This window comes from Streptomyces sp. NPDC059740 (genome assembly GCF_042733155.1).
In the GTDB taxonomy this organism is placed as follows: Bacteria; Actinomycetota; Actinomycetes; order Streptomycetales; family Streptomycetaceae; genus Streptomyces.
In genome coordinates, this window is sequence record NZ_JBHWGP010000008.1 from 57,672 (window position 1) to 115,342 (window position 57,671).

Below are 57,671 nucleotides of genomic sequence, written 5' to 3' on the forward strand. Positions count from 1 at the left end.
TACACGCTGATGATCGGCGGTGCGCTCAACTCGGTGCTGGTGCCGCAGCTCGTACGGGCCCGGGAGGGCGACCCCGACGGCGGCCGGGCGTACGAGCAGCGGCTGGTGACGCTGGTGCTGTGCGTGCTGGGCGCGGGGACGGTGCTGGCGGTGTGGGCGGCACCGGCCCTCGTCAGCCTCTACCTGCCCGACACCCGGCAGGGACACCAGGCGCACGAACTCACCGTGGTCTTCGCCCGCTTCCTGTTGCCGCAGATCCTCTTCTACGGGCTCTACAACATCTACGGTCAGGTCCTCAACGCCCGGAACCGGTTCGGGGCGATGATGTGGACGCCGATCCTGAACAACGTGGTGCTGGTGGCCATGTTCGGGGCGTACCTGGGACTGATGACGGTGCCGGACTCCGTCGCCGACATCACCGACACGCAGGTGCGGCTGCTGGGCCTGGGGACGACGGCGGGCATCGCGGTGCAGGCGCTGGCGCTGGTGCCGTTCGCGCGGGCGGCGGGTTTCCGGTTCCGGCCGCGGTTCGACTGGCGTCACACCGGGCTGGGGGCGAGCATCCACGCCGCCAAGTGGACGCTGCTGTTCGTCCTGGCCAACCTGGTGGCGATGACGGCGGTCACGCACTGGGCCAACGCCGTCGACGTGGCGCTGCCGGACGCCGACGCCGGGTACTCCGCGTACTCCTACGCCCAGGTCATCTGGATGCTGCCGCAGTCGGTGGTGACCGTGTCGCTGGTGACGGCCCTGCTGCCGCGGATGAGCCGGGCGGTGGTCGAGGGCCGGGTGGCGGACCTGCGGGCGGACCTGTCGCGGGCGTTGCGGGTGTCGGGTGCGGTCATCGTGCCGGCCGCGTTCGCGTTCGTGGCGCTGGGCCCGACCGTGGCGACGCTGCTCTTCGCCCACGGCGCGGGTGATGCGGAGTCGGTGCGTCCGCTGGGGCAGATGCTTCAGGCGTTCGGGCTGGGCCTCGTCCCGTTCTCCGCCCAGTCGCTGCTCCTGCGGGGTTTCTACGCCTTCGGGGACACCCGCACGCCGTTCCTGCTGGCGGCCTGCATCGCCGTCGTCAACGTGGTGGCGGCCCTCGCCTGCCACCTGTGGCTGCCGGCGCGCTGGGCGGTGGTGGGGATGGCCGGGGCGTACGCCCTCTCCTACGGAGCGGGGCTGGTGCTGACGGTGTGGCGGCTGCGGCGCCGGGTCGGCGGCAGGCTGGACGACGGACGGGGGCGGGGCGCGCAGGTGCGGATGGGCGTGGCCGCCGCGGTGGCGGCGCCGGTGGGCTGGGCGGTCGCGCGGACCTGCACGGCGGTTGCCGGAACCGGCACCTGGGGCTCGCTGACCGCGCTGCTGGCGGGAGCCGTGGCCCTGACGGTGGTCTACGTGGCCCTTGCGCTGCTGCTCGGAGTCGCCGAGGTCCGCGGCCTGCCGGTGGTGCGCCGGTTCGCGGGGGCGCGGCGCTGAGGCCGCCCCGGGGGACGGACCGGCGTCCGGCCGCGGATCGGTATCCGGCCGGGGATCGGTATCCGGCCGCGGATCGGTATCCGGCCGGGGATCGGTATCCGGCCGGGGATCGGTATCCGGCCGGGGATCGGTGTCCGACTGCGGATCGGTGTCCGGCCGCAGATCGGTGTCCGGGGCGGCGTCCCCGCCCCGGATCGGTGTCCGGCCGGGGATCGGTGTCCGGGGCGACGTCGGGTCGGCGTCCGCGTCCCGACCGGTGGCGCGGCCGGCCGTCGCACGGGGCCGCCGGGCGTCACGACTCCTCTGCCTTCCTGGGCTCGCCGGGCCTCGGGGTCTCCTCGGCCGGCAGGGTCCGTCATGTGCCGGGCCGGGGCCCGTCAGAGGTCGGGAGCCGCGTAGCAGCGGACCGGGACGACGAGGCCGGCCGCCCAGTGCTGTTCGGTAAGGCCCAGCGGGGTCCAGCCCAGGCGCGCGTAGAAGGTGGCCGCCGGGTCTGCGGCGACGACGTCGAGGACGGCTCGCCGGCCGCGGGACCTGGCCTGCCGGGCGGCCTCTGCCAGCAGCAGGCCGCCGAGTCCGCCGCCCCGGCCGGCGGGGCTGACGAAGAGCCTGCCGACCACGGCCGTGCCCTCGGGCCCCTGGCCGCTGTGCGCGGACCACAGGGCGGGGGCCGAGTCGTCGGGAGCGGGCCGGTGCAGCGCGACGTGGCCGACGACCCTCCCCCCGACCACGGCGACCCGGGCGTCCAGCACGCCGGTGCCGGCGAGCCAGCCCGCCGGATCGGCCGGCCAGCGGGTGGGGTAGCCGTCGCGGGCGTGCACCTCGGCCAGCGCCGCCACGCAGGCTTCCAGGTCGGCGGCGGTCCGCGGCCGCAGGATCGGCGACGAGGCGCCGGCTGCGGCAGGCGGCCTCCCGGTGGCGGGGCCGGTCCCGGCCCCTGTTTCGGACTCGGTGTCGTTGCCGGTGTCGCCGGCGGTGTCGGTGTGGGCCTCGGTCACGGACGAAGCCAAGCACGGGCGGGCTGCCGGCGCACCCGGCTTCCCGTGCGCACCGGCCCCGCGGCCGGCAGTGCCGGCGTCCCCCTCCGGCGCCTCCCGTCCCGGCGTCAGCCTTCGGCGCGGTCCTCGTCGGGGAAGGCCACCCGGCGCAACAGCCGCAGCAGCTGGGCGCGTTCGCCTGCGTCCAGTGGTGCCAGCAGGGCGCGGTTGGCCTCGTCCCCGGCGTCGGCGCAGCGGGCCAGCACCTCGCCGCCCCGGTCGGTGAGGGTCACCGCGTTCTTGCGCCGGTCCGTGGGATGCGGGGAGCGGCGCACCAGACCGGCTGCGGCCAGGTCGTCCAGCAGGCCGGTGACGTCCTTGCGGTCGAAGCCGGTGCACCTGCCGAGGTCGGCCTGGGTGACGGGCTGGAGGTCGGCGACGGCTGCCAGAAGGGCGTGGTGGCCGGTGCGCAGCCCCTCGGCGGCGAGCGCCCGGCCGACGAGGTCGCGGCCACGGGCGGCGGTGCGGTTGAGCAGCCAGGTCGGCAGTGCCTGGATGCGGTCGAGTGCCCGGTCGGGTGGGCGGGTGTCGGCGGCCATGGCGGGAGTCTACGAGAAAACCGTTGGACGGCCCAACGAAAAAGGCTATCGTTGGCGCTCCCAACGAATTGGAGGTGGCATGCGCCGCATCAGCCACAGACCGTCCGGGACACCGGGCGACCCCGCCGCCGGGCTCTACGTCGAGGAGGTCGCGGTACCCCGGCCCGCCGCCGACGAGCTCCTGATCCGGGTCGAGGCCGTCGGTGTCAGCCTGCCGATGGTGCGCCGCACCTGGGGCCCCCGGCCGGTGCCGGCGCTGGGCGGGGAGACGGCGGGGGAGGTCGTCGCCCTCGGCGCGGACGTGACGGGGTACCGCGTCGGCGAGCGGGTGACGGGCGTCGTCTTCGGGTCCGCCTACGCGGAGTACGCCCTGCTGCACCGGGCGATGGCCTCCCGGGTCCCGGCGGGCGCCTCGGCCGTCGACGCGGTCGCGCTGGTGCGGGGTGGCGTCGTGGCCCTCGGCGCCCTGGAGAGCGCGGCGCCGCGCCGGGGCGAGTCCGCGCTGCTCACCGCGGCAGCGGCCGGCGTCGGGCACCTGGCGCTGCAACTCGCCCGCTCCCGCGGCCTCTCCCGGGTGGTGGCGGCCGTGAGCGACCCGGCCAAGGCCGGCTTCCTGCGCGGACTCGGCGCCGACGAGGTCGTGGTGTACGGCTCCGGCGAGGAGACCGACCCGGCTGCGACGGACTGGCGCGGGCCCCACGGCGTCGTCCTGGACGGCGTCGGCGGGGAGTTGCTCACACCGCTGGTGGGCGCGCTGGGGCCGGGCGGCCGGCTGGTGGCCTACAGCTCCGGCGGGGGCACGATCGCCGGGGCCGACCTGCTGGCCGGGGGGCGGGCCGCGATCGGTTTCCAGATCGCCCGCATCGCCCTGGAGGAGCCGGAGCGGTACGCGGGCTGGCGCGCGGAGCTGTGGCGGCGCTTCGCAGCCGGGGAGCTGCGGGCGGTGGTCCACGAGGAGGTGCCGCTCGCGGAGGCGGCCCGCGCCCACCGGCTCGTCACCGACCGCGTCAACCGGGGCCGGGTGGTCCTGGTGCCGTGAGGGGCGGCGCGCCGGGGTGGTGCGGGACGCCCGGGCCCAGTGGGCGGGCGGGGGCGGGCGCGGTCTCCCCGCCGGGCATCCGGGTGGGTTCGGGCCCCGGCGTTGGGCCATCCGTACCCGCCTCGCGCCCCGGTCCGGGCGGCGGCGGGAAGGATGGCCGCCAGACGCCGGCGGACGGCGCGCGGTCCCCCGCGACAGGGCGACGGGCCGCGAGGCACGGTCGGGGCGACCCGGCGGGAGGAGCGCGGACGATGGCGGCGAACCGTGGCGAGACCCCGGACGTGCTGGTCGTGGGCGCGGGGCTGGCGGGCCTGGCCTGCGCCCGGGACCTGCTGTCCCAGGGCCTGTCCGTGGAGGTGCTGGAGGCCTCCGACGGGGTGGGCGGGCGGATGCGCACCGACCGGTACGAGGGGTTCCTCATCGACCGCGGCTTCCAGGTCTTCAACACCGCCTACCCGCAGGTCAAACGCCGGCTGACGCTGCGGGACCTGCGGCTGCGGCCGTTCACGCCGGGTGTGCTGGCCCACACCGAACGCGGCGTCTTCCGCTTCGTGGACCCCTCGCGCCGCCCGCGGGAGAGCGGTGACCTGCGTCCCGGCCGGCTCGCCGGCACCCGGGACCTGTTCTGCCTGGCCGCGCTCTGCGGACGCGACATGCTCGCCCCGGCCCGGCTGCTCAAGCGGGGTGCGGACCACACCACCCGCACCGAGCTGGCGGCGGCGGGCATCTCCGACGACCTCGTGGAGTCCTTCTTCCGGCCCTTCCTGTCCGGGGTGTTCCTGGAGGACGAGCTGGAGACCTCGGGCCGCTTCTTCCACCTGGTGTGGCGCTCGATGCTGCGCGGCACTCTCTGCCTTCCGGCCGGGGGCGTCGGTGCCGTACCGGCGCAGCTCGCCGAGGGGCTGCCGGTCCGCCTGGACACCCCGGTGCGCAGGCTCACCGACGACGGCGTACTGCTGGCCGACGGCGGCGAGCGGGCCGCCCGGGCCGTCGTCGTCGCCACCCGGCCCGGGCCTGCCTCGGTCTGGCTGCCCGGTCTCGACGTCCCGCCCTACCGCACGGTGACCACCTACTACCACGTCACCGAGACCCCGCCGTTGCGGGAGCCGACGCTGCTCGTCGACTCCCGCCGCCGCTTCCTCAACACCTGCGTGCTCAGCGAGGTGGTGCCCGGCTACGCGCCCCGCGGCCTGTCACTGGTGGCCACCTCGGTGCTCGGCGAGGACGGCACCGCCCGGGAGGCGGCTCTCCGGTCGGCCCTCGGCGAGGTCTACGGCACCGACACGCTCGGCTGGGACCTGCTGACCACGTGGACGGTGCACGACGCGCTGCCCGTCATGACCCCGCCGCAGCCGCTGAGCCGCACCTCCCGCGTCTCACCCGGCCGTTACGTGTGCGGCGACCACCGCGCGACGGGCTCGGTGCAGGGCGCGCTGGCCTCCGGGACCCGGGCGGCCCGGGAGGTGCTGCGCGACCTGCGGCGGTGAGGTGACGCGGGGCGCGGTGGACGGCCGGTGTCAGTGGCCGGCCCTAGCGTTGCGGCATGGACGAACTCTCCCCGGCTCCAGCCTGGTTGCTGACCGCGATGACGGGCGGTGGCACGGTCGATGCGCTGCCGGCGGCACGGGAGGCGGCGTGTGCGGCACTCACCCCCGCCGAGCACGGCGCCCTGCTCCCGGTGGCCCTGCGCACCCTGACCGGTGCACCCCGCACGGACCGGGACCTCGTCGTCTGGTACACGGCGCCGGCGCGGCTGGTGGCCCGCCAGGTGACGGACATACCGACGCAGCCGTGGTTCGACGCCGCTTCCCTGGCCGAGCTGTTCACGGCGCTGGCGGAGCGCGGCGACCCCAAGGGCCTCTGGTGGGCGGCGGCCGCCCTCGCGCGGAGCGAGGAGCGGGCACCGCAGGCGGTGGCGCCACCCGGCCTGGTACGGGACGCGGGCGTGCTGGTGCGTGCGGCGCTCGCCACCGGTGCTGAGCACCTCGCCCCGGCGTTCGCCGTGGCGGCCGTCGCCGGTGGTGGTGCCGAGGCCGAACTGGTCGGCCGGTTGCGGGACCGCCGCCCCACCGCACAGGGGTGGGAGGAGGCCCTGGCCCTGCTGCTCGCCCTCGGCCCCGCGGAGCGTGCCGTGCTCGCCGAGCAGCGCCGGGCCGCGTTCCGCCACACCCCCTGGCCGCCGCTCCGGGCCCCCGGGCCGCAACCCGGCCGGTGGAGCCACCCGCGGCTGGCGAGGGCCCTGTTGACCGCCGCCGCGGAACGGCTGCGTGCCCTCCACGCCGGGGAGGTGCCCTACGTCTCCGACCGGGCGCTGACCGCGGAGGAAGTGGTGTGGGTGGGGTGGGCCGTGCGCTGCGCGCTGCGGGACGGGCAGCCGTGGGCCGGGGAGCTGCTGGCCTCGGTACTGCCGCGGCTGGTGGTCGCGCCTACGCGGGCCCGTACCGCGCCCTCGCAGAGCGGGGCCGTCGCGCTGGCCCAGGCGGTCGAGGCGCATCCCGGGCCGGAGGCCGTCGCCGCGCTGCGGGAGGCGGTGGACGTGGTGCGCCACGCCGGCCTCGCCAAGAAGCTCGCCGGCACCCTGCGGCGGGCGGAGCGCGCCCTGGGGCACAAGCCTGCCCGCCGGACCGCCGCGACGCCCACCTGACGGAGGGCCGCAGCCCGTCACGGCGGCGCGTCCCCGCGGGCCCGCTCCTGTTCCAGCAGTTCCTCCAGGTCGGAGAGGCGGTCCAGGCCGTGCACGGCGCGGGCGGTGCGCGGGTTGTGGGCCAGGGCGGAGCGGTGCCGGTCCATGAAGGCCCAGTAGCCCGCGGTGTAGGGACAGCCGCGGGGTCCGACGCGTGTCCCGGGGCGGTACGCGCAGCCGCCGCACAGGTCGCTCATGCGGTCGATGTAGGCCCCGCCGGAGGTGTAGGGCTTGGTGGTCATCCGGCCCCCGTCGGCGTACTGGGACATCCCGACGACGTTGGTGAGCATGACCCAGTCGTAGCCGTCGACGAAGCAGCGGTGGAACCAGTCGGTGAGGGCCGCCGGGTCCCAGCCGCGTTGCAGGGCGTAGGAGCCGAGGACCATCAGGCGGGGGATGTGGTGGGTCCACCCGGTGTCGCGGACCTGGGCCAGGACGGTGCGCAGGCAGTGCGCGGTGACGGCGTCGGCGTCCAGTTCCAGCCACCAGTCGGGCAGCGCGCGCCGGTGCCCCAGGGCGTTGCGGTGGCGGTAGTCCTCGCCGAAGTGCCAGTACAGCTGCCACATGTACTCGCGCCAGCCCGCAACCTGACGGATGTAGCCCTCGACGCTGCGCAGCGGGGCCTTCCCCTCGCGCCACGCCTTCTCGGCGCGTTCGACGCACTCGGCGGGGTCGAGCAGGCCGAGGTTGAGGGAGGAGGAGAGGACGCTGTGGCTCATGACGGGGTCGTCGGTGAGCATGGCGTCCTCGTAGGGGCCGAACGCGGGCAGCCGGTGGCTGACGAAGCGCCGCAGGGCGGCCAGCGCCTCGCGGCGGGTGGCGGGCAGGCGGCGGGGGCCGTCCCGGCCGACGAAGGAGACCTCCCCGGCGCGCTCCCAGCGGTCGAGGTCGTGGCGGACCTCGGCGTCGATCTCGTCCTCGCGGGGCCGGTAGGGGGCGGGGGCGTCGAGGGTGCGGGCGTCGCGGGGCGGGGGTTCGCGGTTGTCGTGGTCGTAGTTCCACTGTCCGCCGGCCGGCTGGTCGCCGTCCATGAGGAGGTCGTGGTCGCGGCGCACCCACCGGTAGAAGTCCTCCTGGCGCAGGTGCTCGCCGCCCCGGCCGCCCTTGCCGCGCCCCTTGCCGCCGCCGTGGTCGGCGACCCACCGGCCGAACGCCTCGTGAGGGACGAGGAAGCCCCGCGCGGGCAGCACGGTGACGTTGTCCAGGGACTCGGTGAGGGCGAGGGCGGCGCGGGAGGTGGGGTGGTGGACGGTGGTCGCGCTGCCTCCGACGGCCTTGTGCAGGCCCTCCCGGTAGGTCTCGGCGCGGACGTAGGTGACGCGGTCGCCGAGTTCGGCGGCGCGGTGGCGCATGGCGGAGAGCAGCAGGTGGGCCTTGGCGCGGTGGAAGCGGCGGCGCCGCAGGACGGCGCGGGACTCGATCATCACCAGGGGTGCGTCGCGGTCCGGGGCGCCCTCGCCGCGGGGGCGGGCGAAGTGCGGGCCGAGCTGGTCTCCGAAGAGCCAGTGGGGTCGGGTCACGGGCGGAGGCGTCCTTCCGGTACGGCGAGCGGGGTCACTTGCCGCGGGCCCGGCGGAAGCGGTCCAGGCCGTCGCCGAGGTCCACGACCGGTTCGGGGTAGTCGTACCGTCGGCGTTCGGAGGGCTCCAGCTTCCAGGGCTCGTGGACGGCGGGGCCGGCCAGGTCCGCGAGTTCGGGCACCCAGCGGCGCACGTAGTCGCCGTCGTGGTCGTACTTCTTGGCCTGGACCACGGGGTTGAGGACCCGGTTGGGCCGGGTGTCGGTGCCGGTCCCGGCCATCCACTGCCAGTTCATCTGGTTGTTGGCGATGTCACCGTCGACGAGCAGGTCCAGGAAGTGGCGGGCGCCCACCCGCCAGTCGACGTACAGCGTCTTGGCGAGGAAGCTGCCGGCGAGCAGCCGGCCGCGGTTGTGCATCCAGCCCTCGTGGGCGAGTTGGCGCATCGCCGCGTCCACCACGGGGTAGCCGGTGCGTCCCTCGCGCCAGGCCGCGACCTCGCGCCGGGCGCCCTTCTCGGTGCGCCAGTGGTCGTGGTGGGTGCGGTAGTCCTCCCAGGACGTCTCCGGGCGTGCGGCGAGCACCTGGTGGTGGAAGTCGCGCCAGGCCAGCTGGCGCACGAACGCCTCCGCGCCGGGTCCGCCCTTCTCCCGGGCGCGGTGGACGAGTTCGACCGGGGAGAGGGTGCCGAAGTGCAGGTGCGGGGAGAGGCGGGAGGTGGCGTCCCCGGCCAGGTCGTCGTGGCGCTCGGCGTAATCCTCCATCCCGGAGCGGCGCCACTGGCTGAAGCGGCTGCGGCCGGCGCTCTCCCCGCCCTCGGCCACGTCGGGGGAGACGCCATCGACGTCACGGCGGGCGGGCACCTTCTCCGAGCCCACGCCCTCGGGCACCGGGACGCGCCGGGGGGCTGCCAGGGGGCGGCGCAGCGACTCCTTCTCCCAGCGTCGGAAGTAGGGCGTGAAGACCGCCATGTGGTCGCCGCTGGCCGGCGTCACCTCGCCGGGCGGCACGGCGGTCACCACCGCGTCGTGGACGTCGAGCGTGCAGCCCACTCCCTCCAGTTCCCTGCGCAGCCGCTCCTCGCGCCGGTGGGCGTAGCCGCTGACGCCGCCCGCCAGGTGGACGGCCCTGGCGTCGGTCTCGGTGACGAGGCGGCAGACCTCGGTGACGACGTCGCCGGAGCGGACGACGAGCCGGCCGCCGCGTGTCCGCAGGCCCGCGTCGAGGTCGGTGAGGCAGTCGGCGAGGAAGGCGCGGCGGTTGGGGGAGGCGAAGCCGGTGCCGGTGATGGCCTCGTCGCGGACGAAGAGCGGTACGACGGTGTCGGCGGCGTCCAGCGCGGCGCGCAGCGGCGGGTTGTCGTGCAGGCGGAGGTTGGCGGTGAGGAGGACGACGGAGACGGTCATACGGCAGGTGTTCCCGGGGGGGTGGGGCGGACGGGGCGGGCGGGGTGGTCAGGGGCCGGCCGGCGGTGCGGGACCCGGCGCCGGACGCAGTGTCCCGCCGGTGCGTTCGCTCCGGGCGGCGGCGCGCGCGATGTTGCGGGCCATGCCGCCGAAGACGACGGCGTGGAAAGGCGACACGCTCCACCAGTAGGCCTGGCCGAGCAGCCCGTGCGGGTGGAAGACGGCGCGCTGGCGGTAGCGGGAGCGGCCCGGCCCGTCGTCGTCCACGCGCATCTCCAGCCAGCCCAGGCCCGGCATGCGCATCTCGGCTCGCAGGCGCAGCAGCCGGCCGCGTTCGATCTCCTCGACCCGCCAGAAGTCCAGGGAGTCGCCGGCCCGCAGGCGTTCGGGGTCGCGTCGGCCCCGGCGCAGGCCGACGCCGCCGACGAGCCGGTCCAGCCAGCCGCGCACCGCCCAGGCCAGCGGGAAGGAGTACCAGCCGTGGGAGCCGCCGATGCCCTCGACGACGCGCCACAGGGCCTCGCGGGAGGCGTCCACCGGCAGTTCCCGTTCGTCGGTGTAGAGGCTGCCGCCCGCCCAGTCGGGGTCGGTGGGCAGCGGGTCGCTGGGGGCGCCGGGGGGCGAGGCGGAGGACCAGCGGGTGGTGACCTGTGCCTCCTGCACGCGTCGCAGGGCCAGGGCGATCGCCTCGGTGAGGGGGACGGGCCGGCCGGGCGGGTCGGGCACGTACCGGGCGATGTCGTGTTCGCGGCAGACCACCTCGTGGCGGAGCGACTCCGTCAGCGGCCGGGCGATGGCGGCGGGCACCGGGGTGACCAGTCCGACCCAGTGGCTGGACAGGCCGGGGGTGAGGACGGGCACGGGCACGATGAGGCGGCGGGGCAGGGCGGCCACCTCGGCGTAGCAGCGCATCATGTCGCGGTAGGTGACGATGTCGGGTCCGCCCACGTCGAAGGTGCGGCTGACGTCCTCGGGCAGGGCGGCGGCGCCCACCAGGTAGCGCAGCACGTCCCGGACGCCGATGGGCTGGATGCGGGTGAAGACCCAGCTCGGCGTCACCATCACGGGCAGCCGTTCGGTGAGGTAGCGCAGCATCTCGAAGGAGGCCGAGCCGGAGCCGATGATGACGGCGGCCCGCAGTACCGCGGTGGGCACCCCGGAGTCCAGGAGGATGCGTCCGGTCTCGGCGCGGGAGCGCAGGTGCGGGGAGAGTTCGTGTTCGGGGACCTCGGGCGGGGTGAGGCCGCCGAGGTAGACCAGGCGGCGCAGGCCGGCCTCGCGGGCCTGCTCGGCGAAGGTCCGCGCGGCGAGGCGGTCGGTGGCCTCCCAGTCGCGTCCGGAGCCGATGGCGTGCACCAGGTAGTAGGCGACGTCGGCGCCGCGCAGGGCCTCGCGGACCGAGGGCCCGTCGGTGACGTCGCCCTTGACCACCTCCACCTGGTCGGCCCACGGGTGGTCGCGGAGCTTGCCGGGGGTGCGGGCCAGGCACCGCACCCGGTAGCCGGCCGCCAGCAGTTCGGGGACCAGCCTGCCACCGATGTAGCCGGTGGCGCCGGTCACCAGGCACAGCCGCTCCCGTCCACCGCCCTCGCCGCTCATCACCGTCTCCGTTCCGTGGGGAGGTCTGACGCCTACCCTTCACGTCCTGGGCCACTTCCGCGCGCCGGCGGCCTTCGGGGACGGGGTCGGCCGGGCGATAGGGTGAAACGGTGGCACGTGGCGAGGACAGTGCGACCGGGGACACACCGGGGCCGGACGTCTCGACGGCGTTGGCGGTGCAGTTGCGGCGTGCGGCCGGCGAGGTCGGCCGGGTGGTGCACGCCTTCGCGGCCACACAGGACCTTCATCCCACGGACGTCCAGGCGCTCGCGCTGGTCCTGGACTCCCCCGAGCCCCTGACGCCGGGACGGTTGCGGGAACGGCTGGGGCTGACGCCCGGCGCCGTCACCGCCTGCCTGGACCGGCTGGAGCGCGCCGGTCACCTGCGCCGCGTCCGGGACGCCGAGGACCGCCGGGTGGTCCGGCTGCACTACGAGGGTGGCGCGCGGGCGGTGGCCGCCGACTTCTTCCGTCCGGTGGCCGGGGCGTGCCGTGCCGCACAGGGCGGGTTCGACGAGGCGGAACTGGGCCTCGTGCTGCGGTTCCTGACCGCGGTGAACGAGGAGCTGCGGAAGGTACGGCCACCCGAACGGTGACGTGGCCGGGGATGGCCCGCGGGGCTCCGGGTAGCAGTTGTTTCGATCGTTGAAACAACTGTGCCGGCAGCCGTGGCCGCCGGCCCGCCGCTCCCGGGAGTGAGATGCCCACTCGACACCGCACGGTGCGCCGGCTGCTGCTGCCCGCCGCGCTCCTCCTCGTCTGGCTCGTCGTCGGCGGCACGCTCGGCCCCTTCGCGGGCCGGCTCAGCGAGGTGGCCACCAACGACCAGGCGGCCTTCCTGCCGCGCAGCGCGGAGTCCACCCGGGTGCTGGACGCCCAGGACGAGTTCCAGGAGCGGCGCACGCTGCCCGCCATCCTGGTGTGGACCGCCGGCGGCACCGTGGACCGTGGCCGCCGGCAGGCGGTCCGGCGGGCGGTGGCCGCCCTGGCTGACGACCCGGGGGTGGCGGGCCGGCCCTCCCCCGTGGTGCGCTCGGAGGACCACCGGGCCCTGCAGAGCGTCGTCCCCCTCCGCCCCGACCTCGGCACCCGGCTGCCGGACACCGTGGACCGGCTGCGCGGCGACGCCGCGGTGCCCGGGACCCGGGTGGAGGTGGCCGGGCCGGCCGCGAGCCAGGCCGACCTCGGCCGCGCGTTCAAGGGCATCGACGGCGTGCTGCTGGTCGTCGCGCTGGTCACCGTGCTGGTCATCCTGCTGCTGGTCTACCGCAGCGTCCTGCTCCCGGTGGTGGTGATCCTGGGGGCGGTGTTCGCGCTGGGGCTGGCGTGCGCGGTCGTCTACGCGCTGGCACGGCACGACGTGGTGCGGGTCGACGGCCAGGTGCAGGGCATCCTCTCGATCCTGGTGATCGGTGCGGCCACCGACTACGCCCTGCTGCTGACGGCTCGCTACCGGGAGGAGCTGGCGGAGCACACCGACCGCATCGCGGCGATGCGGTCGGCGCTGCGGCGCTCCTGGCAGGCCGTCACCGCCAGCGGTGCCACGGTGGCGCTGGGCCTGCTGGCGCTGCTGCTGAGCGACCTCACCAACAACCGGGCCCTCGGTCCCGTCGGCGCCATCGGCATCGTGTGCGCCCTGCTCAGCGCCCTCACCTTCCTGCCCGCGGTGCTCGTGCTGCTGGGGCGCGCCGCGTACTGGCCGAGGCGTCCCGGTCCCGGCGCGCGGCGGGGCGGCCCCGGTGTGTGGTCGCGGGTGGCGGCCTTCGTCGACCGCTTCCCGCGCCGGGTGTGGGGCGCGACGCTGGTGGTGCTCCTGGTGTGTGCGGGCTTCGCCTCGACCTTCGTCTCCCGGGGCGTGCCGCTGGATCAGCTCTTCGTCGGCGAGGCGCGGTCCGTGACGGCCCAGCACGTCCTCGCCGAGCACTTCCCCGGCGGCTCCGGCAACCCCGCGGTGGTCATCTGCGACGCCGACCGCGCCGAGGCCGTGCTGCATGCCGTCCGCGGCACCCACGGGGTGAGCGGGGCCGCTCCCGTGACCGCCTCCGGGCGGCCGGGTGGCGGGCCGCCGAAGGTGGTCGACGGGCGGGTGCGGATCGACGCGACCCTGTCCGACCCCTCCGACAGCGACGCCGCGAAGGACACCGTCACGCGGGTGCGGGCCGCGGTCGGGCGGGTGCCGGGGGCCGGCGCCCTGGTGGGCGGATACACCGCGCAGCAGTACGACACCCAGACCACCGCCGAACGCGACCGCGCGGTGATCGTGCCGGTCGTGCTCCTGGTCATCCTCGTGATCCTGGTGTTCCTGCTGCGCTGCCTGGTCGCGCCGGTGCTGCTGGTGGCGACGGTGGCACTGAGCTTCTTCGCCACCCTGGGAGTCGCCGCGCTCGTCTTCCGGCACCTGCTGGGCTTCGAGGCCAGCGACCCCTCGGTGCCCCTGTACGGCTTCGTCTTCCTCGTCGCGCTGGGCGTGGACTACAACATCTTCCTGGCCACCCGTGTCCGCGAGGAGACCGCCCGGGTCGGCCCCCGCCAGGGCGTGACGCGGGGGCTCACCGCCACCGGCGGCGTCATCACCTCCGCGGGCGTGGTCCTCGCCGCGACCTTCGCGGCCCTCTCGGTCATCCCCCTCGCCTTCATGGTGCAGATCGCCTTCATCGTGGCCTTCGGCGTGCTGCTGGACACGCTGGTGGTGCGCTCCCTGCTCGTCCCGGCGCTGCTGCGGGACCTGGGCCGGGCCGCCTGGTGGCCCGGGAGGCTGGGACGCGGGGAGCCGGAGCGGGCGGCCGGCGGCGGGTGAGGCGGGCCGGGGCGCGCCTCACCGGGGCGCGCGGGGTCCTCCGTTCGGCGGTCCTGCGGCCGCTGCTCGCCCGGTTGGCCTCCCCCGAGCGGGTGCCTGCCGGACGCGGCTGCGGGCGGTGGGGGCGGTGGCACTGGTGGAGTGAGGAGGTACGGGTCCGGCCCGGTGGGCGCCCACCGCGTCCCGGCGGGCCCCCGGCGGCGGAAGCGCGGTCGGCGGCCCCGGGCCGACGGACCTTCCAGGAGAGGAACCGCCATGTGCCGCACCGGAGGGGAACCGCCGCCCCGCGCCGCCACGGGCCCCGGGCACGACGCGCCCCCGAAGGGCCCGGCCCTCGCCGGCGGGCTCCTGGACGCCCTGGTACCGCCCGGCGGGACGGACGGGGCCCCGGGCGCGGCCCGGGCGCCCGGCGGCGGTGCCTTCGAGCACCTGGACGCGGCGGCCGTCGACACGGACGTGCCGGCCGCCGTCGGCACCGCCCTGGCGGAGGTGCTCCGCGACCGGCTGGCGGAGGCGGCCCGGCTGGACGAGGCGTTCGCCGAGGACCTCGCGACCCGCACCGCCCGGTTCACCGCCGGCGGCAAGCGGATGCGCTCCGGCTTCCTGTGGTGGGGCCTGCGCGCCTGCACGGCACCGGACGCCGCGGGCACCCGCACCGCGCTGCGGGTGGCGGCCGGCCTCGAACTCCTGCAGACCTGCGCGCTCGTCCACGACGACGTGATGGACGACTCGCCGCTGCGGCGGGGCGCACCCGCCCTGCACGTGGCGCTCGCCGACCGGTACGCGGGGGCGGTGCCCCGGCCGCGGGCGGCGGCGCTGGGCCGGGCCGCCGCCGTCCTCGCCGGGGACCTCGCCCTCGCCTGGGCAGACGACACCGTGGCCGAGGCGCTGGCGGGCCCGGACCTCGCCCCGGGCGTGCCGGCGGCCGTCGGCGCGGTGTGGCGGGCGATGCGCACCGAGATGGTGGCGGGACAGTACCTGGACCTGCACGGCCAGGTGGCCGGGGAGCGGACGCCGGCCCGGGCGCTGCGCACCGCCTACCTCAAGAGCGCCTCGTACTCCGTGGAGCGCCCGCTGGCCCTGGGGGCGGCGCTGGCCGGGGCGGACGAGCGCACCACCCGGGAGCTGTGCGCGGCGGGTTCGGCCGCCGGCATCGCCTTCCAGCTCCGCGACGACCTCGCCGGTGTCTTCGGCGACCCGGCGCACACCGGCAAGCGGGCCGGTGAGGACGTCCGCGCCGGCAAGGCGACCTCGCTGGTGGCCACGGCCCGCGCCCTGGCCCGGGAGCAGGGGCGGCAGGACACGCTCGCGGTGCTGGACCGGCGGCTCGGCGACCCGGACCTGTCCGACACCGAACTCGACCGGGTGCGGGAGGTGCTGGCGCGGGGCGGCGCCCGGGACGCGGTGGAGTCGGCGGTGGCGGACCTGGTGGCGCGGAGCCTGGCCGCCCTGGACCGGGCGGACGTCGACGCCCGGGCCCGGGAGCGGCTGCGCGCGATGGTGCACGCCGCGGCCGGAACGGCCGGGCCGGCCGCGGCCGGCGGGGCGGGCCCCCGATGAGGACGGTCGGCGGACGCACCGACCACGTCGTGGTCGTCGGGGCCGGCCTCGCCGGGTTGTCGGCCGCCCTGCACCTGCTGGGCGCGGGCCGGCGCGTGACACTCGTGGAGCGGGACGGCGGGTCCGGCGGCCGGGCCGGCCGGCTGGCACACGGCGGCTACCTCATGGACACCGGGCCGACCGTGCTGACCATGCCGGGCCTGGTCGAGGAGGCGTTCGCCGCGGTCGGGGAACGCCTTGACGACCGGCTGGACCTGATCGGGCTGCACCCGGCCTACCGGGCCAGGTTCGCGGGCGGCGACCACCTGGACGTCCACACCCGCCCCGAGGCGATGGAGGCGGAGGTGCGCCGGTTCGCCGGGGACCGGGAGGCGCTGGGCTACCGGCGGCTGCGGGCCTGGCTGGAACGGCTGTACGCGGTGCAGATGCGCAGCTTCATCGACGTCAACTTCGACAACCCGTGGCAGCTGCTCCAGCCGGACCTGGCGCGGCTGGCGGCGCTCGGCGGCTTCGCCCGGCTGGACGCGCGGGTGGGGCGGTTCCTGCGGGACGAGCGGCTGCGCCGGGTCTTCACCTTCCAGTCGCTCTACGCGGGGGTCCCGCCGGCCCGGGCGCTCGCCGCCTACGCCGTCATCGCCTACATGGACACCGTGGCCGGGGTGTACTTCCCGCGCGGCGGCATGCACGCCCTGCCGCAGGCGATGGCCGCGGCGGCGGCCCGGGCCGGCGCGGAGTTCCGCTACCACCACGAGGTGACGGGGCTGGAGCGGCGCGGGGAGCGGATCACCGCGGTCCTCACCGGCCCCGGGCGGGTGGCCTGCGACGCGGTGGTGCTCACCTGCGACCTGCCGGTCAGCTACCGGCTGCTGGGCGGGGCGCCGCGCCGGCCGGTGCGGTTGCGGCACTCGCCGTCGGCGGTGGTGCTGCACCTGGGCACCACCCGGACCTGGCCGCAGCTGGCCCACCACACGATCTCCTTCGGCGCGTCCTGGCGGGGCACCTTCCGCGAACTGACGCGCACCGGGCGGCTGATGAGTGACCCTTCGCTGCTGATCACCCGTCCCACCACGCACGATGCCGGCCTCGCGCCGCCCGGCCGCCACCTGCACTACGTCCTGGCTCCCTGCCCCAACACCGAGATCGGGCCGGGGCTGCGCGACTGGCAGGAGCTGGCGCCCGGCTACCGGGACGCGCTGCTGCGAGAGCTGGAGGGCCGTGGTCTGGCGGGGCTGGGGGCGGCGATCGAGGCGGAGTGCCTGGTGACACCGGTGGACTGGGCCGCGCAGGGGCACGCCGCGGGCACCCCGTTCTCGGCGGCGCACACCTTCGCGCAGACCGGCCCGTTCCGGCCCCGCAACCTGCCGCGGGGTGTCGCCAACGCGGTGCTCGCCGGGTGCGGCACCACCCCGGGCGTGGGGGTGCCCACGGTGCTGCTCTCGGGGAAGCTGGCCGCCGCCCGCGTCACCGGGCCCCGCCCCGCGCGCCCCGCCGTGGCCCTCCCGCGCCCCACCGTCCCGTCCCTGCCCCGGAAGGCCAGCGACGTTTGAACACCACCACGGACTTCAGGAGGCGGTCGGCCCCCACCGCGCCGCTGCCCACCGCCGTCCCCCCGGTGCCACCGCCGCCGCAGCCGGGGGCCGCGGCGGCGCGCGAGCTGGACGCGGCCGGCGTCACCGACCCCGGGCTGCGCGCCGCGTACGCGAGGTGCCGCGCCCTCAACGCCCGCCACGGCAGGACGTACTTCCTCGCCACCCGGCTGCTGCCGGCGGCGCGGCGGCCCGCCGTCCACGCCCTGTACGGCTTCGCGCGCTGGGCCGACGACATCGTCGACGACATGGCGGGCGGTGCCCGTCCCGCCGAGCGGGCGGCGGCGCTGACGGAGCTGGAGCGGCGGCTGCTGGCCGGGCTGGTGGCCCGCTCCTCGCCGGAACCGGTGGTGCGGGCCCTGGCCGACACCGCGGCCCGGTACGCCATCGACCACCGCCACTTCACCGACTTCATGGCGTCGATGCGCAGCGACCTGGTGGTCACCGACTACCCGACCTACCGGGACCTGTACGGCTACATGCACGGCTCGGCCGCGGTCATCGGGCTGCAGATGCTGCCGGTGCTGGGCACGGTCGTCCCCCGGGAGCGGGCCGCGCCGCACGCCGCGGCGCTCGGGGTGGCCTTCCAGCTCACCAACTTCCTGCGGGACGTGGGCGAGGACCTGGACCGCGGCCGGGTCTACCTGCCGGCCGACCTGCTCGCGGCGCACGGCGTGGACCGGGCGCTGCTGCGCTGGAGCCGCGACACCGGCCGGCGCGACCACCGGATCACGCGGGCGCTGCGGGCCGCGGCCGAGCTGACCCTCGGGGTGTACCGCGAGGCGGCGCCGGGCCTGCCGATGCTGGACCCGGTGGCGCGGCCCTGCATCCGTACCGCGTACGTCCTCTACGGCGGCATCCTCGACGCGGTCGCCGCCGACGGCTACGCGGTGCTGCACCGGCGCGCGGTGGTGCCGCGGCGGCGGCGGGCCGCGGTGGCGCTCGACGGGCTCGGCCGGGTGCTGGCGGCGCGGGTGCGGTGTGCGGCGCGCACAGGAGCCGCGGCCGGGCCGGCGGCCGTGGCCGGGGAGCAGCGGGAGGAGCGAAAGTGACACGGCGGCAGGACGAGGCGGCGGGACGGCGGGCGGGAGCGGCCGGGCGGGCGGGCCGGTACCCGTTGCGGCTGCGGCGGGACCCGGTGGCGTGGGCGGCGCAGCGGCCGACCTGGCGGGAGGCCAGGCCGTCGCTGATCGCGCAGGCGCTCAAGCGGGCGCAGGCGCGGCCCGGTGGCAACTGGTACGTGCTGGGCGCCTCCCGTCAGGTGCCGCCGGACGGGAGGCGTCCGTTCGGGCGGACGGTGGCCGGGGTGGAGGTGGTGGCCTGGCGCAACGCAGCCGGGCGGCTGGTGGCGGGGCCCGGGGCCTGCCCGCACCTGGGGGCGCCGCTGCGGGAGAGCCCGGTGCGCTGCGGGACGCTGGTGTGCCGGTGGCACGGGCTGGCGCTGGGGGGCGGCGCGTACACCGGCTGGGAGCCGTTCCCGGCGTACGACGACGGGCTCCTGGTGTGGGTGCGGCTGGACGCGGTGGGCGGTGAGGAGCCGACCGCGTGCCCGGTGCTGCCGGTGCGTCCGCCGGCCGCCGCCTCGCTGGCCGCGGTGTGGTCGGGGGTGGGGGTCTGCGAGCCGGAGGACGTGGTCGCCAACCGCCTGGACCCGTGGCACGGCGCGTGGTTCCACCCGTACTCGTTCGTGGACCTCACGGTGGTGAGCGCGCCCGAGGCGGCGGACGGGGCGGGTGGCGCGGCGGCCTCGTGCGACGCCTTCGTCCTCGACGTCTCCTTCAAGGTCGCCGGGCGGGCGGTGGTCCCGGTGCGGGCGGAGTTCACCGCGCCCGAGCCGCGGACGGTCGTCATGCACATCACGGCGGGTGAGGGCGTCGGCTCGGTCGTGGAGACGCACGCCACGCCACTGTCCCCGGACGCGGCGGGCCGCCCCCGGACGGCCGTGGTGGAGGCGGTGGTGGCCTGCTCGGACCGGCGCGGTTTCGCCGTGGCCCGCGCGGCGGCCCCGGCGCTGCGGCCGCTGGTGCGTGCGGCGGCGGGCCGGTTGTGGCGCGACGACCTGGCGTACGCCGAACGCCGCTGGCAGCTGCGGGCCTCGGGCCGCTTCCCCGGCTGAGGGGCTCCGGGTGGACGCAGGCTCCCGCTCCCGTCCACCCGGGGCCCCTCATTCCCGGGCCAGGCGGGCCAGTGCCCGCAGCGGCGCCGAGCGGCCCCGGTCCGGCACCGTCCACAGGGTCTGGCCGCGCACCCCCCACCGTTCCAGCAGGGCGTTGGCGGCGAGGAAGCCGCTGGTGGCGGCGCGTTCCATGAGGGCGACGGGCAGGCCGGTGCGGACCTGGTCGCCGGCGACGACCAGCGCCGGGTCGGGGGTGGTGACGGTGGGGCGGTCGGGGTAGCCGCCGACCGGGAAGTGCGGGCAGTCGGCGCGCCACTCGTGGCGGGCGTCGAGTACCCGGGCGTCCCGGCACTCGGGGTAGACGCGGTGGAGCTGGGTGAGGAGTTCGGCCTGTACCGCGGCCCGGTCGGCGGCGGGGTCCACGGCGTAGGCGTGCAGTTCCAGCACGGCGCCTTTGGTGCGCGCCGCCCAGCGGGCCGCCTCGCCCTCCCAGGCGGACAGGACGCTGACGTTGTCCAGCGGGCCGAAGCCGCCGGTCCCCAGGAAGCCGGGCCGTCCGGCGGCGACGGGCCGGTCCAGCCACAGGCGGGAGACGAGGAAGGGCGGGGCGGTCCGCAGCCGGGCCACCCGTGAGCGCCAGGCGGTGTCGGCCAGGTCGGGTGAGCGGGCCACGACCGTGCGCAGTCCCGCGGTGTCCAGGGCGAGGACGACCGCGTCGTGGTGGCCGGCGGTGCCCTCGGCTTCGACCGTCATGCCGCCGCCCGGCGCGGGAGCGACGCGGTCCACGGCCGTCCCCGTCCGCAGTTCGGTGCCGTGCGAGCGCAGGTAGCGGCCGAGCGGCTGCCACAGGGCCTGCGGGTAGGGCTCGTCGGGCACGTCGAAGAGGAGGCCCTCCGCGGAGCCCAGGAAGTAGATGTGGAACATCAGGGCCAGCTCGGCGGCGGAGAGTTCGGCCGGGTCGACGAAGAAGCTGCGGGAGAACACCTCGAAGGCGAGGTGGCGGGCGGCCCGGGGGAAGCGGATGCGCTCCAGGAAGTCGGTGGCGCTGACCTCGTCGAGCTGCCGGTGGATCTGCGGCACCCGCACGTCGAGCAGGGGCAGTGCGGCCCGCGGGTCCATGCCCAGCAGGTCGCGGGCGCCGAAGCTGGGGCTGAGGGCGACGAAGCCGGCGGCGCTGAGCGGCGGGGTGCGCGGGACGCGGGCGAAGGAGTCCTGTCCGCCGCCGCTGTGGCGCAGCGGGTAGTCGGCGAGCGGGGTGAGGCTGCGCAGGGCGGGGTCGACGCGGCGCAGCAGGCCGCGGAGGTTGTAGTACTGGCGGAAGAAGGCGTGGAAGCCGCGGCTCATGGTGGCGGCGGAGCCGTCGGCGAGCCGGGTGGCCCACCCGGCCAGCCGGCCGCCGAGCTGCTCCTCGCGCTCGAACAGCGTGACCCGTACGCCGCGTTCGGCCAGGCAGGTGGCGGCGGCCAGGCCCGCGATGCCGCCGCCGACGACGGCCACGGCTGGCGGGTCGGCGCCCTCGAAGCGGGGGCGGCCGGGGGCGGGGTGCAGGACGCGGGCGCGGCGGTCACGGCCGTGGCGGGGCGCTGCGGGACGGGGGACGCCCGCCCTCACACCGTCTCCCCGGGGCGGGGCGTGCGGGCGAGGAGGGTGTGCAGGACGCCGGTGGGCCAGCCCGGCATCGGCAGGGCCCGGACCCCGGTGAAGCCGGCGCACCGCAGCCGGCCGCGGAGGGTGCCGACGGTGTCGAAGTCGACGACGGAGCGCCGCAGATGGCGGTAGAGGTCGCGGTCGCCGGCGAGGGTGCCCGCCGGCTGGACGACGGCGCGGCACACCGCGGCCCACACCGCCCGGTGGGCCCGGCTGCCGCTGAGGGTGTACTCGTGGACGGCGAGCCGGCCGCCGGGGGCCAGCAGGTCGCGGACCTGGGCCAGGACGTGGTCGGGGTCGGTGACGTTGCGCAGCAGGTAGGCGGCGAACACGGCGTCGAAGGGGCCGGTGACGCCTGCTTCGGCGAGTGCTTCGGCGGGGGCCTGGCGGAAGGTGACCCGGTCGGGCCAGTCCTTGGCGGCGGCCCGTGCCAGCATCCCTGCGGAGGCGTCCACGGCGACGATCTCCGCCGCGGGGGCCGTGGCGAGCAGCGCGGCGGTGGAGGCGCCCGTTCCGCAGCCGAGGTCGAGCACCCGCAGGCCCGCCCCGCCGCCGGGCAGTTGCAGGCGGCGGGCGGAGCGCCGCAGGTGGGCGTGGTAGCCGGGGTTGAGGGCCACCAGCCGGTCGTAGCTGTCGGCGCCGCGGTCGAAGGCCGCGGCGAGGTCGTGGTCGCGCAGGAGCGTCGTCGTCATCGGTCACTTCCGGGTGGGGTGAGGGCCGCGGGCGGGCGGTGGGCCGGCGGGGGTGGCGCGGGCGCCGGGTGGGGCGGTGGCGGGGGCGGTGTCCGGCGGCGCAGCCAGGGCAGTTCGAGGGTGGTGCGCAGCATGGGCGCCACCGGGGTGCGCAGGCCGATGCGGAGGTCCTCGACGGGCCGGCTCTCCCCGTCGAGGAAGCGCAGCACCTGCTCGGTGGGGACCCGGTCGAAGAGGTCGCAGAAGAAGGCGGCCCCGTCCACCCTGCCCCGGTCCAGGGCGCGCAGCAGGACGGCGTCCATGGCGCGGGAGCGGGCGCGGTGGGGTGGCGGCGGATGGGGGGTGCGGCCGTGGTGGAGGAGGGCGGCGACGGCGCGCGACTGGCGCTGGACGGCGGCGAAGGTGTAGCCGGTGGCGGGCCGGGTGGCGCCGCCGGCGGTGCCGATGCGGAAGACGCGGGGGGCGGGGTTGCGGGGGAAGCGGGCGTCGGTCATCGGGATGACGCCGCCCTCGACGTGGCGGACCTCGTAGCCGCCCAGCCCCAGCACCCGGTGGAGGTGGTGGCGCAGGGCCGCGTCGTAGCCGGCGCCGGTCAGGGTGGTGGGGCCGAACTCGGTGTACTCCACGAGGGCTTCGCGGGTGTTGAGCGGCAGGACGTAGGCGAAGGACAGGCCGTGGGCGGGTTGCGGGGTGCGGAAGTCCATCAGGTCGGCGGTCCCGGGGTCGAAGGCCGGGTGCCGGGTGCGGACGAACCAGCCGCGGAAGTGCTGGAGGAGGGTGGTGCGGGCAGGCGGCAGGGTGGGTGGCGGGCGGGAGTCGAAGACCCAGCGGGCCCGGAGGGTGACGGGGCGTCCGCCGGCGTCGGTGCCGTGGACCTCGGCGTGTTCGCGGTGGCCGAGGACCGTCTCGACGGTGGCGGTCGTCCGCCGGAAGCCGGGGGTGCCCTCGATGCGAGCGGACACCTGCGCGGCGAAGTCGGTGGAGCGCAGCATCTTGTAGCGCAGGCCCGACGGTCGTCCCTCGACGGCGCGGCCGTCGGGACGGCGCAGCCGCAGCCGCTCCCAGGAGGCGGCCAGCACCGTGTCCCAGGGGCCGCCGGGCGCCTCCCAGTAGCACCAGGTGCGCTCCGGTGGGCGCAGCGGGCCGGGTGGCGCGTCGAGGAGGGCGACGGTGGGGCGCGGCAGCCCGGGGGGCGGGGCGGCGAGGTGGTGGGCGAGGGAGAGGCCGGCGGCGCCCGCGCCGACGATGACCACGTCCACGTCGCCGCGGGCGGTCCCGCGGGGGGTTCTGCGCACGTCGCGCACGGGCGGCTCCCTCGTCACGGCTGCGCCCCGCCGTCCGCGCGGCCCCGCCGCACCGGGGGTGGGGCCGGGGCGGGGCTGCTGCGGAGGGCGCGGGGCGGGCGCCGGTCCGGCGGCACGGGGGCGCGCCGGGTCCTCGGCCGCTCCAGCATCGCCTACCGCGGCGGCCGGTGACGGCAGGCGCCTGCGGGCCGGCCGCGTGTCGGGCGGACGCTGGGCCGGGCGGGTGCTGCGCGGGGCGGGTGCCGGAGGTGGCCGGTGCCCGGTTCGGCGGCGGGTGCGGGAGCCCCGGCCCGCGGCAGGCCCGGGGCCCGGGTCAGCGACGGTCGCGGGGGTGGACCCGGCGCCGGACGGGGGTTACGGGGCCGGTGTCGCTCTCGAAGAGTTCGGGGCTGCGGGCCCGGATGGTCTGGATGTCGTCGAAGACGCCCTGGAGGTGGGCGCGGAGGGTCTCCTCGGCGCGCGGGGCGTCCCGGTCGGCGAGGGCGTCGACGACCGCGGTGTGCTCGCCGGTCAGGTCCCGCAGCCGCTGCGGCAGCGGCAGGCTCAGCCGCCGGGCCCGGTCCAGGTGCGCCTTGGCGGTGGTGACGGTCCGCCACAGGGTGCGGTGGCCGCTGGCCTCCATGAGGGTGCGGTGGAACTCCTCGTCGAGTTCCCAGAACGCCTGGGCGTCGTCGTCGGCGCAGGCCGCGCGCTGCCGGGCGAGGTTGTCGCGGAGCGCGGCCAGGGCCGCGTCGTCGGCGCGCTCGACGGCCACCCGCAACGCGGCGACCTCGATGGCCTCGCGCACGAACTGGGACTCCAGGACGGCGGGGACGCTGATCCGGGAGACGAAGGAGCCGAGCTTGGGGAAGACCTCCACCAGCCCTTCCTCCGCCAGCAGTATCAGCGCCTCGCGCACCGGGGTGCGGCTGACGTCGAGGGCGGCGGCGAGTTCGTTCTCCGAGAGCGGGCTGCCCGGCGGCAGGCGCAGCGAGGTGATGCGGGCGCGCAGCTCGGTGTGGACGCGGGCGCGTCCGGACTGCCGGGGGGCGCCGGGTCCTGCGGGGTCGGCGCCGGGAGCGGGACCGTCGTCGCGACCCTGCGGCCGGCCGTCGTTCGTGGGCATGGGCACATCGTCTCACGCACCTCTGTTCACTTCCATACAAGGCTTGTATGGTAGCCGCGCCGTCATCAGGAAGGTGCGTGACCAATGAAGATCACCACGCCGACGGGGGCCGCCGCACCGGCCGCCGGCTCCCCGGGCGCCCCGCCGTCCGCCCCCGTCGACACCCCACGTCCCCGCGGCAGGGGGCGCAACGTCCGCTGGACCATCGCCGGCCTGTGCTTCTCCGGCCTGGTCGTCAACTACCTGGACCGTTCCGCCCTGGGCGTGGCGCTGCCCACCATGGCGAAGGACCTCCACATCAGCCAGAGCACCCAGGGTCTGGTGCTCAGCTCCTTCTTCGTGACGTACGCCCTGTGCCAGCTCCCCTCCGGGTGGCTGCTGGACAAGCTCGGGGTCAAGCCCGTCTTCGCCCTCGGCGCCCTGTGGTGGTCGCTGGCGACGGCGAGCATGGCGCTGGTGCGCGGTGTGGGTTCGCTGGTGACCACCCGCCTGCTGATGGGCGTCGGCGAGGCGTCCGGGTACCCGGCGCCCGCCAAGGCTGTCTCGCGCTGGTTCCCGGCCCGGGAGCGCACCCTGGCCAACAGCGTCTGGGACAACGGCTCCCGGGTGGGCACCGCGCTCGCCCTGCCGCTGATCACCGTGCTGGTGGCGTGGCTGCACTGGCGCGCGGCCTTCGCCATCATCGGCCTGGCCGGGCTGGTGTGGCTGGCGGCCTGGCTGAAGTGGTACCGCGAGCCGGAGGACCACCCGAAGCTGACCGAGGAGGAGCGCCGCTACATAGCGCAGGGCGGCGCCCGGCTGGAGTCCGCGGACGGTGCCCCGGCCGCGGCGACGAGCGGCCCGGCGCAGCCCGCAGACCTGCGGTGGCGTGACCTGTTCCGCTACCGGACGGTGTGGGGCATGATGATCGGCTTCTTCTGCCTCAACTACGTCATCTACTTCTTCATCACCTGGTTCCCCAGCTACCTCGTCGACGAGCGCGGCTTCGACCTGCTCCAACTCGGCTTCTTCGGCACCGTCCCCGGGCTGGTCGCCATCCTCGGCAGCCTCGCGGGCGGCTGGAGTGCGGACCGGCTGCTGCGCCGCGGCTGGTCCCTGACGAAGGTCCGCAAGACCTGCCTGGTCAGCGGCACCCTGGGGTCCTCCGTCATCGCCTTCGCCGTCATCGTCCCCACCGCCTGGGGCGCGCTGACCCTGCTGTCGGTCAGCTACGCGACGCTGACGTTCTCCACCGCCAGCGTGGCCTCCCTGCCCGCGGACGTCGCCCCCACCCCCGGCCACGTCGCCTCCCTCAGCGGCATCCAGAACTTCGCCTCCAACGTGGCGGGTGTCCTCGGCCCCATCGTCACCGGCCTGCTGCTGACCGCGTCCGGCGGCTCCTACCTGGTCCCGCTAGTGCTCTCCGGCGGCCTCTCGGTGGTCGGCGCCCTCACCTACGCCTTCGTCGTCCGCCGCGTGGAGCCGCTCGCCCCGCCGGCCGCGACCGCCTGAGGCGACCCGCACGCCACACCCGCTCGACCGCTTCACCCGCACCAGAAGGAGCCCCCCGTGCCCTCCGCCGAACCCGTCCGACCTGTCCGACCGGCCGTCGCGACACCCGCCCACCAGCGGGCCGCCGTCCTCCACGGACCGCGCGACCTGCGCGTCTCGGACCGTCCCGTACCCGTACCCGGTCCCGGACAGGTGCTGGTGCGGGTCGCTGCCGTCGGGCTGTGCGGCTCGGACCTGCACTACTACGCGGACGGCAGGAACGGGCCCAACGTCCTGCGGCAGCCGACCGTCCTGGGCCACGAGGCGAGCGGCGTCGTCCTGGCGACCGGTCCTGGCGCCGACCGCCACGCCCTCGGCACGCCCGTGGCCGTCGAGCCCGCCCACCCCTGCGGGCGGTGTGCCGCCTGCCGGTCCGGCCGCTACCACCAGTGCCCCCGCGGCACCTGCTTCGGCTCCCCGCCCACCGACGGCGCGCTGAGCGAACGGGTACTGGTCCCCGAGGACTTCGTCCACCCGCTGCCCGAGGGGCTCGCGGTGCGCGAGGGCGCGCTGGTGGAGCCGCTCGCCGTGGCGGTGCACGCGGTGCGGCGGGCCGGCGTCACCGTCGGCGACCGGGTGCTGGTGACCGGCGCCGGGCCGATCGGGCTGCTGGTGCTCCAGGTCGCGCTGGCCGCGGGCGCCGCGGCGGTGGAGGTCAGCGACGTCTCGGCGGCCCGGTTGCGGTGCGCCGCGGGGCTGGGCGCGAGCGCCGTCCACGACGCCGCGGAACTGCCGCCCGGCCCCGCCGCGACGCTCGCCGATCCCGCGGGCTTCGACGTGGCCCTGGACTGCTCGGGCAACGCCACCGCCCTGGCGGCGGGGCTGACCCGGCTGCGCCCCGGCGGCACCGCGGTCGTGGTCGGCAACCCCACCTCCGACACCACCGCCCTGCCGCTGGCCTGGGCGCAGCGCCAGGAGATCACCCTGACCACGGCCTTCCGCTACAGCGCGGGCGACTTCCCGGCTGCCGTGGCGCTGGCCGCCTCGGGCCGGGTCCGCCTGGCCGAACTGGTCACCGCCACCTTCCCGTTGGAGCAGGCTCCGCAGGCGCTGGAGACCGCGCTGACCGACCGCGACCAGCTCAAGGTCCTCGTCGTCCCCGGCCGGTCCCCCGCCGCCGGTGCCGCCACCACCGCGAAGGAGGCCCGCTCGTGACCGAACCGGCCACCGCCCCCCGCCTGTCCCGCGCGCACCTGCCGGTCCCCGGCATCCGCCGGCCCGCCGCCGTGCCCGAGCAGGGCATCGTCCACCTGGGCCTGGGCAACTTCCACCGCGCCCACCAGGCGGTGCTGACCGCCGAGGCGCTGCAGCACGAGCCCGGGCCCTGGGGCATCACCGGTGTCGCCACCAGCCGCCGCGCGCACGCCCGCCCGGTGATCGCCGAGATGGCCGCCCAGGACGGCCTCTACACGGTCCTGACCCTGGCCGGCGGCGGATCGGTCGCCGCCGAGGTGCCGGGTGTCCACGGGCCCGGGCTCTCCGCCCGCGAGCAGGGCGCCGAGGTGGTGGCCGCCCTCGGCTCCGCCACCACCCGCATCGTGACCCTGACCGTGACGGAGAAGGGCTACCGGTCCGGGCCCGGCGGGGCGCTGGACACCGACGACCCCGAGGTGGCCGCCGACCTGGCGGGCGTGGGCCCGCCGCGCACCACGCCGGGCCTGCTGGTGCGCGGCCTCCAGCAGCGGGTGCGCAGCCACGCCGCACCCCTCACCCTGCTCTCCTGCGACAACCTCAGCGACAACGGTGCCCAGCTGGCCCGGCTGCTGCGGGAGTTCACCGAAGGGCTGCCGGCCGCCGAGCGCGAGGAGCTGCTGCCGTACCTCTCCCGGGCCGTCGCCACGCCCGGCAGCATGGTGGACCGCATCGTGCCGGCCACCACCGAGGACCACCGGGACCTGGTGGCCCGCTGCTTCGGACTGCGCGACACGGTGCCGGTGCCGGCCGAGCCCTACCGGCTGTGGGTGGTGCAGGACGAGTTCGCCGCGGGCCGGCCCGCCTGGGAGCGGGCTGCGGGCGCGGTGCTGGCCGCTTCGCACGAGGAGGTCAGCGCCTACGAGTTGATGAAGCTGCGGCTGCTCAACGGCGCCCACTCGCTCCTGGCCTACCTGGGCCTGCTCGGCGGCCACGCGCTGATGGCCGACGCGGCCTCCGATCCGGCGCTGCACGCCGTGGTGCGCCACGCCATGCTCCAAGAGATCCTGCCGACGCTCACCCCGCCGCCCGGCGTCGACGGGCCCGGCTACGTCGAGGAGTTGCTGACCCGCTTCACCAACCGGGCGCTGGGCCACCGCACCGCGCAGGTCGCCGCCGACGGCTCGCTCAAGATCCCGGTGCGGTGGCCGGCCGTCCTCGCGCACGGTCTGCGCGCCGGGGACTGCCCGCCGGTGGTGGCGCTCGGCCTGGCCGCGTACCTGCACGTGGTCACCGGCGGGACGGAGGCCTACGACGCGGCGGCGCTCGGTGAGGTCTGCGACCCGGCGGCCGGCCGGCTGCGCGCCCTGGCCGCCCGGGCCGTGGGCGGCCGGCAGCGCACCGCGCTGCTGCTGGCCGAGGGCGGGCTGCTGCCGCCCCCACTCGCCACCGACCCGGCGCTGGTCACCGCGGTCGCCGAGCACGCCGAGGCACTGGCCCGGCACGGCGCCCACCAGGTCACCGCCTCGCTGGCGAAGACGCTCGCCGACGGGGCCTGACCGCCCCAGGTCCACCGCGTCCGGGCCGAGGGCCCGGCCGCCCCACGTCCACCCGCACCGCACTCCCCGCGAGGAGCACCATGGCCACCATCACCGACGCCACCGTCCACGTCACCTGCCCCGGCCGCAACTACGTGACGTTGAAGATCACCACCTCCGACGGCGTCACCGGCATCGGCGACGCCACCCTCAACGGCCGCGAACTCGCGGTCGCCTCCTACCTGCGCGACCACGTCTGCCCGCTGCTGATCGGCCGGGACGCGCACCGCATCGAGGACACCTGGCAGTACCTCTACAAGGGCGCCTACTGGCGGCGCGGGCCCGTCACCATGACGGCGATCGCCGCCGTCGACGTCGCCCTGTGGGACATCAAGGGCAAGGTGGCCGGTCTGCCGCTGTACCAACTGCTGGGCGGCGCGGCCCGCGACGGGGTGACCGTCTACGGGCACGCCAGCGGCGACACCGTCCCCGAGCTGCTTCAGGACGTGCAGCGGTTCCTGGACCGGGGCTTCCGCGCGGTGCGGGCGCAGGCCGCCGTGCCCGGGCTGGAGCGGGTCTACGGCCAGCGCAAGGGCGGCGGGGACACCTACGAGCCGGCGGACGGTTCACTGCCCTCGGTGGAGGACTGGGACACCGGCGCCTACCTGGACTTCGTACCGAGCTACATGGCCGCGGTACGGGAGAAGTTCGGCTACGGCTTCCAGCTCCTGCACGACGTCCACCACCGGCTCACCCCGATCGAGGCGGCGCGGCTGGGCAAGTCGCTGGAGCCCTACCGGATGTTCTGGATCGAGGACGCGACACCGGCCGAGGACCAGGAGGCCTTCGACCTCATCCGCCGCCACACCACCACGCCGCTGGCGGTCGGTGAGATCTTCAACAGCGTCTTCGACTGCCAGCACCTGATCACGCGCCGGCTCATCGACTACGTCCGGGCCTCCGTCTCCCACGCCGGCGGCGTCACCCAGCTCCGCAAGATCTTCGCGCTCGCCGAGCCCTACGGGGTGCGCTCCGGTTCGCACGGCGCGGGCGACCTCTCGCCGGTGTCCTTCGCCGCCGCCCTCCACCTGGACCTGTCGATCCCCAACTTCGGCATGCAGGAGTACATGGCGCACCTGCCGGGCTACGAGGAGGTCTTCCGCACCTCCTGGACCTTCGAGGACGGCCTCATGCACCCCGGCGACGCCCCCGGTATCGGCGTCGAGTTCGACGAGGATGCCGCCGCCCGGTACCCGTACTCGCCCAAGTACCTTCCGGTGAACCGGCTGCGGGACGGCTCGGTGCACGACTGGTGACCCCGGGGGGCCTGGCGCGGCCCGGTGGGGACGGCTTGCGGGGTGGGAGGCCCGGCGGCGGGCTCCCGGGCCGGGCCGCCCGGCGCCCGGTGCGCCCCACCCGGCGGGCGGATGGCTGCCATCCGCCGGGCGGATGACGGGCCGGGCCGGCCCCGGAGGACGCCTCCCGGGGCTGTGCACGGCACCGCCGTGTGACCGACCATGACAGGGCGGGCGGCGCCGCGCCGCAGGCCGTCCGACGGCGCTCCCCCACAGCGGAGACCGCCGAGCGGCAGGCGGGACGGCGTGACCGGACGCATGCGGGGCCGCGGGGGCACCACCGGCCCGGCACGGCCCCGGGTACGCCCGCACACGGCACCCGACCGCCCCCGCTGGGAGAGACATGGCCCACTCCGCGACCGACGACCCGAGCGCCCCGTTCCCCCGCCGCCCCCTGGGCCGCACCGGGCTGGACGTCACCCCGCTGTGCTTCGGCGGCGGCCCGCTCGGGGGCATGCCGCAGAACTTCGGCTACCAGGTCCCGCCGGAGCGGGCCGCGGCGACGCTGCGCGAGATCCTCGCCGGGCCGGTCAACTTCCTGGACACCTCCAACAACTACGGCGAGGGCCGCAGCGAGCAGCGCATCGGCGCGGCCCTGCGCGAGGCGGGCGGCGTACCCGACGGCTTCGTCCTGGCCACCAAGGCCGACCGGGACGAGCGCACCGGGGACTTCTCCGGGGAGCGGGTGCGGCGCAGCGCCGAGGAGAGCGCCCAGCGGCTCGGCCTGGACCACTTCCCCCTCTACCACCTGCACGACCCGGAGAACGCGGACTTCGCGGAGACGGTCGGCCCCGGCGGCGCGGTCGAGGCGATGGTCGCCCTGCGGGAGGAGGGCGTCGCCGGCTCCATCGGCGTGGCGGGCGGGCCCGTGGACCTGATGATCCGCTACATCGAGACCGGCGCCTTCGACGTCGTCCTCACCCACAACCGCTACACCCTCCTGGACCGCAGCGCCGAACGGCTCTTCGAGGTGGCCGCCGCGCACGGCGTGGCGGTGCTCAACGCCGCGCCCTTCGCCGGCGGGATCCTGGCCAAGGGGCCCGGACAGCAGCCCAGGTACGCCTACCGGGAGACGCCCGCGCCGGTGCGCGAGCGGGTGCTGCGCATCGCGGAGCTGTGCCGCGAGGCCGGTGTGCCCACGGCCGCCGCGGCGCTCCAGTTCTCGCTGCGCGACCCGCGCATCACCGCCACCGTCGCGGGGGTCTCCACGCCCGAACGCGTCCGGCAGACCGTGGAGCTGGCGCTCACCGACATCCCCGACGGGCTCTGGGCGGAACTGGACGCCCTGGCCCTGCCGCCCGAGCTCTGGCTCGACGGCGCTCCCGAGACCGCCACCGCCGCGAAGGGAACCACCCGCTGATGTCCGTCACCGACCGTCCGCTCCCCCTCGCCGCCGAGCCCGCCCGCCCCCTCGCCCTGCCCGAGGGCTTCGCCTGGGGCACCGCGACCGCCGCCTACCAGATCGAGGGCGCCACCTCCGAGGGCGGCCGGGCGCCGTCCATCTGGGACACCTTCTGCCGCGTCCCCGGTGCCGTGCTCGGCGGTGACAACGGCGACGTGAGCGTGGACCACTACCACCGCTACCGCGAGGACATCGCCCTCCTCGCCGACCTGGGCGCCACCCACTACCGCTTCTCGCTGGCCTGGCCGCGGCTCCAGCCCACCGGCCGGGGCGAACTGAACGCCGAGGGGCTGGACTTCTACCAGCGCCTGGTGGACGCCCAGCTCGAAGCGGGCATCGAGCCCTGGGTCACCCTCTACCACTGGGACCTGCCGCAGGCGCTGGAGGACGCCGGGGGCTGGCCCGCGCGCGAGACCGCCGACCGGTTCGCCGACTACGCGGTGCGGGTCCACGAGCGGCTGGGCGACCGGGTGCGCAACTGGACGACGATGAACGAGCCGTGGTGCTCGGCGTTCCTCGGCTACGGCAACGGCCACCACGCGCCCGGCGTGCAGGACCCGGTGGCCGCGCTGCGCGCCGCCCACCACCTGATGCTGGCCCACGGCCGGGCGGTGCGCGCCATGCGCGGGACGGGCCTGGCCGGCGAGCACTCCTACGGCCTCACCCTCAACCTCTACCCCGTCACCCCGGCCCGGCCCGGGGAGGCCGCCGACCTCGAAGCGGCCCGGCGCATCGACGGCCTGATGAACCGCGTCTTCCTCGACCCGGTCCTGCGCGGCGCCTACCCGGACGACGTCCTGGCGCACGTGCGCGGCAACGTCGGGGAGCCGGACTGGATCCGCGAGGCGGACCTTGCGGAGATCAGCGTCCCCGTCGACGTGCTCGGCATCAACACCTACTCACGGCACGTGGTGCGCGCCGCCGGGCAGCCCGCGCCCGCGGGCACCCCCTCGCCCTGGGTGGCCTGCGAGGACGTCGAGTTCGTCACCACCGGGCTGCCGCAGACCGCTATGGGCTGGGAGGTCGACCCGGAGGGCATCGCCGAGGTCATCACCCGGGTGGACCGCGAGTACGGCCGCGGCGCGGGACGTGAACTGCCGCTCTACATCACGGAGAACGGCGCCGCCTATCCGGACCCGCAGACCGCCGACGCCGAGGGGCGCGTCCACGACCCGGACCGCGTGGCCTACCTCGACGGTTACGTGCGGGCCGCGCTGCGGGCCCGCGAGGAGGGCGCCGACCTGCGCGGTTACTTCGTCTGGTCGCTGCTGGACAACTTCGAGTGGGCCTGGGGCTACGACCGGCGGTTCGGCATCGTCCACGTCGACTACGCCACCCAGCGGCGCACGGTGAAGGACAGCGGACGCTGGTTCGCGGAGGTCGCCCGGCGCCCCAGGCGCTGACCGGCCGGGGCGGACCGGTGCGCAGCCTCCGGCCGGGTTCCCGGCCGGCCACCGGGGCCCGCGCGCCGGGGGCCGGTCCGCCACCCGCGCGGGCCGGAGCGTCCGGCGCGGGCGGGGCCGTCCAGGCGGGGGCGTCGTAGAGTGCGCCGGGGAGGCACGAGGACATGGACACCACGGGGACGCGGCACGACGGCGGCCGGGCGGAAGCGCCCGGGCCGCCCCCGGCGCGGACGCAGGCACGGACGCGGTCCGGCGCCGCTCCCGACGCGGCGGACGCCGCCCCCGGGGCACCGGCGGACGGCGGGCCCCCGGTGACCATCCGGGACGTGGCCCTGGCCTCCGGGGTGTCCAAGGCAGCCGTCTCCAAGGCGCTCAACGGCCGGCCCGGCGTCTCCGACACCACCCGGACCCGCATCCTGGCGACCGCCACCCGGCTGGGCTGGCGCCCCAACTCCACTGCGGCGGCGCTCGCCCACGGCCGCACCCGCACCGTCGGCATGGTGCTGGACCGCCCGCCGGACCTGCTGAGCGCCGACCCCTTCTTCCCCGAACTGCTCTCCGGCGTCGAGCGGGTCCTCGCGCCCCTCGGCTACACGCTGACGCTGCGCATCTCCACGCCCGACTCCGAGCAGGCGGAGGACGAGATGTACCGCAGTCTGGCGGTGGAGCACCGCGTCGCCGGTGTGATCATGGCCGATCCCCGGTGTGACGACGGCCGGTTCGCCCTGGTGCGCCGACTGGGCCTGCCCGCGGTGCTGATCAGCCGGCCGTGGGCCGGAGCCGACCTGCCGTGCGTGGAGGAACGCCACCCCGACAGCGGGATCGCCGACGTCGTACGGCACTTCGCCGGCCTGGGCCACCGCCGCGTCGGCTACGTCCACGGCCCCCACCGCCTCGCCCACGTCTCCCAGCGCCTCTCGCTCTTCCACAGCACCGCACGCGAGGCCGGGCTGACGGTGACCGCGCTGCGGCAGGCGGACTTCACCGCACCGAGCGGGGCCGCCGCCACGGCCGACCTCCTCCGGCAGGCCGACCGGCCCACCGCTGTCTTCTACGACAGCGACATCATGGCGATCGCCGGCATCCAGACCCTGCGGGCCGAGGGCCTCTCCGTGCCCGGGGACGTCTCGGTCGCCGGCCACGACGACCTTCCCGTCAGCCGCTGGATCTCCCCCGCCCTCACCACCGTCCGCCAGGACGTGCAGGGCCGCGGCGAACGGGCCGCCCGCCGCCTCCTGCACGAACTCGGCGAACCGCTGACCCCGCCCGACCTGATGCCGGACTCCACCCTGGTGGTCCGCGAGTCGACGGGAACACCGCCCCGGGCGTGATCCGCGGGTTCAGGGGTCGGCCCGGTCCGGCGACCGCTGCCGGCCGCCGGTCCGGGGACCCGGCGTCCGCCGCGACTGCACCGCGCTCCCCCTGTCCCTCGCCCCGCGCCCTGCGTTACCGTCGGAGCACCCGGTGACGAAACCGGTTAACCGACCGCTGCGGAGGCCTGGGGGACATGGACTACCGGCACGAGTGGGTCGCGAGTTTCGTCGCCGTCGCCGACCACGGCGGCTTCTCGGCAGCCGCCGCGGCGCTCGGCCGGTCCCAGCCGCGGGTGAGCGCACACGTCGCCGCCCTGGAGAAGGCGCTGGGGCTGCGGCTCTTCGACCGCGGGCGGCACCCGGTGGGCCTCACCCCGGAGGGCCGGACGCTGCTCGGCCACGCGCGTTCCGCCCTGCGCCAGTTGGCCTCGCTGGGCTCGCTCGCCGGCGAGGCGCGCGAGGGGCTGCGCGGCGAGGTACGGCTGGGGGTGGACCCCGACGCGGCGCCCTTCCTCCTGCCGAGGCTGCTCACCCGGGTCCGCGACACCTGCCCCGGGGTGCACGTCCTCCCCCGGGAGGCCACCGCCTCCGCGCTGTCGCGCGGGCTCGCCGAGGGGACCTACGACCTGGCCGTGTACCGCCCGGAACCGGCGGACGGGCCGACCGGGAAGCGGGCCCGGGGGGAAGAGCTGTGGCCGACCACCACGGTCGCCGTCCTGCCCGAGGGGACCGGCACGGACGGCCCGCGCGCCCACCTCGGCACGTGGCGGGCGGGCCAGGGGGCCGACGGGATCGAGGGGACGGAGCGGGCCGAGGGGGTCGGGCGGGTGCCGGCGCGGGGCGCAGACACTCCCGCGGGCTGCGCGGAGGCGTTCGGTGCGGCACTGCCGGCGGCCCTGCCCCGCCCCCTGGTGGTGCTCGGCGACCACGAGGAGGCCGAGCGCACGGTGGCGCTGCTGGGGCTGGGGCCCGAGGTGCGGGCGCTGGGGACCGCGCAGGTGCTCACGATGCTCTCGCTGGTGCGACGCGGCTGGGGCGCGGGGGTGACCGACGCCCTCAACCTGCACGGCGCAGACCTGGCGGGCCTGCGGATCGTCCCGCTGCCGGTCCACCGCGGACCCATGACGCTCTGGTGGCCCGCCGACCGCGCCGCGACCCCCTCGGGGCGCGCGGTGCGCCGCTGCGTGCGGCTGGCGGCGGCGCCCGCCACCCACCAGGCGCGCACGGTCCTCTCCCACCGCCCGGCGGACACCTCGGCGCCGCTCGCCGGCTGACGCCCACGGGCATCGCGGGCCGGCAGGGCGGACACCCGGACGGTGCTGCCGGGTGACCACCACCCTGAGCATCGCCTCACGCACCTACCGTACGGGGCCGCTTCTGGCCACTTCGAGTAGTCCGTTTTGGGCGCTTATGCTAGATTTATATGCGTTGCGAGACGTGTACTCGCGCACCGAGAACAGCACTACACATCACCCCATCTCCTCGCGCGAAGGGGGTACTTCATGAGTGCGCCGGTTTCTCACCACACCAACATCGAGGACCACCCGGACATCCAAGCGATGCGGGCCAAGCACGACCGTGCGGCGTCCGGACCCACCGGAGGGATCTTCGAGGGGCTGGCCTTCCTGGCCGGACTCTTCATCGCGATCTCGCCGTGGATCGTGGGCTTCTACACCAGCTCGACGGTGCTGACCGTCAGCAGCCTGGTGATCGGCCTCGCCATCTCGGCGCTGACCCTGACCCTGGGGTCGAACTACGGCCGCACCCACCACATCGGCTGGGCGCTTCCGCTGATGGGCGCCTGGGTGCTGATCTCCCAGTGGGTGATGAAGGGAGCCCCGGACAACACCCACATCATCGTCACCAACGTCATCGGGGGTGGTGTGGCTGCGTTCTGCGGCCTGGCCATGATGACCTTCGCCATGCGCAAGGGCAAGAAGACCGCCCGGGCAGGTGGCGGAGACACCGAGATGGACAGCGGTGACGCACGGCGCGGCATGAGGCACGGCCGCCGTGCAGCGAAGATGACACGCGCACAGGAGAGGGACGAACGGGACCGCCCGGGCGGTATGTGATCACCCCGGCGGACAGCAACACCGGACAGCGCGTCGTCCAGTGACGCGCGGGGCCCCGGCTCCCCATCGGGAGCGCGGGGCCTCTTGCCTGCGCCGGGGCCGGCGGCGCGGGACGTCGTGCGCCCGCACCGCAGCACCCCCTCCGTGGGCCCCACCGACCGCCGGAGCCCGGACCTCTCCCGTACGCCCGGGCCCGCGAGCCGCCGCTGCCGCACATCCCGGGCCGGTGGCCGGCGGGGTACGGGGGGGGCGCGGGGGTCAGTCCAGGTGCACGGGGACGGAGTCGACGCCGTACACGATGGACAGCTTGCGGAAGGCCAACTTGCGCTCGTCGACGGCCAGCCGCATCTTCGGGAACCGCTGCGCGAGGGCCGGGTAGGCGGTACGCAGCTCCATGCGGGCCAGTTCCGCTCCGACGCAGCGGTGTATGCCGTAGCCGAAGGCCAGGTGCGAGGGCACGGAACGGTGCGGGTCGAAACGCTCCATGTCGGGGCCGAGCCCGCCGTCGCGGTCGGCGCCGCTGAGGGAGCAGAGGACGACGTCGCCGGCGCGCACGGCCACCCCGCCGATCTCCATGTCCTCCCGTGCGAACCGGGGGAAGGCCACCTGCACCACGGTGAGGTAGCGCAGCAGCTCCTCGACGTAGGCCTCGGTGGCCTCCTCGCTCTCGGCCATCGCGGCGAAGTGCTCCCGGTCGCGCAGCAGCACCAGCACACCCAGGGCCAGCATGCTCGCCGTCGTCTCGAAGCCGCCGGTGAGCACGCCGTCGGCGAGTCCGGCGAGTTCCTCGTCGCTGACGTCGTCGCCGTGCTCCCGGAGGATCATGCCGATCAGTCCGTCGCCCGGCTCCTGGCGCTGCCTGGCGACCAGTTCGCGGAAGTAGCCGAGCGACTCCGATATCGCACCGAGCGAGGCGTTGGCCCCGCCGAAGAGGTCGAAGCGGGCGGCGCTGAGGCGTTCGAAGTCCGCACGGTCCTCGTAGGGCACGCCCAGCAGTTCACAGATGACGAGGGAGGGGATGGGGAGGGCGAAGTGCTTGACGAGGTCCACGGGCTCGCCGGACTGCGCCTCCTTCTCCATCGTGCTCAGGCACTCCTCGACGATGTCGTGGATACGCGGAGTGAGCCGGCCCAGGCGCCGCATGGTGAACTCCGGCGTCAGCAGCCGGCGCAGCCGGGTGTGCACGGGCGGGTCGGCGAAACCGAGGCCGCCGGGGTTCTGTTCCGTGCTGGCACCGGCGTTGCCGATGAGGTTGGTGAAGTCGGTGCTGAACGCCTTCGCCTTGCCGAGCACCTGCTTGACCTCGTCGTAGCCGGTGACCAGCCAGACGTTGGCGGCTATCGGCACGGGCAACCGGCTCACCGGAGCCTTGCGCCGCACCTCCCCGAGACTCGGTACGGGATCGAACCCCTCGCGCCGCAGCGGCATGAGCACCTTGTCCGGCAGGAAGGACATCTTGGACAGGTCGAAGCCCGTCTTCTGCTTTCTCGCCAGATACCTACGGCCGACCCATGCGAGGAACTGGGAGCGGAGAGTCGTCATGCCGCCCATACTGCCTGCCAACGGCATACGCGGTCACACGCCTCAGGGTTACATCAGGGACACTTCGGATAACAATCCGGGTGTCGTACAGGGGTGTTGTACGTGTACCGCCACGGACCCCGCGAACGGGAGTGACGCAGGGCACACCCCGGGCCTCCGCCGAGCCCGCCACCCCGGCCACCGCACCAGGCCGCGACTCCGGCCCCACCCCCGTCCACCCGCGACCGCCGCCCGCGAGAGTCACCGCCGACAGCCTTCCCCGGCGGCCACCGGGAGCCCCGCACCCCTCACTCACCGCGCCCCGCCGACGAGGTGGCGACGACGGGCCGGCGCAGCCTCCACCACCGACCGCCCTTGACGTAAGAGCCCCCTCGCGCCGGAGGGCACCCCGCCCGCGGGGAGGACTTCACTGCCCGGAGTGACGAGTTGCGGGCGTTCCGTGACAGTCCTAGCGTGAGACCGCAAGGCGGGCACAGTCGTGCATATCTGCGCATGTCGCCCTGCATCTCACTCCGTCGTCCGACCCCTCGGGGACGTACCGCCAGGTGGGCCCACCCGGCCAGGCCGCCCCGGGACGGACTGCTCACCCATCACTCACGGACATCCCCGCAGGAGGAAGCGCATGTTCTCCATCACCAAGTCCGGCAAGATCGCCCTCTGCCTCGCGGCCGGTGCGATGACCACCGCGGTCGCCGCCGGACCCGCCGTCGCCGACGCCCCCGACGGCCACGGCCACCACCACCTCTACAAGGGGCGGGTCATCGCCCGGACCGGCCTGCTGGTCCGCACCGGCCCGAGCACCCACTACCGGGTGGTGGGCTTCAACAAGTACGGCTCGATCGTGAAGATCGTCTGCAAGAAGAACGGCGAGAACATCCGGGGCAACAAGCGCTGGTACCGCCTCGCCGACGGCCGGTACGCCTGGTCCTCCGCCCGCTACATCGAGAACATCGGCCCGGCCCCGCGCTGGTGCTGAACCGACAGCCGCCCCACGGGCCGGGCCCTGCCCGGTAGGCGGTGTCCCCGGTGAGCGGTCCGGCCGCCCGCGTCCCCAGGACGCCGGGCGGCCACCGCAGTTCCCCCCCGGCAGCCCACCGCCCCCACCGGGCCGACCGCCGCTTCCCCGCCGGCCCGGCCACCCCCGGACGACCAGGCGCGCCACCCCGCACCGGCCCCCGACCCGACCGCCCGTCACCCGTCACCCGTCGCCCGTCGCCCGTCGCCCGTCACCCGTCGCCCGTCGCCCGTCGCCCGTCGCCCGTCGCCCGTCGCCCGGAAGGCTCCCGCAGGTGCGCTCCCGGGCCGGGCCACCCATCACGTCTGCGCGCACGGACGCACCACTTCGCCCCCGCGCACGCACCACTTCCGCCACATAACGGACATAGGGCGCGCAAGTTGCTACGTTTGCCTGCCATGACGCCCCCGACGGCCCCCCTGGCGGACACCCTCCTTCCGGTTCCGCCGCGTCCCCGGCGGCGCGGGGTGGAGCTGGCGATGGTGGCGGGGGCGGTGCTGGTCTGCGTCTACGGCTACCGGACCGCGGCCTTCGCCCGGCACGCCACGGTGTCCGCCGCGGCAGACCGGCAGACCGCGGCACTGGCACTGCTCGCCCTGCTGGCACACCTGGTGGTGCGGCTGCGGGCACCGCACGCCGACCCCCTGCTGCTGCCCATCGCCGTCCTGCTCAACGGGCTGGGCCTGGTCGTCCTGCACCGGCTCGACCTGGACGCCCCCGGGAGAGCCGCGGCCCCGGCGCAGGTCGTGTGGTCGGCGCTCGGTGTGGGGCTGTTCGGCCTGGTGGTGTGGGTACTGCGGGACCACCGCCGCCTGGAGCGGCACGCCTACCGGAGCGCGGCGGCGGCGCTGGCGCTGATGGTCGTGCCGATCGGCTTCCCCGCGGTCAACGGCGCACGGATCTGGATCCGGCTCGGCAGCCTCTCGCTCCAGCCGGCCGAGTTCGCGAAGGTCCTCATCACGGTCTTCTTCGCGGCCTACCTGGCTGCCGAGGGGCCCGTCCTGGCCGCGACCGGCCGACGGCCGCCCGGCCCGGTGCGGGGCACCGCCCGGACGGCCTGCCGCGCCCCCGCCACCCGGCTCCTGCGGGTGCCCCGCCGCCTCCCGCCGATCCCGTTCCACCGGGTCCCCCGGCCCCTCGGGGCGCCCCGGCTCCTCCGCTCGGTCCGGCCGGTCCTGGCGATCTGGCTGGCCGGCGTGGGGGTGCTGCTGCTGGAGCGCGACCTGGGGACCTCGCTGCTGTTCTTCGGCGCGTTCCTGGTCCTGCTGTACGTGGCCACCGGCCGCACCGGATGGGTCGCGGTCGGACTGCTGCTGGCAGCCGCCGGCGCGGGCGCGGTGGGGGCCCTGGAACCGCACGTCCACGGCAGGGTCCAGGACTGGCTGCACCCGTTCGCCGCCATCGACGGGGGCGGCGGTCCGGGTCAGCTCGCGCAGTCGCTCTTCGCCTTCGCCGCCGGCGGCGCCCTGGGCACCGGGCTGGGGCAGGGGCACTCCTGGCTCGTCGGCTTCGCGGTGAGGTCCGACTTCGTACTGGCCACCTTCGGCGAGGAGTTGGGGCTGGCCGGACTCACCGCCCTGCTGCTGCTCTACGCGATGCTGGTGGCCCGCGGCTACCGTGCCGCCCTGGGCCTGGCCGACCCGTTCGGGCGACTGCTGGCGGTGGGGCTCGCCGCGCTGCTCGGGCTCCAGGTCTTCGTCATCACCGGCGGCGTGACCGGGCTGATCCCGCTGACCGGCATGGCGATGCCGTTCCTGGCCCAGGGCGGCTCCTCGGTGGTCACCAACTGGGTCGTCGTGGCCCTGCTGGTCCGGCTCAGCGACCGGGCCCGCACCCCCCGTCCGGATCCGCCCGCCCCCTCCGCGCAGGCACCCGAGGACGCCCCGGCGGGGGCGGACCGCGACCTGCCGGAGCCCCGAACCCTCCGCCTGTCCCGGGTGGCCGGAACCGGCCCGGTCCGGGCGCCCCGACCGGGCTCCCCCGGGTCCGGCCGCCTGCCCTCCCGCCCTGCCTCCGCCACCCCGGCCGGCCGGGCCGGGGACGGCCTGCCGGACACGGCGCCCCCGCCCCACCCGGTCCGGCCCTGGGACGCTCCCGCCGCTGCGGACGAACCGTTTCCGCCCCGCGAGCCGTTCCCCGCGCCGCACGGCGGACACCGCGCGGACGGCGCCGGCGGGGCGGCCGGCGAAGGGGGCGACCGGTGAACCGCCAGGTGCGCCACGCGGCCGCGTTGAGCCTGGCCCTGCTGGTCGCCCTGCTGGTCAACGCGGCCCGGGTGCAGCTCTGGCGCGCCGAGGAGTACAACGGCCACCCGGGCAACCGGCGGCCTGCGGTGCTGCGCTACGAGCAGCCGCGCGGCGACATCCTGGTGGCCGGCCGCCCGGTCACCGGCTCGCGGGACAGCGGCCAGCGGCTGCGGTGGGAACGCAGGTACCCCGAAGGGCCGCTGTACGCCCCGGTCACCGGCTACTCCTCCCAGCTCTACGGTCCCTCCCAGGTCGAGGCCGCCGAGGACGCCGTGCTGGCGGGCACCGACCCGCGCCTGGCCCCGCTGCCGCTGTGGGACAGGTTCACCGGCTCGCGCCGGCCGGGCGGCGACGTGGTGACGACCCTGGACCCGGCCGTGCAGCGGGCGGCCTTCGCGGCGCTGGGTGCGCGACGGGGAGCGGTGGTGGCGCTCCAGCCACGGACCGGCCGCATCCTCGCCCTGGTCAGCTCCCCGTCCTACGACCCCGAGCGGCTCTCGGGCACCGGCCAGGCGGTCACCGCCGCCTGGCACGACCTCGACCGCGACCCCGGCCGCCCGCTGCTCAACCGTGCGCTGGCCGCGGCCTACCCGCCCGGCTCCACCTTCAAGATCGTCACGGCGGCCGCGGCGCTGGACGCCGGAGAGGTTCCCGACGCCGACACGGCAACCGACACCCCCGACCCCTACCTGCTGCCGGCCACCCGCACCCGGCTGGTCAACGAGGCGTCGGGGTGCGCTCGCGCCACGCTGCGGGAGGCGTTCGTGCGCTCCTGCAACACCGTCTTCGCCCACCTGGGCGAGCGGCTCGGCTCCCGGGCGATGGCGCAGGCCGCCGAGCGGTTCGGGTTCAACGACGCGACGCTGCGGGTGCCCTCGCCGGTGGCCCGCTCCACCTTCGAGACCACCATGGACCCGGCGCAGACGGCGCTGTCGGCCATCGGCCAGTTCGACACCACGGCGACGCCCTTGCAGATGGCGATGGTCGCCTCGGCGGTCGCCACCGGCGGTGACCTGGTGGCGCCGCACCTGGTGGAGCGGGTCACCGACGCCGGCGGCGCCGCCCTGCCGCCCTCCCCCGGCCGGGCGTCCCGCCGCGCCATGACCCCGGCCACCGCCGAGCAGCTCCAGGAGCTCATGGTGGACGCGGTCGCCCACGGCACCGGCCGCAACGCGGCGATCCCCGGCGCGACGGTCGGCGGGAAGACGGGCACGGCCCAGCACGGCCCGCACAACAGCGGCAAGCCCTACGCCTGGTTCGTGGCCTGGGCGCGGGCGGCGAACGCCCCGGACCCGGCCGTGGCGGTGGCCGTGGTGGTGGAGGACGCGGCGGCCCGGCGCGCAGACATCAGCGGCGGGGGGAACGCCGCCCCGGTGGCCCGGACGGTGATGCGCGCCGTGCTGCGCTGAGCCGTCGCCGGGCCGGCCGGGGCCGCCGCCGCCCGTCCGGGAAGGTGTTCCAGCCCCCGGACGGGCACCGCGTACCGGTGCCCTCTACAGCTACCCTTTCCGGTCATGACGACCACGCAGCCCTCGCAGGAGTCGGAAGGCACGGACAGGCCCGGGGAGGCGGCCGGCACCGCCCCGGTGGTGGCCAGGCTGACGTCGGTGAGCGTCCGCCGCAGCACCAACGAACAGGTCATCCTGGACGACGTCGACTGGACGGTGCGCGCCGGTGAGCACTGGGCGCTGCTGGGTGCCAACGGCGCGGGCAAGACCACCATCCTGCGGCTGGTGGGGGCCATGATGTTCCCCACCACCGGGACGGTGGAGGTGCTGGGCCACCGGCTGGGCCGGGTGGACGTGCGGGAGCTGCGCGCGGCGATCGGGCTGGTCTCCAGCGCGCAGAAGGTGCCGCCGACGGCCGACTGCCACACCGTCGTGCTGACCGGCGCGACCGGCACCGTCCAGCCGCTGTGGGGCAAGTACGACACCGATACGCGGGAGCGCGCGCACGCCCTGCTCGCCGAGCTCCAGGTCAAGGAGTTGGCGGACCGGCCGTTCGGCGTCTGCTCGGGGGGCCAGCGGGCGCGGGTGCTGATCGCCAGGGCGCTGATGTCCGACCCGTCGCTGCTGCTGCTGGACGAGCCGTTCAACGCCCTCGACCTGCCCTCGCGCGAGGACCTGATCGACAGCATGCGCCACCTGGCCGGCAGCCGCCCGGAGCTGGCGACGGTCACCGTCACCCACCACCTGGAGGAGCTGTCGCCCGCCATCGGGCACGCGGTGCTGCTCAGGGAGGGCCGGGTGCAGGCGCTCGGTCCGGCCGAGGAGGTCCTCACCGGGGAGCGGATGACGGCGTGTTTCGGCCGCCCCGTCGAGGTGACCCGGCACGCCGGCCGCTGGCTGGCCCGCTCCGGCCTCAACTGACCGGGCGGGTTCGACCGGCAGAAGCGGGCTCGGCGGGCCGGCGGGGGCTGTCGCGGGGGCGGGTCAGCCCTCGGCCGCCGCGCCCTGCTCGATCGCCTCCCCGACCTCGGCGACGCGGGCCGCCTCCTCGGCGGCGAACCGCTCCGCGTCCATCTTCTCGGCCATCTCCTCGTCCTGCGACATGAGCAGGTCCAGGTTGGAGTCGCCGAGTTCGAGCACGCCCATGTCGACGTAGGCGCGTTGCAGCCGCTCGCCCCAGAGGCCGATGTCCTTCACGCAGGGCACGATGCGGCTGAAGAGCAGCTTGCGGAAGAGGTGGAGAAACTCGGACTGCTCGGTGTACTCCACCGCCTCGTCGTGCGGGATGCCGAAGTTCTCCAGCACCTCCAGGCCGCGGATGCGGTCGCGCATCAGGTAGCAGCCCTCGATGACGAACTCCTCGCGTTCGCGCAGTTCGGCGTCGGTGAGCTGCTTGTAGTAGTCGCGCAGCGCCATCCGCCCGAAGGCGACGTGCCGTGCCTCGTCCTGCATGACGTAGGCCAGGATCTGCTTGGGCAGCGGCTTCTGCGTGGTGTCGCGGATCATGCCGAACGCGGCGAGCGCGAGCCCCTCGATGAGGACCTGCATGCCGAGGTAGGGCATGTCCCAGCGGGAGTCGCGCAGGGTGTCGCCGAGCAGGGCCTGGAGGTTGTCGTTGATCGGGTAGAGCATCCCGATCTTGTCCTGGAGGAAGCGGCTGTAGATCTCGGCGTGCCGCGCCTCGTCCATGGTCTGGGTCGCCGAGTAGAACTTGGCGTCCAGGTCGGGGGCCGACTCCACGATGCGGGCGGCGCACACCATGGCGCCCTGCTCACCGTGGAGGAACTGGCTGAACTGCCAGGAGGCGAAGTGCCGGCGCAGTTCGGCGCGGTCGCGGCCGGTCATCGCACCCCAGTGGCGGGTGCCGTAAAGGGCCATCGCCTCGTCGGGGGTGCCCAGCGGGTCGTAGGGGTCGACCTCCAGGTCCCAGTCGATGCGGGTGACGGCGTCCCACTGCTTGTCCTTGCCCTTCTGGTAGAGGGCCAGGAGCCGGTCGCGGCCGTCGTCGTACTCCCAGGTGAAGCGCGCCGATCCGGTGGCCGGCACGGTCCAGGGGATGTCTGCGGGGGCCTGCGTGTAGATGTCGCGGGTGGACATGGCAGTGGTCCTCCTCGTCTCCAAGCACGGGGCTCGGGGCGTCCGTTGGCAGGTTCACACGACGTTACCGGCGGGTCAATAAGTCGCGCGAGAGGGATTGACGTCCTTACTGACAAGCAGTCTCATAAGACGTGACCCCGGGTAACCACGGCCAGCGAGGTAGTTCAGCCATGACGACCGCACCCGACATCCGCAGCTCCCAGACCGAGCTCCTGCGCGACGCACTCGGCCTGCTCAAGGACCGCGAGCAGGTCGCGACACGCCTGCTGGACTCCTCTGCGAAGCACTCCTTCGATCCGGACACCGAACTCGACTGGGACGCGCCCCTGGAGGAGGGCAAGTGGTTCTGGCCACCGGAGCTGGTGTCCCTCTACGACACCCCGCTGTGGAAGAAGATGTCCGAGGAACAGCGCATGGAGCTCTCCCGGCACGAGGCCGCCTCCCTGGCCTCCCTGGGCATCTGGTTCGAGATCATCCTGATGCAGCTCCTGGTGCGCCACATCTACGACAAGTCGGTGACCAGCGCCCACGTCCGGTACGCGCTGACCGAGATAGCCGACGAGTGCCGCCACTCCAAGATGTTCGCCCGCATGATCCAGAAGGGCGGCGCACCCACCTACCCGGTCTCCCGCGTCTCGCACAACCTGGCGCGGCTGCTCAAGACCGTCTCCACGACGCCGGGTTCGTTCGCCGCCACGCTCCTCGGCGAGGAGATCCTCGACTGGATGCAGCGCCTGACCTTCCCGGACGAGCGCATCCAGACCCTCGTCCGCGGCGTCACCCGCATCCACGTCGTGGAGGAGGCGCGCCACGTGCGCTACGCCCGCGAGGAGCTGCGCCGCCAGATGGTCACGGCGCCGCGCTGGGAGCGGGAGTTCACCCGGCTCAGCTGCGGTGAGGCGGCCCGCGTCTTCTCGATCTCCTTCGTCAACCCCGAGGTGTACACCAACGTCGGGCTCGACAAGCGGGAGGCGGTGGCGCAGGTGAAGGCCAGCGGGCACCGCCGCGAGGTGATGCAGACCGGCGCCAAGCGGCTGACCGACTTCCTCGACGACATCGGGGTGCTGCGGGGCGTGGGACGCCGGCTGTGGAAGAGCTCCGGACTGCTGTGAGCCCTCCTCCCCGGGTGGCCGAACAGCCGCTCGTGGACGTGGCGCAGGGGGCGGTTACGCTGGCGGACATGAACGGCAGCGGCACCGCCCCAGCAGCCTCCCGGCCGGCCTACCGCAGGCTCGGCGTCGAGCAGCGTCGCGCACAGCTCATCACCGCGGCGCTCGGGCTGTTCTCGCACCGGCAGCCCGAGGACGTCTCCCTCGACGACGTGGCCAACGCCGCCGAGGTCTCCCGGCCGCTGGTCTACCGGTACTTCCCCGGTGGCAAACCGCAGCTGTACGAGGCCGCGTTGCGCAGCGCCGCCGACATCCTGCGCGGCTGCTTCGCCGAACCGGAGGTGGGCCCCCTCACCCGGCGCCTGGGCCACGCCCTCGACCGCTACCTGACGTTCGTGGACGAGCACGACGCGGGCTTCGCGGCGCTGCTGCGCGGCGGCAGCGTCGTCGGCACCGACCGCACCACCGCCATCGTCGACGAGGTGCGTCACGCCGCCGCCGAGCAGATACTGCACCACCTCGGGACGCCCAGGCCCGGGCCGAGGCTGCGGATGACGGTGCGGACCTGGATCACCTGCGTGGAGGCCGCCTCCCTGATCTGGCTGGACGAGTCCCCCGCCCCCGAGGACCGCACCCCGCCGGCGCGCGAGGAGCTGCGGGACTGGCTCGTCGACCAGTTCGTGGCCATGCTCACCGCATCCGCCGCCTGCGACGCCCAGACCGCCGCGGTGGCGCGGGCCGCGATGACCATGGAGTCACCGGACGGCGCCGTGGGCTCCCTCGCCCGGCGCGTCCAGCCCGTCGTCGAGGACGCCGCGCACCTGCTGCTCGACGTCGGGGAGGCGAGAGCGGCGGACGGCGAGGACGGCGCGGTGCAGCCGCCCCCGTCCACCGCAGCAGGCTCCCCGGCGACGACGCAGGCCGGTACGGGCTCCGGGACGACGGCGGACGCCTGAGGTGAGGAGCGAGCAGACGCCCTTCCGCGGCGGCCCCCTGGATGGCCGGGTGCTCCCCGTCCTGGTCGACGCCACCGGACGGCCGCCGGCCCACTACCGGGTCCCGGTGCCCGGCCCGGACGGCGGGACCCGCACCGTCCACCACTACCGGCGGCAGCCGGGCCCCCCGGGGCGCCTCGGGCTGCCCCGCGGATGGGTCTACACCCACGAGCCGGAGGGAACAGCGGACTCGGGGATCAAGTGGCGCTTCCGGCGCAGGCGTTGACGGCTGCCGGCGGCGTCCCCAGTGGTGCGCCGGAGCGCCGGGCCGCAGGGCAAGCTGCCCGGACGCCGCGGCGTCCCGCCGGACACCGGCGACCAACGGCTGTCCCGCCCCGATGGCCGGCGAGGGCAGGCCGCGCCGGGCGCCAGGGCCCCGCCGGGACGGCGCGGCAGTCCTTTGGGACTCCTCAGCCGGAGGTGTCCAGGGCGTCGGCATCGCCCTCACAGGCGTAGTCGATGATGCGGGAGAGCGGTATGTAGTAGTTGCCCGCGTTCCGGTAGTTCTGTTCCACGAGCTTCCCGTACTCCGCGAGGTGCGCGTCTTGTGCGCGCACGGAAAGCCCCCCACCGATCCTCGTTCCGGCGTCCGGCGCTCCTCCGGCCCGCAGGCAGTGCGCCGTGACGGTGGTGCGCCGCCGAACAGGTGGCGACACCACCCGTTCCCTCCGCAGCCCAGGCGGCAGGTCGAAGGCGGTGGCAGCATCCGAACCCGAACCGGGCACGTCAGGCCCGTACCCGGCGTGGCAGGGAGGTGACCGTAGTGCTCCGCAGGTCCTGCACGGCGGTGTGCGCGGTGGTGGCGGTGACCGGGACCCTGGCCGCCGGTGCACCTCCCGGACCCGGCGCGCCGCCCGCCCCGGCCCCACCACCGGCGGTCGCCCCACCCGCGGGGAACCCCGCAAGCACCGCCCCGGCCACGCGTCCGCCCGGCGCCACGGGGACACCCGGCCCGGCCGCGTCCGCCCCACCGGCCGCTTCAGCCTCACCGGCCGTCCGCCGGCAGGGGGCTGCCGCCGCGCCGCAGACCGGCCCCCGCGCGGACGCCGGCACCGGCGACGGCTCGGTGGCCGCGCTCCTCGCACGCCTGCGCGTGCTGCACCAGGAGGTGGCGGAGGCGACGCGCGCGGTCACCGGTTCGGACGCGGCCCTGCACCGTCAGGAGGGCCGCGAGCGCGTCCTGGCCCGGCGCCTCGCCACAGCCCGGCGCACGCTGGCCGGCGCCCGGGCCGACGCCGGGCGACTCGCGTCCCTCCAGTACCGCACCACCGCGGGGGCCCAGCTCACGCCCTACCTCCGGGCGTTGCTGGCCCCCGCCCCGCAGGCCCTGCTGGAGCGGCGCCATCTGCTGGCCGAGGCGGCCGGTGCCCAACGGGCGACCGTGCGACGGCTCATCACCTCGGCACGCGCCGTCAACGACCTGACCGGCAAGGCGAAGGAGGCACTCGTCGCGCACCGGCGCCTGGCCACGGCGCGGCGCAGGGTCCTGGAGACGAGGTCCAGGAGGCTGGCCGAGGTGGAAAAGGCGTTGGCGACCCTGCCGACCGACCGCCTCCTGGGCCTCCGGGAGTTCGAGGCCGGCGGTCCCGGCCGGGCCGCGGGCCCCACCACCGGCCCGGGCGTGCGGGGAGCGGGGGCGACGGCCACGCCGGCGGGCGGCCCGCGCCGGGCCCTTGACGACGGACCCGCTGCGACCAGCACGGTTGCTTCGTAACGGACGGCGAGTCGTACCGCGTGGCGACGGCCCGTGGCGTTTGAGCCGGTTGATTCCGCACCCGACGGCGTGCCGCTGCTTGTAGTCGTCCCTGTCGAAGCGCGGTGTCCGGGTTCTCGACGTTGAGCGCAGTGACCCTCGCCCACGTCCGACCACCGCCGTCACCGAGCAGCACGAAGGCGGCTCCTCCCCCGACGGGGGGGGAGGAGCCGCCTTCGTGCGTCATGTCGACGGAGCCCCCGTTGCGGGTACGGGGCCCGGTTCCCTGAGCGCGCACGGTCAAGGAGACCGGGAGAGGGCCGGAGGTGACCCGCTCGGGCTCAGCCCCGGTAGAACACCAGCATGCTGCCCGGGTTCTGCGGTTCGCGTTCGCAGTGGACGATCGTGACGTGGTGGCCCACGCCCTCGTCCACCAACTGCTGGGTCTCCGGCGTGAAGCAATCCGTCGCGGCGTCGCCCTGCGTGTCTATCGAGGGGAGGTCAGCGGCCTGGGCAGTGGCTCCGAGGCCGAGGCCGGAGAAAGCCAGGATGCCGGCGGCGGCGACTGCTGCGCGCTGGAACTTGCGCATGTTTTCTCTCCTTACGTACATACGTGCAGACGTGCAGTGGTGCGCGTACGCCTCTGCGGCGCACGGCCCGCTCATCGCGGAACGCGACTGGACCGAACCGGCCCCGCGGTCGGCCGAAGTCGTGTCCGACCGCAAAGCGTCGCGTTGCGCTTCGAGCTCACCCCAAGCAGTCGATCACACGAACGGGTGACGCTCCAAGCGCTCGCGGTCCCTGTTACAGGGCTACGACAGACCACCCGTACCCGCCGGCATGGGTGTTCGTGCCACCGTCATCCGCCCCCGGGCGGCCCCAGCCCGCCCTGGCCCGGCTGGACCGGCACGGCCGAGGCGGGCTGGACAACCTCCTTGGCATCAACGGCCATGACGCAGGACCAGCCTCGCTCCTCCAACGCCAGGCGGAAGGAGACGCTACGGCCGTAACCGGCATCCGCCACCAGCAGGGGAACCGCCACCCCCTGCCGCGCGAGCCGATCCAGCAGACCCGGAGCCAGACGCGTCCTGGGCCGGCCCGGCTTGGTGTCCTGGGGCAACAACGTCTCCAGCCCCACCGAACAACACACCCAGCCCCCGGCGCCCTGGCGCGCCCCGCAGGGCCGCCCTCAGCGGACCGCCACCCCGAGGTCCGCGCGCAACTCGGGGGTGAGGACGTGGCCGGCGCGGCTGACGAAGAGGGCGCTGTGGTAGGCGACCGCCTCGGTGTCGCAGTCGGCGTCGGCGTGCACGCCCAGCAGCGAACCGTCGCTGATGGAGGTGACGAACAGGGTGCCGTCGTCCATCGCCACCATGGTCTGGCGCACCACCCCGCCGTCCATCAGCCGGGCCGCCCCGGCGGTGAGGCTGCCGAGGCCCGACACGATGGTGGCCAGGTCGGCGCTGGAGCCTCGTGGCCCACCGCGCGGCCCCGGAGCCGCCACCTCACCGTCCCGCGGCTCGGAGGACAGCAGCAGGAGGCCGTCCGCCGAGACCACGGCCACCGAGCGGATGGCGGGCACTTCTTCGAGCAGCCGGGTGAGGAGCCCGTCCAGCTCCTCACCCCCGGCCGACTGGGGGCCGAACGCAGTGGACGCGTGGGGGGTCACCCGCGTTCCTCCTCGGGGACGTCATCGTGGTGGGGGGCCGTCTCCCCCTCGTCGTCGGCTCGGTAGGTCTCCCTGCTCGGTATGCGTCCGTCCGCCGCGTCACCGGGACGCGGTTCGGGACGCTCGGGGTGGTGTGCCGGCCCGTCAGCCCGCTCGGCGGGGTGCACCCCCGGAGCCTCCGCGTCCCGGGCCGACCGGCCCGCCGCGGCGGGCCCGCCGGTACGGGGTCCGTCCTCGCCGGCGTGCTCGGCCGCCGCAGCGGCCCGCCCCGCCTGTGCGCCACGCTGCAACCCGCCCAGGCGGCGCCGCATGGCTTCCGCGTGCTCGCCGCCGCTGCGGCGCGGCGCGGTGGTCTCGGCCGGCTGCCGGGGCGGCGCCACGCGGGGGGTGCGCTGCGGCAGGCCCGACTCCGCGACGCGCTCCCAGCGCCCGGGCGAGCCCGCGTCCGCCCCGTCCCCCGCAGCGGCCGGTGCGTCCGCCCGGCCGTCCCCGGCGCCGCCGGGCCGCGGGTCGTCGGGACCGGCCTGCCGGGGCACGGTGGGCACCTCCGGGGCACCGGCCGCCGCTGTCGCGGACCGGCTCACCTCACCGGCCGACGTCTCCTCCTCGGGATGCGGCCGGGGCCCGGCAACATCGGCGGCAGGCACCGGAGCCGTCTCGGCACCGGCGGTCCCGGTGGCCGCTCCGGTCCCGGAGGCCTCAGCGGTCTCAGCGGTCTCGGAGGTCTCGGAGGTCTCAGCACTCGTGCCGGCCTCAGCGGCCTCAACCGTCTCGCCGGCCTCTGAGCTCTCGCCGGCCTCAGAGTTCTCGCCGGTCTCAGAGTTCTCGCCGGTCTCGGCCAAGGAGGCGCTCGCGCCGGACTCGGCGGAGGCGTCGGCCGGGGCCGTTCCGGCGGACGCTCCCGTTGCCACCGCCTCGGACTCGGCAGATGCCTCGGGCTCGGCCGGTGTCGCAGGCTCGGCCGGTGTCGCAGGCTCGGCCGGCGCGGGGGCGGACGGCCTCTCGTGGAGGGCGGGCGCGGTGCCGGTGCCCGCGGTGGTCTCCCCGCGGGGGGCGGCCTGACCCGCATCGGCCTCGGCCGTCGCCTGCTCGCCCGCGTCCGCAGCCGCCCGGTCCTGGTGCCGGGGCTCGTCGTCCGCGGTGGCCTCCGGCGCGGGTTGCTCCCGCGCGTCAGGGTCGGAGGCCGGGGTGGTGAGGGCCGCAGCGGCCGGGGCCGAAACAGGGGCAGCGGGGGCGGTGCCGCCCCGCGGGGCGTCGACGAGGGTGTCGCGGCGCCCGGTCAGGAGTGCCGCGGGCAGTTCGACGAGGGCTGCGGTGCCGCCCCACTCCCCCGCCGTCAGCCGGACGCCGACGTCATGGCGGGCGGCGAGCCGCACCACGACGTACAGGCCGAGGCCCAGGGTGTCCAGGGTGCGCTCGGCGGCGGCCGTGCCCGGCTCGGCGAGCAGCGCGTTGATCTCCGCGAGGCGCTCCGGCTCGACCCCGATGCCCTCGTCGGTCACCCGCAGCCGCACCTCGCCGTCCTCGCCGCTCTCGCCGGACAGCGACACCCGGGTGTCGTCGGGCGAGAAGGCGGCGGCGTTGTCGAGGAGTTCGGCTACCAGGTGGCTGACGTCGTCGGCGGCGAACCCGGCGACCTCGGCGCCGGGCGGCAGGTCGGTGATGTCCACCCGCTCGTAGGGCTCGATCTCGCTGACGGCCGCCCGCAACACGTCCACCAGCGGCACCGGCCCCGCGTGGTGGTGGCCCGTGCCCTGCTCGGTGCCGGCCAGCACGATGACGTTCTCGCTGCACCGGCGCATCTGCGCGGCGAAGTGGTCGAGCCGGAAGAGGGTGTCCAGCCGCTCCGGGTCCTGCTCGTGCTCCTCCATCGCCTCGATGACGGCGAGCTGGCGCTCCACGAGTCCCAGCGTGCGCAGCGCCAGGTTGACGAACCGGTTCCGCTCGACCGTGTCCCGCCCGGTGGCCTCCGGCGCGACGGCGTCCGCTCCGCCGGAGGCGAGTCGGGCCGCCAGCTCGTCCCGCTCGCACCGCAGCGCCGCCAGCTGCTCCTGCAGGACGTCGCGCTCGGCGGCCAGCCGCTTGCGCCCGCTGAGCTGCCGGGCCTGCTCGGCGTCGAGCGCGGTCACCCGGCGGGCGAGTTCGGCGGCGTGCTGGTGCAGGGTGTTGACGTGGCGGGCGGTCTTGGCGAACTCGTCGTTGCGGCCCCGGTAGGTCATCGGGCGCTCGACACCCGGGTCGCGGGCCAGCCGTTCGGCCCCGCGCCGGACGGCGGCCAGCGGGTGGGTCAGGGACCGAGCCGCCCACACGCTGACGCCGACGGCGAGCAGCAGGCAGACGCCCAGCAGGCCGATGGCGGTCTCCAGCGCGGTGACGTCCTCGTCCCGCAGCGATGCCAGGCGCGCGGTGTCGGCCGTCGTCATGGCCGACTCCACGCTCCGCATGAGGCCGACCCGGGCGGTGAGGGCGTCCCGCAGCTTCTCGCGGTCCAGGCTGCGGTCGGCGGCGTCCAGGCGCGGTTCGTCGGTGAGGGTGGCGAGGTAGCGCTCGGCCCGGGTGACGTCGGCGCCGTTCACCGTCCGCTGGTAGGCGTCGCGGGCGCCCTGCCGGGCCGTCAGCCGGAAGTCGGCCAGGGCGGCGTCGGAGAGGAAGTCGGCGTGCTGGGCGGCGGTCGTCAGCTCCTGCTGCTCGCCGCCGGCGCCGAGGGCCGCGAGCAGCAGGCCCTGGGCGGCCGCGGCCTGGTCGACGGCGCGGGTGAGCAGCGGCAGGGCCTGCGTGTCGGAGTCCGCGCCGGAGCCGGCCTGGGCACGGGCGGGCAGGTCGCGGGCGAGCGCCGCCCCGATACCGGCCAACGCGTCGATGAGGCGGTTGTACGCCGTGAACGTCTCGGTCGGGGAGGTCTGCTTCGCCAGGGCCGCGCGGCGGACCGGGGCGAGGTCGCGCAGGGCCCGGTCGGCGCTCCGGTAGGCCGGTTCGTCGCCGGAGGTGTCCTGTGCCTCGGTACGCAGCTCCCGCGCCTGCCGGTCCACCCGCTCCCGGTCGGCGGCCGAGGGCGCGGCGGCCTTGGAGACGGCGGCGGGGGTCACCGGGTAGGCCGCGGGGGACGCGGTGCCGCCCGCGGGGAGGCCGCCGAGGACGGCAGGCGCCGGGGTGCCCGGCCCGCCGGTCGGTGCCGGGGCCCGGGACGAGACGCCGGTGCCCGTCCCGCCGCCCGTCAGGCCCGTGCCGGCTCCCGTGGAGCCCGTCGACGTACCCGTGCCGGAGCCCGTGGCGCCCGTCCCGGCCCCGCCGGTGGTGGTGCCCCAAGGTGTCGTCGTCCCGCCGGTGGTGGTGCCGTCCGTGCCGCCGGGGGTGCCGGGGGTGTCGGAGGAACCGGCGGCGGCGAGGTACCCGGTCATCGCGTCGCGCTCGTCGGCGAGGGAGTGCGCCAGCGTCACCGCCCGGGCGTTGAGCTCGGCGAGGTCGACCAGGCGCTGGGAGTCGTGGGTGTCCGCCACCCGCGCGGCGACGACGGGGGCCCCCGCCCCGGCGACGACCACCGCGACCACGGCGACGGCGACCATCAGCCGGTTGCGCACCCGGGCCGGGCGCCTGCCCTCGGAGGTGTCGGGGCCGAAGCCGGCGGGGCCGACGCCCCGGCCGCCCGGCGCGGGGGCCTGCCCCTTGGAGGTCCCGCTCCCGGCCTCGTCCTGAACCCGCTTGTTCCGCACCGCTGCTCGCATTCTCGTCTCACCTGCCCACGCCGTGTGGCACGTGCGGGCTCCGCCGGGCGTCCCTTGCACGGGCGGCCACCGCCGGGCCCGCGGCGACGTATGCGTGCCCGCGCGCGGGGATGTGTTCCAGTCCGGTGTGTGCGCGTCGCGGCGAGTCTGTCAGCCGTGTTCCGGTCCTTCGGACCACGACCCTCGCACCCGCGCCGCGCTGCGGCGCGACAACGGAGAGTCGGCCACCCGAAGGAGTGAACAACATTCGCAAGTTGACCATCAACCTCGGTCAACTCCGATCGTGAGGCGACACCTTACCGCCCGTCGGGCGTCGTTTGGAGAACCGTGAAGCGCCTGGGAAGATGCCCGCCCGCACGCCGTCCCGCCGGAAGCGCCCCGTCCGGCGCCCGCCCTCTCCCCGTCTTGGGACGACTCGACCGGGGCCCTCGGCAGCCCGCCGCACCGGCCGCCCACGGCGCCGGACGGCCGGCGGGCGGAGCCGCCACCGCCGCCGGGCCGGGAGGTGCGGCAGACTGGCCGGCATGCGCGTCGATCTCGCCACCGCTCCGGGGAATCCCCAACACCCCAACGAGGACTTCGTCTCGGTGGCCGTGCCTGCCGCCGGGGAGGGGGGCGCGGCGGTGCTCCTGGACGGCGTCACGCCACCGGAGGGGGACGTGGGGTGCCCGCACGGCGTCCCGTGGTTCACCGCCCGGCTGGGCGGGGCGCTGCTGGAACTGGCGGCCTCCCGGCGCGACATGACGCTGCCCCAGGCACTGGCCGGGGCCGTGCGGCGAACCGCCGACGCCCACCGCGAAACCTGTGACCTTTCTCACCCGCGCACGCCGCAGGCCACCGTGGTGGCCGTGCGCTGGTCGGCGAGCGAGGTCGAGTACCTGGTCCTGTCGGACTCCGTCCTGCTGCTGGAGGACACCGAGGGCCGCGTCGAGGCCGTCCTGGACACCCGCCTGGCCGACCTGCCGTCCGCGCTCCTCGCCCAGCGGGACGCGGTGCGGGCGCTGGCGCACGGGTCCGCCGAGCGGGCCGGGGCCGCTGCCGCCTACGGTCGCGCGGTGGAGGCGCTGCGCAACGCCGAGGGGGGCTTCTTCACCGCGGCCGCCGACCCCGCCGTCGCCGCCCGCGCGGTGACCGGGAGCCGGCCGGTCGACGACCTGAGCGCCTTCGCCGCCCTCAGCGACGGCGCGAGCCGCTGGGTCGAGGTGTTCCACGAGGGCGACTGGACGGACACCATGGCCCTGCTGCACCGGACCGGCCCGCAGCAACTCCTCGACCGGGTCCGCGCCGCCGAGGCCGCGGACGCGACGGGGACGGCGCACCCGAGGGGGAAGGTGCGCGACGACGCCTCGGCGCTCTACGTGCGTCCCTGACAAGGCGGTGCGCCACACGCCCGGCCGGCCGCCGTTCCCCGCAGGTGGGCCGGGGCCGGTCAGCCCCGGTCGTCCTCCAGTTCCTGTTCGGCGTTCATCCGGTGGAGCAGCCGGGAGAGTTCCGCGACCTCCGCACGGTCCCAGGAGGCCAGCCGCCGGGCGTAACGGGCACGGCGGGCCTCGCGGACCCGGGTGAAACGGTCCAGGCCCTCGTCCGTCAGCCGCACGAGGACGGCGCGCCCGTCGGCCGGGTCGGGTTCGCGGGCGATCAGCCGCAGGTCCTCCAGCGCCCGGAGCTGCCGGCTTATGGTCGCCTTGCCCACACCAAAGTACCCGGCCAGTTCCGTGGCGCGTTGCTGCCCGGCGTCGGCCAGCCGCACCAGCAGTCCGTACGCCGCGGCCTCCAGGTCGGGGTGGACCTCCCGGGCCATCTCCCCGGAGGAGGCACGCGCCCGGCGCAGGAACACCGAGAGCTCCCGCTCCAGGGCCAGGAACTCGTGGTCCACACCAGGGGGGTCCTCGGACACAGGCCCGTCCTCCGTCTCGGTGTCCCGCACGTCAGCGCCCCTTCCCGCTCCGTCATCGCTGAAAGTTTCCTTCACCGCGAGAACCGCACCCCTCCTGCTGCCGCACCCGGTGACGCCGAAGTCCGTGGTGACGGGCCCCTCGCCCGCGGTCGGGCAAGTATTTCGCAGGCCCAGACCAACGGCAGACCCAGGGGCGCTTCCCTCCACTCATCTACGCGCGTATCGTCTGGGCCGCGCGATGGCATGACCACACCAAACGGCGGTCCGGTCACAACTGATCGGCCAGTCGTGTCCTGGTAGGCGTGGCCCGTGTCGTCGTGGTGCACCCCTCCCACGTCCCCCCTGAAGGATTCGACCGAGATCCTCGGAGGCAGTCATGCCCGTGCACAGATCCGGCTCCGTCCGCACCCGCCTCGCGTCCCGCCGCTCCCCGCTCCGGATCGGAGCCCTGGCCGTCGCCGCCGGCGCCCTCCTCGTCGGCGCCACCGGGGTGGCCGGCGCCGCCGCCCCCCACAAGAGCCCCGAGCCGCTCCACCCCGACCTGGACTACGCCGGCTCGCAGATCGCCAGGCACGAGGGGACCGCCGGCGGCAGGGCCACCCCCAACCCGCTGGTCGCCACCACCGAGGGGGTGGACGTCAGCAGCCACCAGGGCAGCGTCGACTGGGCGACGCTGTGGAACTCGGGTGTGAAGTTCGCCTACGTCAAGGCCACCGAGTCCACCAGTTACACCAACCCCTCCTTCGCCCAGCAGTACAACGGCTCCTACAACGTCGGCATGATCCGCGGCGCCTACCACTTCGCCACCCCCGACACCTCCAGCGGCGCCGCCCAGGCCACCTACTTCCTGGCGCACGGCGGCGGCTGGTCCAAGGACGGCAAGACGCTGCCCGGTGCCCTGGACATGGAGTACAACCCCTACGGCGCGACCTGCTACGGGCTGAGCGCGGCCGGCATGGTCAACTGGGTCAAGGACTTCACCTCCACCTACAAGGCGAAGACCGGCCGCGACCCGGTGATCTACACCTCCACCAGCTGGTGGACGCAGTGCACGGGCAACTCGGCGGCCTTCGGGTCGGTCAACCCGCTGTGGATCCCGCGTTACGGCTCCTCGGTGGGCACCCTGCCGGCCGGCTGGGGCTTCCACACCATCTGGCAGTACACCTCCACCGGCCCGACCGTGGGCGACCACAACAAGTTCAACGGTGACCTGAGCCGGGTCCAGGCCCTCGCCAACGGCTGAGGCCGCACGCCCGGTCCGGCGAGGGGGCACGTCCCCACCGTGCCCCCTCGCCCCGCGACGCGGTGCTCAGGCCGCCACGGGCACCTCGGCGGAGGCGTCGCCGGACTCCTCGGCCCGGCCCCCGGGGGCCAGCGCGAGTTCCAGGACCTGCCGGACGTCCGAGACGGGGTGCACCTCCAGCCCGGCCAGCACCTCGGCCGGCACGTCGTCGAGGTCGGGCTCGTTGCGCCGCGGGATCACCACGGTGGTGATGCCGGCACGGTGGGCGGCGAGCAGCTTCTGCTTGATGCCGCCGACCGGCAGCACCCGCCCGGTCAGCGACACCTCGCCGGTCATCGCCACGTCCGGCCGCACCCGGCGCCCCGACAGCAGCGAGGCGAGCGCCGTCGTCATGGTCACGCCCGCACTCGGGCCGTCCTTGGGCACCGCGCCGGCCGGCACGTGCAGGTGGACCCCGCGCTCGCGCAGGTCGCCCACCGGCAGCTCCAGCTCCGCGCCGTGGGAGCGCAGGAAGGACAGCGCGATGTGCGCCGACTCCTTCATGACGTCGCCGAGCTGGCCGGTGAGGGTGAGGCCGGTGGCCCCCGTCTCCGGGTCGGCCAGCGAGGCCTCGACGTAGAGCACGTCGCCCCCTGCCCCGGTGACGGCGAGTCCGGTGACCACGCCGGGCACGGCGGTGCGCCGCTCCGCCGGGTCCTGCGCGGCCTCCGGGGTGTGGTGCGGGCGCCCGATCAGCCCGCGCAGCTCCTCGGGCCCGACGGTGAACGGCAGCTCGCGCCGGCCCAGCTCGTGGTCGGCCGCCACCTTGCGCAGCAGCCGGGAGACGGACCGCTCCAGGTTCCGCACCCCGGCCTCCCGGGTGTACTCGCCGGCGAGCCTGCGCAGCGCCTCCTCCGTCACGTCCACCTCGCCCGGCTCCAGGCCGGACCGCTCCAACTGGCGCGGCAGCAGGTGGTCGCGGGCGATGACCACCTTCTCGTCCTCGGTGTAGCCGTCCAGCCGCACCAGCTCCATGCGGTCCAGCAGCGCCTCCGGAATGGCCTCCAGGACGTTGGCGGTGGCCAGGAAGACGACGTCGCTGAGGTCGAGCTCGACCTCCAGGTAGTGGTCGCGGAAGGTGTGGTTCTGCGCCGGGTCGAGCACCTCCAGCAGCGC

46 protein-coding genes and 1 pseudogene (2 of these 47 cut by a window edge) are annotated in these 57,671 nt (G+C 75.8%); 29 read left to right on the plus strand and 18 right to left on the minus strand.

Annotated elements, in window-relative coordinates:
• Positions 1–1,464: the 3' portion of a murein biosynthesis integral membrane protein MurJ gene (gene murJ, locus ACFV3R_RS12685; protein ID WP_385580512.1), read on the plus strand. 126 nt of this gene lie to the left of the window's left edge; 1,464 of the gene's 1,590 nt are visible here — the last part of the coding sequence; the start codon falls outside the window, past its left edge; its stop codon occupies positions 1,462–1,464.
• A 377-nt stretch (positions 1,465–1,841) separates the two neighbouring features.
• On the opposite strand, the gene ACFV3R_RS12690 is transcribed toward murJ, so the two are convergent.
• Positions 1,842–2,462 (minus strand): GNAT family N-acetyltransferase, encoded by a 621-nt coding sequence (locus ACFV3R_RS12690; RefSeq protein WP_385580059.1) that lies wholly within the window; start codon positions 2,460–2,462, stop codon positions 1,842–1,844.
• 107 nt (positions 2,463–2,569) lie between these two features.
• Complete coding sequence (locus tag ACFV3R_RS12695; protein ID WP_385580062.1) at positions 2,570–3,040, minus strand: MarR family winged helix-turn-helix transcriptional regulator; 471 nt, start codon at positions 3,038–3,040, stop codon at positions 2,570–2,572.
• Positions 3,041–3,119: 79 nt separating this feature from the next.
• Here ACFV3R_RS12695 and ACFV3R_RS12700 point away from each other — a divergent pair, with 79 nt between their 5' ends.
• The 3 genes from ACFV3R_RS12700 to ACFV3R_RS12710 all read left to right on the plus strand — a co-directional run bounded on the left by ACFV3R_RS12700 (position 3,120) and on the right by ACFV3R_RS12710 (position 6,723).
• Positions 3,120–4,079, plus strand: a complete 960-nt coding sequence (locus ACFV3R_RS12700) for a zinc-binding alcohol dehydrogenase family protein (RefSeq protein ID WP_385580065.1) — start codon at positions 3,120–3,122, stop codon at positions 4,077–4,079.
• Between the two features lie 251 nt (positions 4,080–4,330).
• The gene (locus ACFV3R_RS12705; RefSeq protein ID WP_385580068.1) at positions 4,331–5,566 is read left to right on the plus strand and encodes an NAD(P)/FAD-dependent oxidoreductase; all 1,236 of its coding nucleotides are present in this window, start codon (positions 4,331–4,333) and stop codon (positions 5,564–5,566) included.
• Positions 5,567–5,622: 56 nt separating this feature from the next.
• Positions 5,623–6,723, plus strand: coding sequence for a hypothetical protein (locus tag ACFV3R_RS12710; protein WP_385580070.1), 1,101 nt, complete (start codon positions 5,623–5,625; stop codon positions 6,721–6,723).
• Between the two features lie 17 nt (positions 6,724–6,740).
• Here ACFV3R_RS12710 and ACFV3R_RS12715 read toward each other — a convergent pair whose 3' ends face one another.
• From ACFV3R_RS12715 to ACFV3R_RS12725, 3 genes are read right to left on the minus strand one after another with little or no spacing between them, the layout of a single operon-like run.
• Positions 6,741–8,282, minus strand: coding sequence for a cryptochrome/photolyase family protein (locus ACFV3R_RS12715; protein ID WP_385580075.1), 1,542 nt, complete (start codon positions 8,280–8,282; stop codon positions 6,741–6,743).
• 34 nt (positions 8,283–8,316) lie between these two features.
• Entirely contained in the window at positions 8,317–9,687 is a 1,371-nt protein-coding gene (locus ACFV3R_RS12720; protein WP_385580078.1) for a cryptochrome/photolyase family protein, read from the minus strand.
• A 48-nt stretch (positions 9,688–9,735) separates the two neighbouring features.
• Positions 9,736–11,286, minus strand: coding sequence for an SDR family oxidoreductase (locus ACFV3R_RS12725; protein WP_385580081.1), 1,551 nt, complete (start codon positions 11,284–11,286; stop codon positions 9,736–9,738).
• Between the two features lie 110 nt (positions 11,287–11,396).
• Here ACFV3R_RS12725 and ACFV3R_RS12730 point away from each other — a divergent pair, with 110 nt between their 5' ends.
• The 6 genes from ACFV3R_RS12730 (at position 11,397) to ACFV3R_RS12755 (ending at position 19,345) form a co-directional block, all read left to right on the plus strand.
• Positions 11,397–11,882, plus strand: coding sequence for a MarR family winged helix-turn-helix transcriptional regulator (locus tag ACFV3R_RS12730; protein ID WP_385580085.1), 486 nt, complete (start codon positions 11,397–11,399; stop codon positions 11,880–11,882).
• Between the two features lie 104 nt (positions 11,883–11,986).
• Complete coding sequence (locus ACFV3R_RS12735; RefSeq protein WP_385580088.1) at positions 11,987–14,083, plus strand: MMPL family transporter; 2,097 nt, start codon at positions 11,987–11,989, stop codon at positions 14,081–14,083.
• Positions 14,084–14,338: 255 nt separating this feature from the next.
• Complete coding sequence (locus ACFV3R_RS12740; protein ID WP_385580091.1) at positions 14,339–15,643, plus strand: polyprenyl synthetase family protein; 1,305 nt, start codon at positions 14,339–14,341, stop codon at positions 15,641–15,643.
• Positions 15,640–17,190 (plus strand): phytoene desaturase family protein, encoded by a 1,551-nt coding sequence (gene crtI, locus ACFV3R_RS12745; protein WP_385580094.1) that lies wholly within the window; start codon positions 15,640–15,642, stop codon positions 17,188–17,190. Before ACFV3R_RS12740 ends, crtI begins: the two co-directional genes overlap by 4 nt.
• Before the next feature lie 65 nt (positions 17,191–17,255).
• Complete coding sequence (locus ACFV3R_RS12750) at positions 17,256–18,281, plus strand: phytoene/squalene synthase family protein (protein ID WP_385580515.1); 1,026 nt, start codon at positions 17,256–17,258, stop codon at positions 18,279–18,281.
• A 65-nt stretch (positions 18,282–18,346) separates the two neighbouring features.
• Positions 18,347–19,345: a DUF5914 domain-containing protein gene (locus tag ACFV3R_RS12755; RefSeq protein WP_385580518.1), complete on the plus strand. Its 999-nt coding sequence runs from the start codon at positions 18,347–18,349 to the stop codon at positions 19,343–19,345.
• A 48-nt stretch (positions 19,346–19,393) separates the two neighbouring features.
• Here the strand turns inward: ACFV3R_RS12755 and ACFV3R_RS12760 are convergent, their stop codons facing one another.
• From ACFV3R_RS12760 to ACFV3R_RS12775, 4 genes are all read right to left on the minus strand, one after another.
• Entirely contained in the window at positions 19,394–20,956 is a 1,563-nt protein-coding gene (locus ACFV3R_RS12760) for an FAD-dependent oxidoreductase (RefSeq protein ID WP_385580097.1), read from the minus strand.
• On the minus strand, positions 20,953–21,684 hold the full coding sequence (locus tag ACFV3R_RS12765; RefSeq protein ID WP_385580101.1) for a class I SAM-dependent methyltransferase: 732 nt from the start codon (positions 21,682–21,684) through the stop codon (positions 20,953–20,955). Before ACFV3R_RS12765 ends, ACFV3R_RS12760 begins: the two co-directional genes overlap by 4 nt.
• A complete protein-coding gene (locus ACFV3R_RS12770) occupies positions 21,681–22,988 on the minus strand; it encodes a lycopene cyclase family protein (RefSeq protein ID WP_385580104.1) in 1,308 nt (435 codons plus the stop codon). Before ACFV3R_RS12770 ends, ACFV3R_RS12765 begins: the two co-directional genes overlap by 4 nt.
• Before the next feature lie 313 nt (positions 22,989–23,301).
• Positions 23,302–24,093, minus strand: coding sequence for a GntR family transcriptional regulator (locus ACFV3R_RS12775; protein ID WP_385580107.1), 792 nt, complete (start codon positions 24,091–24,093; stop codon positions 23,302–23,304).
• A gap of 84 nt (positions 24,094–24,177) precedes the next feature.
• Between ACFV3R_RS12775 and ACFV3R_RS12780 the strand changes: the two genes are divergently transcribed.
• The 9 genes from ACFV3R_RS12780 (at position 24,178) to ACFV3R_RS12820 (ending at position 35,840) form a co-directional block, all read left to right on the plus strand.
• Positions 24,178–25,584 carry an MFS transporter gene (locus ACFV3R_RS12780; protein WP_385580110.1) on the plus strand — a complete coding sequence of 469 codons (1,407 nt, stop codon included), beginning with the start codon at positions 24,178–24,180 and terminating at the stop codon, positions 25,582–25,584.
• A gap of 57 nt (positions 25,585–25,641) precedes the next feature.
• Entirely contained in the window at positions 25,642–26,778 is a 1,137-nt protein-coding gene (locus ACFV3R_RS12785; RefSeq protein ID WP_385580113.1) for an NAD(P)-dependent alcohol dehydrogenase, read from the plus strand.
• Positions 26,775–28,313, plus strand: coding sequence for a mannitol dehydrogenase family protein (locus ACFV3R_RS12790; protein WP_385580116.1), 1,539 nt, complete (start codon positions 26,775–26,777; stop codon positions 28,311–28,313). The genes ACFV3R_RS12785 and ACFV3R_RS12790 overlap by 4 nt, the downstream gene beginning before the upstream one ends.
• 80 nt (positions 28,314–28,393) lie before the next feature.
• Positions 28,394–29,608 carry a D-mannonate dehydratase ManD gene (gene manD / locus ACFV3R_RS12795; protein ID WP_385580119.1) on the plus strand — a complete coding sequence of 405 codons (1,215 nt, stop codon included), beginning with the start codon at positions 28,394–28,396 and terminating at the stop codon, positions 29,606–29,608.
• Between the two features lie 382 nt (positions 29,609–29,990).
• Positions 29,991–31,007: an aldo/keto reductase gene (locus tag ACFV3R_RS12800; protein ID WP_385580123.1), complete on the plus strand. Its 1,017-nt coding sequence runs from the start codon at positions 29,991–29,993 to the stop codon at positions 31,005–31,007.
• Positions 31,007–32,452, plus strand: a complete 1,446-nt coding sequence (locus ACFV3R_RS12805; protein WP_385580126.1) for a GH1 family beta-glucosidase — start codon at positions 31,007–31,009, stop codon at positions 32,450–32,452. The genes ACFV3R_RS12800 and ACFV3R_RS12805 overlap by 1 nt, the downstream gene beginning before the upstream one ends.
• 164 nt (positions 32,453–32,616) lie before the next feature.
• A complete protein-coding gene (locus ACFV3R_RS12810) occupies positions 32,617–33,783 on the plus strand; it encodes a LacI family DNA-binding transcriptional regulator (RefSeq protein WP_385580129.1) in 1,167 nt (388 codons plus the stop codon).
• A gap of 176 nt (positions 33,784–33,959) precedes the next feature.
• The gene (locus ACFV3R_RS12815; protein ID WP_385580132.1) at positions 33,960–35,039 is read left to right on the plus strand and encodes a LysR family transcriptional regulator; all 1,080 of its coding nucleotides are present in this window, start codon (positions 33,960–33,962) and stop codon (positions 35,037–35,039) included.
• Positions 35,040–35,267: 228 nt separating this feature from the next.
• Positions 35,268–35,840: an SPW repeat protein gene (locus tag ACFV3R_RS12820; protein ID WP_385580134.1), complete on the plus strand. Its 573-nt coding sequence runs from the start codon at positions 35,268–35,270 to the stop codon at positions 35,838–35,840.
• 258 nt (positions 35,841–36,098) lie between these two features.
• On the opposite strand, the gene ACFV3R_RS12825 is transcribed toward ACFV3R_RS12820, so the two are convergent.
• Positions 36,099–37,391: a cytochrome P450 gene (locus tag ACFV3R_RS12825; protein WP_385580521.1), complete on the minus strand. Its 1,293-nt coding sequence runs from the start codon at positions 37,389–37,391 to the stop codon at positions 36,099–36,101.
• A 613-nt stretch (positions 37,392–38,004) separates the two neighbouring features.
• Here ACFV3R_RS12825 and ACFV3R_RS12830 point away from each other — a divergent pair.
• From ACFV3R_RS12830 to ACFV3R_RS12845, 4 genes are all read left to right on the plus strand, one after another.
• Positions 38,005–38,358 carry an SH3 domain-containing protein gene (locus ACFV3R_RS12830; RefSeq protein ID WP_385580138.1) on the plus strand — a complete coding sequence of 118 codons (354 nt, stop codon included), beginning with the start codon at positions 38,005–38,007 and terminating at the stop codon, positions 38,356–38,358.
• A 437-nt stretch (positions 38,359–38,795) separates the two neighbouring features.
• Positions 38,796–40,601, plus strand: coding sequence for an FtsW/RodA/SpoVE family cell cycle protein (locus ACFV3R_RS12835; protein ID WP_385580141.1), 1,806 nt, complete (start codon positions 38,796–38,798; stop codon positions 40,599–40,601).
• Positions 40,598–42,052, plus strand: a complete 1,455-nt coding sequence (locus tag ACFV3R_RS12840; RefSeq protein WP_385580144.1) for a peptidoglycan D,D-transpeptidase FtsI family protein — start codon at positions 40,598–40,600, stop codon at positions 42,050–42,052. The genes ACFV3R_RS12835 and ACFV3R_RS12840 overlap by 4 nt, the downstream gene beginning before the upstream one ends.
• 105 nt (positions 42,053–42,157) lie before the next feature.
• A complete protein-coding gene (locus ACFV3R_RS12845) occupies positions 42,158–43,012 on the plus strand; it encodes an ABC transporter ATP-binding protein (protein WP_385580147.1) in 855 nt (284 codons plus the stop codon).
• A 63-nt stretch (positions 43,013–43,075) separates the two neighbouring features.
• Here ACFV3R_RS12845 and ACFV3R_RS12850 read toward each other — a convergent pair whose 3' ends face one another.
• Complete coding sequence (locus tag ACFV3R_RS12850; RefSeq protein ID WP_385580149.1) at positions 43,076–44,188, minus strand: ferritin-like domain-containing protein; 1,113 nt, start codon at positions 44,186–44,188, stop codon at positions 43,076–43,078.
• A 170-nt stretch (positions 44,189–44,358) separates the two neighbouring features.
• Between ACFV3R_RS12850 and ACFV3R_RS12855 the strand changes: the two genes are divergently transcribed.
• The 3 genes and pseudogenes from ACFV3R_RS12855 to ACFV3R_RS12865 all read left to right on the plus strand — a co-directional run bounded on the left by ACFV3R_RS12855 (position 44,359) and on the right by ACFV3R_RS12865 (position 46,518).
• Entirely contained in the window at positions 44,359–45,300 is a 942-nt protein-coding gene (locus ACFV3R_RS12855) for a diiron oxygenase (protein WP_385580152.1), read from the plus strand.
• Positions 45,301–45,368: 68 nt separating this feature from the next.
• Positions 45,369–46,124, plus strand: a pseudogene (locus ACFV3R_RS12860) (TetR/AcrR family transcriptional regulator); the annotation flags it as partial.
• A 130-nt stretch (positions 46,125–46,254) separates the two neighbouring features.
• Entirely contained in the window at positions 46,255–46,518 is a 264-nt protein-coding gene (locus tag ACFV3R_RS12865) for a hypothetical protein (protein ID WP_385580154.1), read from the plus strand.
• A gap of 184 nt (positions 46,519–46,702) precedes the next feature.
• Here ACFV3R_RS12865 and ACFV3R_RS12870 read toward each other — a convergent pair whose 3' ends face one another.
• Positions 46,703–46,849 carry a hypothetical protein gene (locus ACFV3R_RS12870; protein WP_385580156.1) on the minus strand — a complete coding sequence of 49 codons (147 nt, stop codon included), beginning with the start codon at positions 46,847–46,849 and terminating at the stop codon, positions 46,703–46,705.
• 509 nt (positions 46,850–47,358) lie between these two features.
• On the opposite strand from ACFV3R_RS12870, the gene ACFV3R_RS12875 reads away from it, so the two are divergent.
• Entirely contained in the window at positions 47,359–48,006 is a 648-nt protein-coding gene (locus tag ACFV3R_RS12875; protein ID WP_385580158.1) for a hypothetical protein, read from the plus strand.
• Positions 48,007–48,326: 320 nt separating this feature from the next.
• On the opposite strand, the gene ACFV3R_RS12880 is transcribed toward ACFV3R_RS12875, so the two are convergent.
• The 4 genes from ACFV3R_RS12880 to ACFV3R_RS12895 all read right to left on the minus strand — a co-directional run bounded on the left by ACFV3R_RS12880 (position 48,327) and on the right by ACFV3R_RS12895 (position 53,376).
• Positions 48,327–48,575 carry a hypothetical protein gene (locus ACFV3R_RS12880; protein ID WP_385580161.1) on the minus strand — a complete coding sequence of 83 codons (249 nt, stop codon included), beginning with the start codon at positions 48,573–48,575 and terminating at the stop codon, positions 48,327–48,329.
• Positions 48,576–48,844: 269 nt separating this feature from the next.
• Entirely contained in the window at positions 48,845–49,105 is a 261-nt protein-coding gene (locus tag ACFV3R_RS12885) for a transposase (protein ID WP_385580164.1), read from the minus strand.
• A gap of 69 nt (positions 49,106–49,174) precedes the next feature.
• Positions 49,175–49,654, minus strand: a complete 480-nt coding sequence (locus tag ACFV3R_RS12890; RefSeq protein ID WP_385580166.1) for a roadblock/LC7 domain-containing protein — start codon at positions 49,652–49,654, stop codon at positions 49,175–49,177.
• A complete protein-coding gene (locus ACFV3R_RS12895) occupies positions 49,651–53,376 on the minus strand; it encodes a nitrate- and nitrite sensing domain-containing protein (RefSeq protein ID WP_385580169.1) in 3,726 nt (1,241 codons plus the stop codon). Before ACFV3R_RS12895 ends, ACFV3R_RS12890 begins: the two co-directional genes overlap by 4 nt.
• Before the next feature lie 524 nt (positions 53,377–53,900).
• Here ACFV3R_RS12895 and ACFV3R_RS12900 point away from each other — a divergent pair.
• Positions 53,901–54,746, plus strand: a complete 846-nt coding sequence (locus ACFV3R_RS12900; RefSeq protein WP_385580173.1) for a hypothetical protein — start codon at positions 53,901–53,903, stop codon at positions 54,744–54,746.
• A gap of 59 nt (positions 54,747–54,805) precedes the next feature.
• Here the strand turns inward: ACFV3R_RS12900 and ACFV3R_RS12905 are convergent, their stop codons facing one another.
• Positions 54,806–55,273 (minus strand): MarR family winged helix-turn-helix transcriptional regulator, encoded by a 468-nt coding sequence (locus tag ACFV3R_RS12905; RefSeq protein ID WP_385580176.1) that lies wholly within the window; start codon positions 55,271–55,273, stop codon positions 54,806–54,808.
• A gap of 376 nt (positions 55,274–55,649) precedes the next feature.
• Between ACFV3R_RS12905 and ACFV3R_RS12910 the strand changes: the two genes are divergently transcribed.
• Entirely contained in the window at positions 55,650–56,516 is an 867-nt protein-coding gene (locus ACFV3R_RS12910) for a lysozyme (RefSeq protein ID WP_385580179.1), read from the plus strand.
• A 66-nt stretch (positions 56,517–56,582) separates the two neighbouring features.
• Here the strand turns inward: ACFV3R_RS12910 and lon are convergent, their stop codons facing one another.
• Positions 56,583–57,671, minus strand: partial view of an endopeptidase La gene (gene lon, locus ACFV3R_RS12915; RefSeq protein ID WP_385580182.1) — the 3' end only. Its footprint extends 1,344 nt past the window's final position; the window shows 1,089 of its 2,433 coding nt (coding positions 1,345–2,433); its start codon lies beyond the right edge, outside the window — the gene reads right to left on this strand; its stop codon occupies positions 56,583–56,585.

Coding starts and splice junctions, on each gene's coding strand:
- ACFV3R_RS12695 (WP_385580062.1), bottom strand. CDS start 3,040: ATGGCCGCCGACACCCGCCCACCCGACCGGGCACTCGACCGCATCCAG.
- ACFV3R_RS12700 (WP_385580065.1), top strand. CDS start 3,120: ATGCGCCGCATCAGCCACAGACCGTCCGGGACACCGGGCGACCCCGCC.
- ACFV3R_RS12705 (WP_385580068.1), top strand. CDS start 4,331: ATGGCGGCGAACCGTGGCGAGACCCCGGACGTGCTGGTCGTGGGCGCG.
- ACFV3R_RS12710 (WP_385580070.1), top strand. CDS start 5,623: ATGGACGAACTCTCCCCGGCTCCAGCCTGGTTGCTGACCGCGATGACG.
- ACFV3R_RS12720 (WP_385580078.1), bottom strand. CDS start 9,687: ATGACCGTCTCCGTCGTCCTCCTCACCGCCAACCTCCGCCTGCACGAC.
- ACFV3R_RS12725 (WP_385580081.1), bottom strand. CDS start 11,286: ATGAGCGGCGAGGGCGGTGGACGGGAGCGGCTGTGCCTGGTGACCGGC.
- ACFV3R_RS12735 (WP_385580088.1), top strand. CDS start 11,987: ATGCCCACTCGACACCGCACGGTGCGCCGGCTGCTGCTGCCCGCCGCG.
- ACFV3R_RS12740 (WP_385580091.1), top strand. CDS start 14,339: ATGTGCCGCACCGGAGGGGAACCGCCGCCCCGCGCCGCCACGGGCCCC.
- crtI (WP_385580094.1), top strand. CDS start 15,640: ATGAGGACGGTCGGCGGACGCACCGACCACGTCGTGGTCGTCGGGGCC.
- ACFV3R_RS12765 (WP_385580101.1), bottom strand. CDS start 21,684: ATGACGACGACGCTCCTGCGCGACCACGACCTCGCCGCGGCCTTCGAC.
- ACFV3R_RS12775 (WP_385580107.1), bottom strand. CDS start 24,093: ATGCCCACGAACGACGGCCGGCCGCAGGGTCGCGACGACGGTCCCGCT.
- ACFV3R_RS12780 (WP_385580110.1), top strand. CDS start 24,178: ATGAAGATCACCACGCCGACGGGGGCCGCCGCACCGGCCGCCGGCTCC.
- manD (WP_385580119.1), top strand. CDS start 28,394: ATGGCCACCATCACCGACGCCACCGTCCACGTCACCTGCCCCGGCCGC.
- ACFV3R_RS12800 (WP_385580123.1), top strand. CDS start 29,991: ATGGCCCACTCCGCGACCGACGACCCGAGCGCCCCGTTCCCCCGCCGC.
- ACFV3R_RS12805 (WP_385580126.1), top strand. CDS start 31,007: ATGTCCGTCACCGACCGTCCGCTCCCCCTCGCCGCCGAGCCCGCCCGC.
- ACFV3R_RS12810 (WP_385580129.1), top strand. CDS start 32,617: ATGGACACCACGGGGACGCGGCACGACGGCGGCCGGGCGGAAGCGCCC.
- ACFV3R_RS12815 (WP_385580132.1), top strand. CDS start 33,960: ATGGACTACCGGCACGAGTGGGTCGCGAGTTTCGTCGCCGTCGCCGAC.
- ACFV3R_RS12820 (WP_385580134.1), top strand. CDS start 35,268: ATGAGTGCGCCGGTTTCTCACCACACCAACATCGAGGACCACCCGGAC.
- ACFV3R_RS12825 (WP_385580521.1), bottom strand. CDS start 37,391: ATGGGCGGCATGACGACTCTCCGCTCCCAGTTCCTCGCATGGGTCGGC.
- ACFV3R_RS12830 (WP_385580138.1), top strand. CDS start 38,005: ATGTTCTCCATCACCAAGTCCGGCAAGATCGCCCTCTGCCTCGCGGCC.
- ACFV3R_RS12835 (WP_385580141.1), top strand. CDS start 38,796: ATGACGCCCCCGACGGCCCCCCTGGCGGACACCCTCCTTCCGGTTCCG.
- ACFV3R_RS12845 (WP_385580147.1), top strand. CDS start 42,158: ATGACGACCACGCAGCCCTCGCAGGAGTCGGAAGGCACGGACAGGCCC.
- ACFV3R_RS12850 (WP_385580149.1), bottom strand. CDS start 44,188: ATGTCCACCCGCGACATCTACACGCAGGCCCCCGCAGACATCCCCTGG.
- ACFV3R_RS12855 (WP_385580152.1), top strand. CDS start 44,359: ATGACGACCGCACCCGACATCCGCAGCTCCCAGACCGAGCTCCTGCGC.
- ACFV3R_RS12880 (WP_385580161.1), bottom strand. CDS start 48,575: ATGCGCAAGTTCCAGCGCGCAGCAGTCGCCGCCGCCGGCATCCTGGCT.
- ACFV3R_RS12895 (WP_385580169.1), bottom strand. CDS start 53,376: ATGCGAGCAGCGGTGCGGAACAAGCGGGTTCAGGACGAGGCCGGGAGC.
- ACFV3R_RS12900 (WP_385580173.1), top strand. CDS start 53,901: ATGCGCGTCGATCTCGCCACCGCTCCGGGGAATCCCCAACACCCCAAC.
- ACFV3R_RS12910 (WP_385580179.1), top strand. CDS start 55,650: ATGCCCGTGCACAGATCCGGCTCCGTCCGCACCCGCCTCGCGTCCCGC.